53 protein-coding genes (2 of these 53 cut by a window edge) are annotated in these 57,671 nt (G+C 55.5%); 34 read left to right on the top strand and 19 right to left on the bottom strand.

Annotation, left to right across the window (positions count from 1 at the left end):
• The 4 genes from ACFQPC_RS03630 to ACFQPC_RS03645 all read left to right on the top strand — a co-directional run.
• Positions 1-283, top strand: the end of a protein-coding gene (locus tag ACFQPC_RS03630) for a TonB-dependent siderophore receptor (RefSeq protein ID WP_382270235.1). 2,120 nt of this gene lie to the left of the window's left edge; only the last 283 of its 2,403 coding nucleotides appear in the window; its start codon lies beyond the left edge, outside the window; the stop codon is at positions 281-283.
• 201 nt (positions 284-484) lie between these two features.
• Positions 485-1,018 (top strand): sigma-70 family RNA polymerase sigma factor, encoded by a 534-nt coding sequence (locus ACFQPC_RS03635; protein WP_382270236.1) that lies wholly within the window; start codon positions 485-487, stop codon positions 1,016-1,018.
• Positions 1,015-2,037 carry a FecR family protein gene (locus ACFQPC_RS03640; protein WP_382270237.1) on the top strand — a complete coding sequence of 341 codons (1,023 nt, stop codon included), beginning with the start codon at positions 1,015-1,017 and terminating at the stop codon, positions 2,035-2,037. Before ACFQPC_RS03635 ends, ACFQPC_RS03640 begins: the two co-directional genes overlap by 4 nt.
• 78 nt (positions 2,038-2,115) lie before the next feature.
• Positions 2,116-4,524: a TonB-dependent siderophore receptor gene (locus tag ACFQPC_RS03645; protein ID WP_382270238.1), complete on the top strand. Its 2,409-nt coding sequence runs from the start codon at positions 2,116-2,118 to the stop codon at positions 4,522-4,524.
• A 93-nt stretch (positions 4,525-4,617) separates the two neighbouring features.
• Here ACFQPC_RS03645 and ACFQPC_RS03650 read toward each other — a convergent pair whose 3' ends face one another.
• The 3 genes from ACFQPC_RS03650 to ACFQPC_RS03660 all read right to left on the bottom strand — a co-directional run bounded on the left by ACFQPC_RS03650 (position 4,618) and on the right by ACFQPC_RS03660 (position 8,672).
• Positions 4,618-7,095 (bottom strand): TonB-dependent receptor, encoded by a 2,478-nt coding sequence (locus ACFQPC_RS03650; RefSeq protein ID WP_382270239.1) that lies wholly within the window; start codon positions 7,093-7,095, stop codon positions 4,618-4,620.
• A 90-nt stretch (positions 7,096-7,185) separates the two neighbouring features.
• Positions 7,186-8,181 carry a FecR family protein gene (locus ACFQPC_RS03655; RefSeq protein ID WP_382270240.1) on the bottom strand — a complete coding sequence of 332 codons (996 nt, stop codon included), beginning with the start codon at positions 8,179-8,181 and terminating at the stop codon, positions 7,186-7,188.
• On the bottom strand, positions 8,169-8,672 hold the full coding sequence (locus ACFQPC_RS03660) for a sigma-70 family RNA polymerase sigma factor (RefSeq protein ID WP_382270241.1): 504 nt from the start codon (positions 8,670-8,672) through the stop codon (positions 8,169-8,171). Before ACFQPC_RS03660 ends, ACFQPC_RS03655 begins: the two co-directional genes overlap by 13 nt.
• Before the next feature lie 343 nt (positions 8,673-9,015).
• On the opposite strand from ACFQPC_RS03660, the gene azu reads away from it, so the two are divergent.
• Positions 9,016-9,468: an azurin gene (gene azu / locus ACFQPC_RS03665; protein WP_382271866.1), complete on the top strand. Its 453-nt coding sequence runs from the start codon at positions 9,016-9,018 to the stop codon at positions 9,466-9,468.
• Positions 9,469-9,544: 76 nt separating this feature from the next.
• On the opposite strand, the gene ACFQPC_RS03670 is transcribed toward azu, so the two are convergent.
• A complete protein-coding gene (locus tag ACFQPC_RS03670) occupies positions 9,545-9,949 on the bottom strand; it encodes a group III truncated hemoglobin (protein ID WP_382270242.1) in 405 nt (134 codons plus the stop codon).
• 106 nt (positions 9,950-10,055) lie between these two features.
• The gene (locus ACFQPC_RS03675) at positions 10,056-10,952 is read right to left on the bottom strand and encodes a LysR family transcriptional regulator (protein WP_382270243.1); all 897 of its coding nucleotides are present in this window, start codon (positions 10,950-10,952) and stop codon (positions 10,056-10,058) included.
• A gap of 115 nt (positions 10,953-11,067) precedes the next feature.
• Between ACFQPC_RS03675 and ACFQPC_RS03680 the strand changes: the two genes are divergently transcribed.
• Positions 11,068-11,808, top strand: a complete 741-nt coding sequence (locus tag ACFQPC_RS03680) for an SDR family oxidoreductase (protein ID WP_382270244.1) — start codon at positions 11,068-11,070, stop codon at positions 11,806-11,808.
• 94 nt (positions 11,809-11,902) lie between these two features.
• Here ACFQPC_RS03680 and ACFQPC_RS03685 read toward each other — a convergent pair whose 3' ends face one another.
• Positions 11,903-12,217 carry a hypothetical protein gene (locus tag ACFQPC_RS03685; protein ID WP_382270245.1) on the bottom strand — a complete coding sequence of 105 codons (315 nt, stop codon included), beginning with the start codon at positions 12,215-12,217 and terminating at the stop codon, positions 11,903-11,905.
• A 328-nt stretch (positions 12,218-12,545) separates the two neighbouring features.
• On the opposite strand from ACFQPC_RS03685, the gene cydD reads away from it, so the two are divergent.
• The 9 genes from cydD to tadA all read left to right on the top strand — a co-directional run bounded on the left by cydD (position 12,546) and on the right by tadA (position 22,524).
• A complete protein-coding gene (gene cydD / locus ACFQPC_RS03690; protein WP_382270246.1) occupies positions 12,546-14,237 on the top strand; it encodes a thiol reductant ABC exporter subunit CydD in 1,692 nt (563 codons plus the stop codon).
• Positions 14,234-15,934 carry a thiol reductant ABC exporter subunit CydC gene (gene cydC / locus ACFQPC_RS03695; RefSeq protein ID WP_382270247.1) on the top strand — a complete coding sequence of 567 codons (1,701 nt, stop codon included), beginning with the start codon at positions 14,234-14,236 and terminating at the stop codon, positions 15,932-15,934. The genes cydD and cydC overlap by 4 nt, the downstream gene beginning before the upstream one ends.
• A gap of 55 nt (positions 15,935-15,989) precedes the next feature.
• Complete coding sequence (locus ACFQPC_RS03700; RefSeq protein WP_382270248.1) at positions 15,990-17,594, top strand: cytochrome ubiquinol oxidase subunit I; 1,605 nt, start codon at positions 15,990-15,992, stop codon at positions 17,592-17,594.
• On the top strand, positions 17,591-18,745 hold the full coding sequence (cydB, locus tag ACFQPC_RS03705; protein ID WP_382270249.1) for a cytochrome d ubiquinol oxidase subunit II: 1,155 nt from the start codon (positions 17,591-17,593) through the stop codon (positions 18,743-18,745). Before ACFQPC_RS03700 ends, cydB begins: the two co-directional genes overlap by 4 nt.
• Positions 18,746-18,818: 73 nt before the next feature.
• Positions 18,819-18,944 (top strand): cytochrome bd-I oxidase subunit CydX, encoded by a 126-nt coding sequence (gene cydX, locus ACFQPC_RS03710; protein WP_012079865.1) that lies wholly within the window; start codon positions 18,819-18,821, stop codon positions 18,942-18,944.
• 169 nt (positions 18,945-19,113) lie between these two features.
• The gene (locus tag ACFQPC_RS03715) at positions 19,114-20,745 is read left to right on the top strand and encodes a Na+/H+ antiporter (protein ID WP_382270250.1); all 1,632 of its coding nucleotides are present in this window, start codon (positions 19,114-19,116) and stop codon (positions 20,743-20,745) included.
• 198 nt (positions 20,746-20,943) lie between these two features.
• A complete protein-coding gene (gene queE / locus ACFQPC_RS03720) occupies positions 20,944-21,579 on the top strand; it encodes a 7-carboxy-7-deazaguanine synthase (protein ID WP_382270251.1) in 636 nt (211 codons plus the stop codon).
• A gap of 6 nt (positions 21,580-21,585) precedes the next feature.
• A complete protein-coding gene (queD, locus tag ACFQPC_RS03725; RefSeq protein WP_012079862.1) occupies positions 21,586-22,035 on the top strand; it encodes a 6-carboxytetrahydropterin synthase QueD in 450 nt (149 codons plus the stop codon).
• Positions 22,036-22,044: 9 nt separating this feature from the next.
• On the top strand, positions 22,045-22,524 hold the full coding sequence (tadA, locus tag ACFQPC_RS03730) for a tRNA adenosine(34) deaminase TadA (RefSeq protein ID WP_382270252.1): 480 nt from the start codon (positions 22,045-22,047) through the stop codon (positions 22,522-22,524).
• Here the strand turns inward: tadA and ACFQPC_RS03735 are convergent.
• Both ACFQPC_RS03735 and ACFQPC_RS03740 read right to left on the bottom strand, forming a co-directional pair.
• Positions 22,502-23,314 carry a YggS family pyridoxal phosphate-dependent enzyme gene (locus tag ACFQPC_RS03735; RefSeq protein ID WP_382270253.1) on the bottom strand — a complete coding sequence of 271 codons (813 nt, stop codon included), beginning with the start codon at positions 23,312-23,314 and terminating at the stop codon, positions 22,502-22,504. The genes tadA and ACFQPC_RS03735 overlap by 23 nt on opposite strands.
• On the bottom strand, positions 23,314-24,555 hold the full coding sequence (locus ACFQPC_RS03740) for a benzoate/H(+) symporter BenE family transporter (RefSeq protein ID WP_382270254.1): 1,242 nt from the start codon (positions 24,553-24,555) through the stop codon (positions 23,314-23,316). The genes ACFQPC_RS03735 and ACFQPC_RS03740 overlap by 1 nt, the downstream gene beginning before the upstream one ends.
• Before the next feature lie 98 nt (positions 24,556-24,653).
• Here ACFQPC_RS03740 and pdxR point away from each other — a divergent pair, with 98 nt between their 5' ends.
• The 7 genes from pdxR to nadC all read left to right on the top strand — a co-directional run bounded on the left by pdxR (position 24,654) and on the right by nadC (position 32,995).
• The gene (pdxR, locus tag ACFQPC_RS03745) at positions 24,654-26,162 is read left to right on the top strand and encodes a MocR-like pyridoxine biosynthesis transcription factor PdxR (RefSeq protein WP_382270255.1); all 1,509 of its coding nucleotides are present in this window, start codon (positions 24,654-24,656) and stop codon (positions 26,160-26,162) included.
• Positions 26,163-26,248: 86 nt separating this feature from the next.
• Positions 26,249-27,049, top strand: a complete 801-nt coding sequence (locus ACFQPC_RS03750; protein WP_382270256.1) for an esterase/lipase family protein — start codon at positions 26,249-26,251, stop codon at positions 27,047-27,049.
• Positions 27,050-27,099: 50 nt separating this feature from the next.
• The gene (locus ACFQPC_RS03755) at positions 27,100-28,011 is read left to right on the top strand and encodes an alpha/beta fold hydrolase (protein WP_382270257.1); all 912 of its coding nucleotides are present in this window, start codon (positions 27,100-27,102) and stop codon (positions 28,009-28,011) included.
• A gap of 3 nt (positions 28,012-28,014) precedes the next feature.
• A complete protein-coding gene (gene ldcA, locus ACFQPC_RS03760) occupies positions 28,015-28,977 on the top strand; it encodes a muramoyltetrapeptide carboxypeptidase (RefSeq protein ID WP_382270258.1) in 963 nt (320 codons plus the stop codon).
• Positions 28,978-29,153: 176 nt separating this feature from the next.
• Positions 29,154-30,755, top strand: coding sequence for an ABC-F family ATPase (locus ACFQPC_RS03765; protein WP_382270259.1), 1,602 nt, complete (start codon positions 29,154-29,156; stop codon positions 30,753-30,755).
• Positions 30,756-30,986: 231 nt separating this feature from the next.
• Positions 30,987-32,126, top strand: coding sequence for a quinolinate synthase NadA (gene nadA, locus ACFQPC_RS03770; RefSeq protein WP_382270260.1), 1,140 nt, complete (start codon positions 30,987-30,989; stop codon positions 32,124-32,126).
• The gene (nadC, locus tag ACFQPC_RS03775) at positions 32,123-32,995 is read left to right on the top strand and encodes a carboxylating nicotinate-nucleotide diphosphorylase (protein ID WP_382270261.1); all 873 of its coding nucleotides are present in this window, start codon (positions 32,123-32,125) and stop codon (positions 32,993-32,995) included. The genes nadA and nadC overlap by 4 nt, the downstream gene beginning before the upstream one ends.
• A 240-nt stretch (positions 32,996-33,235) precedes the next feature.
• On the opposite strand, the gene nadB is transcribed toward nadC, so the two are convergent.
• Positions 33,236-34,840, bottom strand: a complete 1,605-nt coding sequence (gene nadB, locus ACFQPC_RS03780) for an L-aspartate oxidase (RefSeq protein WP_382270262.1) — start codon at positions 34,838-34,840, stop codon at positions 33,236-33,238.
• Between the two features lie 410 nt (positions 34,841-35,250).
• Between nadB and ACFQPC_RS03785 the strand changes: the two genes are divergently transcribed.
• Positions 35,251-36,570, top strand: a complete 1,320-nt coding sequence (locus ACFQPC_RS03785) for a dicarboxylate/amino acid:cation symporter (protein WP_382270263.1) — start codon at positions 35,251-35,253, stop codon at positions 36,568-36,570.
• A gap of 22 nt (positions 36,571-36,592) precedes the next feature.
• Here the strand turns inward: ACFQPC_RS03785 and ACFQPC_RS03790 are convergent, their stop codons facing one another.
• The 3 genes from ACFQPC_RS03790 to ACFQPC_RS03800 all read right to left on the bottom strand — a co-directional run bounded on the left by ACFQPC_RS03790 (position 36,593) and on the right by ACFQPC_RS03800 (position 42,330).
• Positions 36,593-39,223, bottom strand: a complete 2,631-nt coding sequence (locus ACFQPC_RS03790; RefSeq protein WP_382270264.1) for a sensor domain-containing protein — start codon at positions 39,221-39,223, stop codon at positions 36,593-36,595.
• Positions 39,223-40,443, bottom strand: coding sequence for a formate-dependent phosphoribosylglycinamide formyltransferase (gene purT, locus ACFQPC_RS03795; protein WP_382270265.1), 1,221 nt, complete (start codon positions 40,441-40,443; stop codon positions 39,223-39,225). Before purT ends, ACFQPC_RS03790 begins: the two co-directional genes overlap by 1 nt.
• Before the next feature lie 225 nt (positions 40,444-40,668).
• Positions 40,669-42,330 carry an MFS transporter gene (locus ACFQPC_RS03800; protein ID WP_382270266.1) on the bottom strand — a complete coding sequence of 554 codons (1,662 nt, stop codon included), beginning with the start codon at positions 42,328-42,330 and terminating at the stop codon, positions 40,669-40,671.
• 274 nt (positions 42,331-42,604) lie between these two features.
• Between ACFQPC_RS03800 and ACFQPC_RS03805 the strand changes: the two genes are divergently transcribed.
• Positions 42,605-43,039 carry a PaaI family thioesterase gene (locus tag ACFQPC_RS03805; protein WP_382270267.1) on the top strand — a complete coding sequence of 145 codons (435 nt, stop codon included), beginning with the start codon at positions 42,605-42,607 and terminating at the stop codon, positions 43,037-43,039.
• A 31-nt stretch (positions 43,040-43,070) separates the two neighbouring features.
• Positions 43,071-43,973: an SDR family oxidoreductase gene (locus ACFQPC_RS03810; RefSeq protein ID WP_382270268.1), complete on the top strand. Its 903-nt coding sequence runs from the start codon at positions 43,071-43,073 to the stop codon at positions 43,971-43,973.
• Positions 43,974-44,005: 32 nt separating this feature from the next.
• On the opposite strand, the gene ACFQPC_RS03815 is transcribed toward ACFQPC_RS03810, so the two are convergent.
• The 3 genes from ACFQPC_RS03815 to ygfZ are packed head-to-tail and all read right to left on the bottom strand — an operon-like array spanning position 44,006 to position 46,117.
• Positions 44,006-44,740, bottom strand: a complete 735-nt coding sequence (locus tag ACFQPC_RS03815) for an NRDE family protein (RefSeq protein ID WP_382270269.1) — start codon at positions 44,738-44,740, stop codon at positions 44,006-44,008.
• Positions 44,731-45,018 carry a DUF4936 family protein gene (locus ACFQPC_RS03820; protein ID WP_382270270.1) on the bottom strand — a complete coding sequence of 96 codons (288 nt, stop codon included), beginning with the start codon at positions 45,016-45,018 and terminating at the stop codon, positions 44,731-44,733. Before ACFQPC_RS03820 ends, ACFQPC_RS03815 begins: the two co-directional genes overlap by 10 nt.
• A 49-nt stretch (positions 45,019-45,067) precedes the next feature.
• On the bottom strand, positions 45,068-46,117 hold the full coding sequence (gene ygfZ, locus ACFQPC_RS03825; protein WP_382270271.1) for a CAF17-like 4Fe-4S cluster assembly/insertion protein YgfZ: 1,050 nt from the start codon (positions 46,115-46,117) through the stop codon (positions 45,068-45,070).
• A gap of 114 nt (positions 46,118-46,231) precedes the next feature.
• Here ygfZ and mltG point away from each other — a divergent pair, with 114 nt between their 5' ends.
• From mltG to ACFQPC_RS03860, 7 genes are all read left to right on the top strand, one after another.
• Complete coding sequence (gene mltG, locus ACFQPC_RS03830) at positions 46,232-47,221, top strand: endolytic transglycosylase MltG (protein WP_382270272.1); 990 nt, start codon at positions 46,232-46,234, stop codon at positions 47,219-47,221.
• Between the two features lie 48 nt (positions 47,222-47,269).
• Positions 47,270-47,884 carry a dTMP kinase gene (tmk, locus tag ACFQPC_RS03835; protein ID WP_382270273.1) on the top strand — a complete coding sequence of 205 codons (615 nt, stop codon included), beginning with the start codon at positions 47,270-47,272 and terminating at the stop codon, positions 47,882-47,884.
• Positions 47,881-48,915 (top strand): DNA polymerase III subunit delta', encoded by a 1,035-nt coding sequence (locus ACFQPC_RS03840; RefSeq protein WP_382270274.1) that lies wholly within the window; start codon positions 47,881-47,883, stop codon positions 48,913-48,915. Before tmk ends, ACFQPC_RS03840 begins: the two co-directional genes overlap by 4 nt.
• A 10-nt stretch (positions 48,916-48,925) precedes the next feature.
• Positions 48,926-49,303 carry a PilZ domain-containing protein gene (locus tag ACFQPC_RS03845; RefSeq protein WP_012079837.1) on the top strand — a complete coding sequence of 126 codons (378 nt, stop codon included), beginning with the start codon at positions 48,926-48,928 and terminating at the stop codon, positions 49,301-49,303.
• 20 nt (positions 49,304-49,323) lie between these two features.
• A complete protein-coding gene (locus ACFQPC_RS03850; protein ID WP_382271867.1) occupies positions 49,324-49,824 on the top strand; it encodes a GNAT family N-acetyltransferase in 501 nt (166 codons plus the stop codon).
• Between the two features lie 78 nt (positions 49,825-49,902).
• Positions 49,903-50,682: a TatD family hydrolase gene (locus ACFQPC_RS03855; protein WP_382270275.1), complete on the top strand. Its 780-nt coding sequence runs from the start codon at positions 49,903-49,905 to the stop codon at positions 50,680-50,682.
• Positions 50,683-50,725: 43 nt separating this feature from the next.
• A complete protein-coding gene (locus ACFQPC_RS03860; protein ID WP_382270276.1) occupies positions 50,726-51,385 on the top strand; it encodes an ankyrin repeat domain-containing protein in 660 nt (219 codons plus the stop codon).
• 15 nt (positions 51,386-51,400) lie between these two features.
• On the opposite strand, the gene ACFQPC_RS03865 is transcribed toward ACFQPC_RS03860, so the two are convergent.
• The 4 genes from ACFQPC_RS03865 to moaA all read right to left on the bottom strand — a co-directional run bounded on the left by ACFQPC_RS03865 (position 51,401) and on the right by moaA (position 55,665).
• On the bottom strand, positions 51,401-52,252 hold the full coding sequence (locus ACFQPC_RS03865) for an HDOD domain-containing protein (protein WP_382270277.1): 852 nt from the start codon (positions 52,250-52,252) through the stop codon (positions 51,401-51,403).
• A 247-nt stretch (positions 52,253-52,499) separates the two neighbouring features.
• Positions 52,500-53,819 (bottom strand): molybdopterin molybdotransferase MoeA, encoded by a 1,320-nt coding sequence (gene moeA, locus ACFQPC_RS03870; protein ID WP_382270278.1) that lies wholly within the window; start codon positions 53,817-53,819, stop codon positions 52,500-52,502.
• Positions 53,820-53,881: 62 nt separating this feature from the next.
• A complete protein-coding gene (gene mobA, locus ACFQPC_RS03875; RefSeq protein ID WP_382270279.1) occupies positions 53,882-54,478 on the bottom strand; it encodes a molybdenum cofactor guanylyltransferase MobA in 597 nt (198 codons plus the stop codon).
• A 74-nt stretch (positions 54,479-54,552) separates the two neighbouring features.
• Positions 54,553-55,665, bottom strand: coding sequence for a GTP 3',8-cyclase MoaA (gene moaA / locus ACFQPC_RS03880; protein ID WP_382270280.1), 1,113 nt, complete (start codon positions 55,663-55,665; stop codon positions 54,553-54,555).
• Positions 55,666-55,877: 212 nt separating this feature from the next.
• Between moaA and apbC the strand changes: the two genes are divergently transcribed.
• Together apbC and ACFQPC_RS03890 are read left to right on the top strand one after the other, a co-directional pair.
• Positions 55,878-56,966: an iron-sulfur cluster carrier protein ApbC gene (apbC, locus tag ACFQPC_RS03885; protein WP_382270281.1), complete on the top strand. Its 1,089-nt coding sequence runs from the start codon at positions 55,878-55,880 to the stop codon at positions 56,964-56,966.
• A 206-nt stretch (positions 56,967-57,172) separates the two neighbouring features.
• Positions 57,173-57,671: the 5' portion of a DUF3305 domain-containing protein gene (locus ACFQPC_RS03890; RefSeq protein WP_382270282.1), read on the top strand. 20 nt of this gene lie beyond the right edge of the window; the window shows 499 of its 519 coding nt (coding positions 1-499); its start codon is at positions 57,173-57,175; the stop codon falls past the right edge of the window.

Genomic DNA, 57,671 nt, shown 5'->3' on the forward strand with positions numbered 1-57,671 from the left:
GATCTGGAGTGACTACGGCTTCGGCTCTTTCGGCTTGCCGGGCTTGCGCGTGGGTGCCGGCGTGCGCTATGTGGGTAGTACCTATGGCATGGCGCATGGCACGCGGGTCGAGGTGCCGGCCTTCACGTTGATGGACGCCATGCTCAGCTTTAGCAGGGACCGGTGGAAGTTTGCGTTGAATGCCACCAACCTGGCGGACAAGACTTACATCGGCAGTTGTACCTACGGCTGCTTCTATGGCGAACCGCGGAAACTGATTAGCACAGTCACTTATCGCTGGTAGCCGTATGCCTTTAATAAAGCCCTGATGATGAATCATTAGGGCTTTATGAACTTCTACTCCCGGGGTGTTGCGCTTGCTTCAATACAAGCGAGAAAACAACATCTTGGCACCCGGTTACAAACCGGATGTAGCCGGAAATAAAAAGTGATGTGATAATGAGAATCATTATCAAACATGATTTTTGATCCCCATCCGGTTCCCATGCCTCCCGCCACACATCACAGCCAGCACGATGCTTTGGACAGCCTGTACAGCGAACATTACGGTTGGCTGTATGGCTGGTTGCGTAAAAAACTGGCTTGTCCGCACAGTGCGGCGGATTTCGCGCAGGATACTTTCTTTCGCCTGTTGTCAGTGCCGTTTGAGTTGACGACCCTGCAGACGCCGCGCGCCTACCTGACGACTACGGCGACCCGTTTGATGATAGATGAGACGCGGCGGCGCAAGGTGGAGCAAGCCTATCTGGAAGCACTCGCATTGCTGCAGGATGAGGTGTATGCCGTATCACCGGAACAGCACTTGGAAACGGTAGAGACGCTGACACTGATTGCCCGGATGCTGGAAGACTTGCCGGAAAAACCGCGCCAGGCATTCATGCTGTCGCGTCTCGATAATCTCAGCTATGCGGAAATCGCGACGCGTCTCGGCGTTTCCGCCAGCATGGTCAAACAGTATATTGCCCGTGCGATGGTGCATTGCTATCAGATCGCCTATGCAGAGGAGCAACTCGCATGAGGTCGGCGACACCGGATATCGGCGCGCAAAATGCATTGCGGCAGGGTGCACGTCAGCCGCATGCAGGGCTGACAGCGGATGTCATTGCCCATGCCGCAGAATGGTATGCGCAGCTGCATTCAGGCGATAGCGGGGCAGCAGAACTGGCTGAGTTCGAACGTTGGCGCCAGCAAGATGCGGGTCATGCGGAGGCATATGCACGCATGGAAAAATTATGGGCGCGTTTCGATACAGTAAGCAGCAAGCCTGCCGCTCTGGCATTGAACAAGGCTTTGAAATCCGGTGCCGGCAAACGCGAGAAACTGACGACTCAGGTACTGCTGCTATGCATTGCGGTTTTTGCTGCCTGGTTTGCTTCACAGTCAATGTTTGGCAAATATATGCTGGCTGATTACCGCACGGCGATCGGTGAACAGCGGGTAATCGAGCTTTCAGATCAAAGCCGCATCACGCTGAATACGCAATCTGCGATTGATATCGACTTCAGCGGCCGACAACGACGCATCACCTTGCAGCGGGGTGAAATCATGATAGATGTGGCGAAGGATAGTAGGCGTCCATTCATCGTTGAAACCGCACATGGTACGGCCCGCGCACTCGGCACCCAGTACATTGTCAAGCGCGAGGCGGATGCGACACGCGTCACGGTGCTGGAATCAAGTGTGCAGGCATGCGCGGCGAAGGTGGACGCTTGCGTCACCCTGACACCGGGCGAGCAAACCACGATTACGCCGGATGCGGTACAGCCTGTCAGTGCGGTGAATGTGCAGGCGGCAGCGGCGTGGAGCAAGCGCATGCTGGTGGTAGATGACCAGCCGCTGGCACAGGTATTGACCGAGCTGGCGCGTTATCGCTACGGTCGCATCGTCTTCAATGCAGATGAAATCGCCGGCCTGCGCGTATCCGGCGTGTATGCGCTGGACGATACCGATCGTACCCTCGAAGTATTGCTGGCAACGACACCGATACGCATCAAGCGCTACACACCGTTGTTGATCGTCGTCCAGGCTGCCAAATAATTTTTTAATTTTTTACTGTCCCTCCTGTCTTCTGCTGCGTCATCACTTATGAAGACATCAAACAGGAGGGGCATTGCAATGCATCACGTGATTTTTAAAAAGAAACCGTTGGCCGCAGCCGTACATTTTTTACTGGCGGTCTCGGTCAGCGCAGTTGTCAGCCTGCCGCATGCAGCACATGCGCAAGCGGCGAGCCCTGAAGCAGCGGCTGCTACGCGCCACTACAACATCCCGGCCGGGCCATTGACGCAAGCCTTGAACCATTTTGCGCAAAGTGCCGGCGTCTTGCTGTCCTTTGAACCGGAACTTGCCGCAGGCAAGACGACCAACGGTCTTAACGGCAGCTACAGCATCAAGCAGGGTTTCGACGTCCTGCTGCAGGGTAGTGGACTGGCAGGTACTCCCAGCGGTGGCAATGCTTATACATTGAAAAGAATTCCGCTGGCACCGTTGAGCGGAACGGAAACCACCTTGCCTGAAGTAAAGGTCACGACCACGGTCGCCGATGCCGATATGGGGCAACATCTGAGTGCCCCAGTTAATAGCGGTGCACTGGGTAGCCGTAGCGTACTGGAAACACCATTTTCCAGTACCGTGGTCACGAAAGAAGATATCAGCGAACGCCGGATCACTACCCTCGGTGAATTGTTTACGACCGATGCATCCGTCTCTGACAATAGTGGTGCATATGGCGCATGGGCCAGCTACCTGACCGTGCGTGGCCTGGCACTGGACTTCCAGAATTCCTATCGCATTGATGGCAAGCCTTTCCTGAGCTATGTGATATCGCTGCCATATGAACATATGGAACAGATCGAATTACTGAAGGGTTCCTCTGGGTTTATGTATGGCTTCGGTTCGCCGGGCGGCTTGATTAACTATGTAACCAAGAAGCCGACGGATACGCCATTGCGCAGTGTCGGTGTCGGCTATTCGTCCAAGGGTTTGCTGAGTGAGTATGTGGATGTAGGCGGGCGCGTAGGTGAGAATGGCCGCTTCGGTTATCGCCTGAATGCAACCCATGAAGAAGGCAAGACTTTCAATAACGGTTCGCTGAACCGGAATTCGGTATCACTGGCACTCGATGCGCGCCTGACGGATAAGCTGAGCTGGGATTTTCAAACCATCCTGCAGGATCGCAAGGCAGTGGGACAGGAGCCGACCATCCGGACCAGTTTGCTGGGGAGCGCACTTCCTTCACCCATCAAGAATGATAATGGCAGGATAGTCGGTGGCGGTACCTATGCCGATAACAACTTCCGTTTTTACTCTACCGGCCTGACATATGCACTGGCACCTGATTGGAAACTCAGCGCCAACTATAGCTACAGTTCGACCAAGACGCGGCGCAATGAATCCGTGCTGCGACTGACCGATAGCCTGGGGAATTATCTGGATGACCATTCAGATTATGGTGAGGCTTATCAATTCAATCAATGGCAGGCCATGCTGGAAGGTAAATTCCTGACCGGATCGTTTGAGCACCAGGTGGTGCTGGGTACTTCGACCCTGCAGTTGAAAAATGATTACAGCTCGAATGGTTTCTATGGCTTGATCGGTGGCGGCAATCTTGCCGCGCAAAATACCAATAGCTATTACAGCAGCGGACCACTGGATTTATACCGCGGCGGTGATGTCACGCAAAAGGCCTTGTTTGCCAGCGATACGATCAAATTGTCGGAACGCATATCGATCCTGGCGGGTTTGCGTTATACCGATTACAGCCAGAACAGCTACAACCCCAACGGCACCCCTTCATCGTCGTATAAGCAGGATGGCGTGAAAACGCCGACGCTGGCATTGATGTATAAACTCGCACCGAATACGATGGCTTATGCCAGTTATATGGAATCGCTGGAGCCAGGTTCTTCCGTTGGTGTCGGCTATGCAAACTATCGTTCCATGCTGGACCCGCTCAAGAGCAAGCAATATGAGATTGGCATCAAGACCAACCAGGCTGACTGGAGTGCAACCGCAGCGATGTTCCGTATTGAAAAGAAATCGGAGTATGGAAATAGCGCAAATGTGCTGGTGCAGGATGGCACCGCAATTTATCAGGGCATTGAGTTAGGTGCTGCGGCACGCCTGGCGCGGAACTGGAATTTGGGCGGAAGTGTGATGTGGCTTGATTCCGAATATCAGAATGGCTTTCTGTATGCAGGGCAGCGCGTAGCGGGTGCACCGGATGCAGTGGTTGCGGCACAGCTGGCCTATACCGTACCTGAAGTTCCCGGCCTGAAACTGAATGCCAATATGAAGTACACAGGGGCGACGATGCTCAGGCCAAGTAATAACCTGCAGGCACCGGCTTATACTTTGCTGAATGTCGGTGCTGTGTATGAAACCCGGATTAATGGCTATGACACGACTTTCCGTGTGGCGATCAATAATGCGACGGATAAGCGCTACTGGATGTTCCAGTACTCTGATTACATCAAGGCGGGTGATCCGCGTTCCCTGACTTTGAATGCATCGCTGAAATTCTGAGTTAAGCTTTTCGCTACGCAGGGGTGAATAAAAAATGCCCCGATGACGACAAGTCATCGGGGCATTTTTATATGCCGGGAAAAAGCTGCCTGCTTACCAGCGATGCGTATAGCTGAGTGTGAAGGTCGCGCCTGGTGCCGGCAAGCGGCTGTTGTTGTTGCCGCTGCGAATGAGTTGGCTGTACAAGGGCAGATAATATTTGTTGAACAGATTCTCTACGCCGAGCGTGATGGAATCGTTTTTGCTCAACTTGTAGCGCGAAACCAGATCGACTGTGTAATAGCCGTCTACATCCGCGCGTCCGAGCAGTGTTTTGCCATCGGCCAGGCGATAATCTTTCGCTGCGAACCATGTGAACTGTGCGCGATTGCTCCAGCGTTCGTTGGGCTGGTACTGTACATAGGCAGTCACTTTGACCGGCGGGATACGATAGCCGGTCATTTGCCGATCCTGGCTGGCTCCTTGCGGGACTTCACGTCCTTGCATCCAGGTCAGTGTGCCGCCGCTTACCCATTTTTCATCATCGCTGTAGTAATCAACGGTTGCTTCCACGCCATTAATTTTTTCGCTGGTACGCGTGAGTACAAGTCCATTATTGAATGATTGCACGCCGCCCAGGTCCGAGCTCGAACGGAATACGGCAAAAGACGCCATCGTGTTACTAAAGCGTCCGCGCCAACCCAATTCATAACTATCGGTTTTTACCGGTTCCAATTGCGATGAGTTGATATTGAAGGTGGCATTTGCATTGCGCAATATCACCCCGATGTCAGGGAGATCGAAGCCCTGGCTTACGGATCCGTAGAATTCCTGGCCTTTGACCGGTTTGAATACCAATCCGGCATTATGGACGACGGCATCGTAGCTGACCTTGCCACCTTTGATCGTCGCCGGGCTTGCCAGCTTGGATTGGGATAAGGGCTGAAAATCGTCAAAGGATGCGCTGGCTTTTTCGTAACGCAAGCCACCTTCGGCCGACCATTGTTCATTGAACTTGTATTGCAACTGGGCGAAGGCACCCATGCTGCGTGTGGTCAGCCAGGGCAGGTAAGTCCGTTGTCCGGTCTTGCGGAAAACGAGGCCGCCGCTGGCGTCGTAGGCGGCCGGATCAAAGACATCCAGCGGCATATTGCTGCGTTCCTGTATAAAATCCGCGCCCCATAGCAGTTTCGCTTTTTGCTCACTCCCTAAAGGCGTGTCCATGGTCAGGCGCCCGCCAAAGACTTTATTGTTCTGCATGACCTGATCGATATTGCCGCCACGGTTGACGTTGGCGCGCGCATCGAACGGAGTGAAACGCGTGGAGTTATCCCGTCCATATAACAACATCGAGAGCGAACTACCCAGGATATCCTTGTGTTCGTAGTTGGCGCTCAACAGCGTGTTTTCCACTTCGTTCTGATTCGCCAGATCCAAGCCTTTGATGGCACGCGCTGTGGCTGTTCCCAGTGGGGTGCTGGCGATCTTTGGATCGCTGGCATAGTCGGTTTTCTGTTTCGCACGCAAATAGCTTGCGGAAAGTTGCAGGCGTTGGTTCGCATCAATGCGGAAGCCTAACTTCCCGCCCAGGCTGTAGGTATTTGAATCGAACAGATCACCCTGGCTGGCATCCGGTGCAATACGGTCACCATGCGCGTCGTAAGAACCGCCGATGCGGCGATATGATGCATCGACTTCGTAATCGACTACATCACCTTTGCCGGAAAAGTAATGTTGTACTTGTGCGCCCAAACCTTCCGTGCCGAGTTTGGAAAGTGCACCATTCATTAATATGGTTGTTTCGGCGATCGGTTCACCACCTGCCGGGCGCGTCGAAACTGAAATGATGCCGCCACTGGCGCCGCTGCCATAGATGGAGCTGCTGCCGCGCAGCACTTCAATCCGGTTGATACGGGCCGGATCGATATTGATCAGGTTGCGTGATGAATCGCGATTGGTGTTGAGCGGAATGCCATCAACCAGGATCAAAGCGTTGCGCCCACGCAGGGTCTGGCCAAAGTCCGTTAATGTGCGGCTGGAGTCGGATAAACCCGGCACTGCCTTGCTGAGCATGGTGCCGATATTATTCGGCGAGATGGCGCGCAGGTCATTCAGTTCCTGTCCTTCGATCACGGTGATCTGGCGTGCGGGTTGCGCCAGGCTGCCACCCATGCGTTCATCGGTTACGACGACGGTGGGCATAACGGCGAGGTTATCCATGGCCTTTGCTTCACTCAGTTCGTCTGCGCTTTTACGGCGGATGCTTAAGCCACCTCCAGGCGTACTTTCCGCAGCCAGGTCGCTGCCGGCCAGTGCCTGGCGTACCGCTTCACCGGATGAAAGACGGCCATTGATGGCTGGTGCCTGCCGCCCGCTGATGAGGGTGGGATCGGCAACGATGGTACGGCCGCTTTGCTGGCCAATGCGGGTCAGGGTAGTGCTGAGTGGTCCGGCAGGAATGTTGAACTGGACGACGGTGGCGCTGGCACTGGTGTCGACGGTTTGCGCCCATACACCGGCTTGCGTGCAGGCGATGGCGACGGCAAAAGCAATGCGGCTTAGTTTCAGGCGGGGAAAGTGGAAATGCTGCATGAGTGAGTCCCTTATGGTTGGCTTTCAATAACCATGTGGAACCAAGCTGCAAAACCCCTCATGTTTTTTAAAATAAATTTCCAGGTGTGGCTATGCTTGTTTGACGTCGATTGAAATCAGCCAGTTACCGTAGTGATGCATTTTCAGCGGCAGGGTGTGTGCCAGTGTACGCAGCACATGTCCGGGATCATCCAGCGGGAACACGCCAAAGGTACGCAGGCTCGCCGCCTCCGGCGAGAGCCGGATATAGCCGCTGTAGTAAGGCTTGAGTGCGGCAACTACTTCCGCCAGTGTGGCATTTTCTACTGCCAGCATACCGTCCGACCAGGCGGCTTGCGCGCTGGCATTGCCGGCAATGCGCTCTATCTGGCCGGCATTGAATGTGGCGCCTTCGCCTTCGCGTATGCGCATGTGCTGGCCATCGCGTGTGCGTAGCTCTACGCTGTGTTCCAGCACCACGACTTGTGATTGTGCATCTTGTTGACTGACCAGGAAGCGTGTACCCAGTGCGCGCACGATGCCGTGGGTGGTCTGGACCATGAAAGGACGGCTGGCGTCCGGGGCCACGCTGGCAATCAGTTCACCGGCGCGCAAATGCAGCTGGCGCCTGTCCTGGTTGAAATCGATATCAACTGCAGAGCGGGCATTCAATTGCACGCTGCTGCCGTCCGCCAGAGCAAAGGTTTGTCTTTGTCCGGTACCGGTTTGCAGGTCAGCCCATAACTGACCGATTGCCATCTGGCGTTCGGCCAGCAAGGCGGATGCGCCACCGACACCGGCAAATACAAGTGCGCCACGCAATAATTTGCGACGACGCGTATTAAGCAACGCGCGTTGCGCGGCTTGTACCTGGCCCGGTGCACGCAAGCCTGCTTCACGCACGACCGACAATGATTCATTCAATAAACCGGCGACGCGATTCCACGCCAATTCATGCGCGGGATCTGCGGCACGCCATTGCTCGAAAGCGCGCCGTTCGCTGTCAGTCATATTGTCGGATTCGAAGCGTATCAGCCAGTCCACTGCGGTATGGACGGTGCGCTCCGTATCACCCAAGGTCATATTGGCCGGAGTCATGGCGCCCATTGCAGGCATTGCAGCAGGGCGCGCTTCATATAGCGTTCGATTGTCGCGACCGACACACCCAGGCGCAGCGCAATCTCGGGATACGTCAGGCGATCCAGGCGGCTATAGAGAAAGGCGGTTTTGACCGGTAGCGGCAATGAGTCCAGTGCGCGGTCTATTTGTTCTATCGCTTCTATCAGTACAGCGCGTTCTTCCGGCGACAGCACGCTGGCTTCCGGTACCAGCATCAATGATTGCAGATAGGCTTTTTCCAGATCCTGTCGGCGCCACAGGTGAAACAGCACACGCTTGGCAATCGTCGTCAGGAAAGCGCGCGGCTCCTGAATGTCTGCCGGATTCTTGTTTTCGACGATTTGTGCAAAGGTTTCCGAGGTCACGTCTTCGGCGTCAGCGCGGCTGGGCAGGCGGCGTTGCAAGCGCGCCAGCAGCCAGGATTGATGCTCGGTATAGAGTTTCTCGATGACCGACGAAGACGGGAGTAGGTGGTTCACAGGATTACCGGGATAGCAGATATATCTTGCAAAGATGAGTAAATGAGAATGATTATTATTGCATGGTATGCCGGATTAGCTCAATGCCTATGCAATCCCGGCGATGGATTTGGCTGAAAGTGTTGCAAATCGTCTGCGGCATCAAGTAGCTGGTACAGGAGCGCTAAGCGCACTTATTTTGATATTGCGCAAACCGGCAGGTGCATATACGCAGCACAATCCATATCAGATTGCATATGACGGACATAAGGAATTGCGTATGCGAGCTGTTGCTGTGCAATGTGAGAATCGAGTGCCTGACTTAGGCCACGATGCTATGAACCAAAAATTGATGGAGAAGATAATGAAAGCATGGAAACCCGCACTTGTATTGATCCTGGCAGGATTGAGCAGCCAGGTAATGGCGGCAGATTGTTCGGTGGAGATTAGCAGCAACGATGCGATGCAGTTTGATAAAAGCAGCATCTCGGTACCGGCCAGCTGCAAGCAGTTTACGGTCAAGCTCAAGCACAGCGGCAAGCTGGCAAAAAACATCATGGGCCATAACTGGGTGTTAAGCAAAACCGCGGATATGCAAGGTGTTGCCAGTGATGGTATCGCAGCCGGACTGGATAAAAGCTATGTGAAAGCGGGTGATGCGCGTGTCATTGCACATACCAAGGTGATTGGTGGCGGTGAAAGCGATAGCATCAGTTTTGCGCCATCCAAACTGAAGGCCGGCGACAGCTATTCCTTCTTCTGTTCCTTTCCCGGTCATTCGGGAATCATGAAGGGCACCCTGCAATTGACGAAGTAAGTTACTGCTTCTGGTCGCCGGCAAATATCAGGTTTGCCGGCGACAGCTTATCTGTTCACTTCACCAGCGCGTATGCTTAATTGAACCTCAGGTCGGCCGGAATGCTGTTCGGGCTGCGCGACATTTGGTAGCTATACCAGAGACTCTGGGCGATCCGCTGCGCTGATGCGTAAGCGCGTTCCCCCATTGCTTGATTCGGCTGTTCTTTCGTGGTTTCCAGGAATAAGGCGAGCCAGCGCTGGAATAACGCTTCATCCAGGTGCGGCAAGGCGATATGTTTTTGCATCGGTGTGCCGCTATAGCGACCGGTGCCGCGCAAGATGGATGACCAGAAATCCACCAGCTTGCTCAAGTGATGATCCCAATCATCGACCAGGCTGTTGAAGATCGGGCCGAGTACCTCATCCTGCCTGACCTTGGCGTAAAAGGCGTGTACCAGTGTTGCAACTTCATCGTCAGTGCATAGTTCTTCTGCAGGCACTTTCTTCTCCAGGGTAGTAATGGCTAATCAGCCGTATTCATATGATAGACCGCTGACTCTATTAACGCTCATACGGAAGCAGTCGGAATTGATCTGGCGCAAATTCTCATGTCTGACCGGCCGCTTTGAATATCTCCTGCAACCATTCAGTGAACACGCGTATGCGCGCCGATAGCTGGCGGTTTTGCGGGTAGAGCACGGAGAGTGGCATGCCGGGCGGCGGCGTATCCGGCAGGATTAGTTGCAGGCGGCCATCCTGCAATTCCTGCTCAATGTGATAACGCGGCATTTGCACGATACCGAGGCCGGCAAGGGCGCAGCCGGTGTATACCTTGGTACCGGTAACCGAGATGGCGGTAGGCAGCACGATGGATTGCATGCGTCCATCCACCATGAATTCCAGGGGGAAGGGTTTGCCGCTGGCGCTGGAGATATAGTTAACCGCTTTATGCCTGGTCAGATCCTCTATGCTGCGTGGTTGGCCATATCGGGCCAGATAGGCCGGGCTGGCGCAACTCACCTGTTCCAGCATGGCGATCCGGCGCGCAATCAGTGATGAATCCTGTGGTGTGCCACCGCGCAATACGCAATCGATACCTTCACGCACCAGATCGACCAGACGGTCGCTTTCATCCATATGCAGTTCCATGCCTGGATAGCGCGCAAAGAAAGCGGGCAGGGTCGGTACCAGGAAGTGGGCCGCCACTGTACCTTGTACACCGACACGCAGCAAACCTTTCGGCGCGGTATTGCGGAATGCCCCGTCGGCTTCTTCGATATCCGTCAGCAGGCGTACACAGCGGGCGTAATACGCATCGCCATCCAGCGTAGGCGTAACCAGTCGCGTCGTCCGATTGAGCAGGCGCGATCCCAGTCGCTCTTCCAGCCGCGCCATCGCATTGGTCACGGTGGCGCGCGGCAGTTGCAGGTCTTCGGCCGCCTTGGTGAAGCTGCGTCGCTCCATGATGCGTACGAAAATCTCCATTTCCTGGAATCTATCCATGGCTTTATCTCGTTATTGTTGGTAAATATCGAATAATGATGTCGATTTTACCCTGATTATCTTTTGTTTCGTTTGTTGCACACTCGCTTCACACCAATTCATTGAGGAAGGAACCATGAGCAAGCAAACCAAGAAAGTAGCCATCATTACCGGCGCATCGCGCGGCATAGGTGCGGCGATTGCCGAACGCCTGGCGCAGGATGGATTTGCAGTTGTCATCAATTACGCCAGCAGCGCGACGGAGGCGGATGCGTTGGTCGCCAAATTGCAGGCGGCACAGCATGAGGCGATAGCGGTAAAGGCGGACGTTGCCAATTCGTCGGATGTGCGTCGCCTGTTTGACGAAACCGAGCAGAAGCTGGGCAAGGTCGATGTATTGATCAATAACGCAGGTATTTTGCAGATGGCCTCGCTGGCAGAAACCAGTGATGAATTGTTTGAAAGAACATTCAGTATTAATGTGCGTGGCACTTTCAATACCCTGCGTGAAGCGGCGACGCGTCTGAATGATGGTGGGCGCGTGGTTAACTTTTCCAGCACGACAGTGGCAATGAGCTTGCCCAACTATTCGGTGTATACCGGCAGCAAGGCAGCGGTGGAAGTGTTGACACCCATCTTTGCGAAGGAAATGCGCGGCCGTAATATCACGGTCAATGCCGTGGCACCGGGACCGGTTGCGACTGATCTGTTCTTCAATGGCAAAACCGAAGCGCAGATACAGCAATTGGCGAATATGCCGCCGCTGCAAAGACTGGGACAGCCGGATGATATTGCTGCTGCGGTATCGTTCCTGGTGGGGCGTGATGGCGGCTGGATTAACGGCCAGGTATTACGTGCCAATGGTGGCCTGGCCTGAAGTTGTAACAGCCGGATCAGCGTGGCAGAGTTGTTTACTGTCTGCATCCGGCTTTAAACGGGCAGCATCGCTTCCTTGCGGCAGCGATGCTTTTTTATTTTTTGCTGCCTGGGATCGGCTGGTAACCATCCGGGCCAAGGTAATTGAGTTCGGTTTTACCGACGCTGCGCAAATACGCAATCGCAAACAGCATTAGTGGCTGGCCGAATTCATCCGCTATGTTGAGCTGCTTGTGTTTCCTTTCGAGGCCGATAAAGTGTGCTTCATGCGATGTGTCCGAATAACTCCGGGCAGCCAGCCGCAGATTGTCATCTGTAAACAGAAACATATCGTATTCGTAATGCCAGTCATGCATGCCGTGCGCATCCGGTTCGCTGGCATCGATGTGATGCGATGTCTCTACCTTCATATCTGAATCTCCCGCGCAAGCTGTGCCATACGCTCAGCATACATCAGTGCGTTAAGACGCATAAATTTGATATGGCGCAAAAAGACCGGATCGCCACAGCGCGATAATGCCTGTCATGTTGCAAGGCAGGCGGCTCATGGTCCGCGCTTGTATACGACGCAAAACTGATACGGCCTATACACCCCCATCTGATCCTGTCTATGCAGGCGGGCAGGGCGTATGCTGTGACTTACCCCATCGAATACGATGTAATGAATAGGCACTACCCACCAAATAGTCGCGTTCACGCTCGCGAATATTTGTGAAATGAGTTCTAATGCAAGGCACTATGCATACCAAACCAGCCGCTTTCCAGCGATTGCGATCCGGTACCGGATTCGAGGTCGGGAGTTTGCTGCAAGTCTTTGCATCCTTGCTGTGGTTACCACAAGCCGGTTTGCTGGCCTATGCATTGCAGCGACTGGCGGACGGCGTTGGTTTGCCTGCAGTTTATCTTCCCGCTTCCCTTATTTTTATCCTTGGTGTATTGCGCGCCGTTTGCGATGCCGCCGGTGTGCGGCGCGTCTTCAAGAGTGCCCGCGCTGAACTGTCACGCTTGCGGGTGCAGGTGGCCACATCATTGGCGGCACGCTCGCCGCTGGATGTCGAACGACCTGCCTCCGGCCTTGCCGCCAGTGTAATGGCGGAGCAGGCGGAAGCCATCGTCCCTTATCTCACCCGATATCGTCCAGCCCGTTTGCGTACGACCTTCGTACCGCTCGCTATCCTCATCGTCGTTGCGCCCTTGTCCTGGATAGCAGCATTGATCCTGTTAATTGCGGCACCGCTGATTCCGCTTTTCATGGCGCTGGTTGGCTGGCGTGCCAAGGCCGCGAGTGAAGCGCAAATGGTGGAGATGGGCGGCATGAATGCCTTCTTGCTGGACCGGCTGCGTGGCCTGGCAACCTTGCGTACGCTGGGTGCAGTCGAGGCGACTGCGTTGCGCTTGCAGGAATCAGCTCAATCGTTACGACAACGCACGATGGCGGTATTACGCATCGCATTCCTGTCGTCGGCGGTACTCGAATTGTTTGCCGCTTTGGGCGTGGCAATGATGGCGGTGTATATCGGTTTCCATTTATTGGGACAGATCGATTTCGGCGCCTGGGGGACACGCCTGACGCTGGGGCAGGGTTTATTCATCCTGTTGCTGGCGCCGGCTTTCTTTGAGCCTTTGCGCGAGTTGTCTGCGGTCTGGCACGATAAGGCCGCCGGGGATGCCGCGCTTGCCGCACTCGATCGTTTAAGCGCAACTGGTTTGCTGTTGCCGGATGCAAACCATGCGCCGACCGGTGTCGCCGCTCACATTGCAGAAACACCGGTGCAGGGCGCACCGGCGGTAGATATCGCGCAGCTGTCTTTTGCTTATCCCGGCAGCAGTGTGGTCGTATTCAATAAGCTTGATTTGCATATCGCGGCTGGTGAACATGTCGCCATCATGGCTGCCAGCGGGGGCGGAAAATCCACCCTACTGTCGCTATTGGCGGGCTTGCTGCCGCTGCCGCAAGGCGCGATCACGATTGGTAGTGTTCGCTTGTCTGCGCAGAGCGTATTTCTATTGCGCCAGCGTATGGCGTGGATAGGGCAGAAGCCTCATATCTTTGCCGGTTCGGTGCATGCGAATGTCGCCTTGCGTCGTGCCGGGCTTGGGGCTGCTGAAGTTGCCGGCGCTTTAAGTTTTGCCGAATTGGATCGCGTAGCGCAAGCACGTCCCGGTATTGCTTTGGCTGAAGGCGGGGGTGGCTTATCCGGTGGCGAAGCAGTGCGTCTTGCACTGGCGCGCGCCGTTGTCGATCCGCATGCCGACCTCCTGTTGGTGGATGAGCCGACCGCGCATCTGGATCAACTGACAGCGCAACAAGTGACGCAAGCCTTGCTGCAACTGGCGCAGGGCAAGACCATGATTATCGCCACGCATGATCCGGTGCTGGCAGCGCGCATGGATAGGGTGATTGTCTTGCCGGCTGGAGGGCAGGCATGAAGTTGTGGCGCGATCTTTCCCCGGTCTTGAATTTGTTCACTGATGCCGGTCGCAATAAATTGCTATTGGGGGCCTTGCTGGCTGCCGTCACGGTGCTGTCCGGCATGGCTTTGCTGGGCTTGTCCGGCTGGTTCATTACCGCGACTGCGATAGCCGGCTTGAATACGAGCCTAGCATTTACCTTCGATGTATTTATGCCGTCCGCCGGCATACGCTTGCTGGCACTCGGCCGCACGGGAGCGCGTTATAGCGAGCGCCTGGTGACACATGATGCGACGCTGCAAGTATTGGCGAACCTGCGGGTACGCCTGTTCCGCGGCTGGGCGCGGCCGGAAGCGGCGCGTCGTTTGCTGGCACGGCCGGCGCAATTACTGTTCCGGTTGACCGGCGATATCGATGCGCTGGATTCTTTATACCTGCGAGTCCTGGTACCGCTTGGCGCTGCATTGTGTGCTGCGCTGGCAGCGGGCGTTACGCTGGGTTTGCTGCAGTGGTGGCTGGGGCTGACGATAGCCTTGTGGTTGATCTGCAGCGGTTTGCTGATCGCACTGATCGTCGCGCAGCGTGCCAGGCCTGATGCACGTCGTCGCAGCTATGCGATGGAAGCCTTGCGTGCGCGCAGCATTGATCTGGTGGCGGGGCAAACGGAATTGATCATGGCCGGCCAACTGGAGCAACAAAAGATGGCCCTGGCGGTGGCCGATCAGCACCTGGCACGTGCCGATGATGCCTTGAACCGCCTCGAAGCCAGGGCCGGCATGGCTTACGGCATGGTTGGAACCTTGACCCTGACTGGCACTTTATTGGTGGCAGGTGCCCTGGTCGGTGACGGCGTGCTGAATGCACCGCTGGCGGCCTTGGCCTTGTTGCTGGTACTGACCGCGAGCGAGCCTTTCGCGGCTTTGCGTCGTGGTGCGATTGAATTGGGACGCACCGTACTGGCTGCACGCCGCTTAGGCCCGCGTATTCAGGAAACGGACGAGCCGGCCGCAACGGTGCAGCAAGTTCCGGCCGGGCTGGTGCTGCAGTTGACAAATGTCAATGCACATCCGGCTGCTGCCGATGCCCCAATGGGCAATATCCTGCACAACATTTCACTGGCATTGTCTGCCCATGAGCGAGTGGCCTTGATTGGTGCCAGCGGTGCGGGCAAATCCACCCTGATGGCGCTGATTGCGGGGGAGCTTACGGCGCGTACCGGCAGTGTCCGGGTTGCTGCCCATAGCTTGCTAACCCAGCGCACTGAATTGTTCCAGGACAGCTTGCGCGACAACTTGCGGGTTGCCGCGGCAGAGGCTGACGATGCGCGCCTGTGGGAGGTGCTGCACAGTGCGGGTTTGGCCGACGATGTTGCAAATATGCCAAATGGCCTGGATACCCGCCTGGGTGAAGGCGGGCTTGGTTTATCCGGCGGGCAATTGCGGCGCCTGGCGCTGGCGCGCTTATTACTCAGGGATGTACCGTTGTGGTTGCTGGATGAACCGACCGAAGGCCTGGATCCGGCCACGGCGCGTGATGTTTTACAAGGTCTGGATACGCAAGCCGCAGGGCGTGCTTTCCTTCTGGCAACCCATGTGCGGCGTGAAGCCGAACTCGCAGACCGCTTGGTTTGTTTGCAACATGGGCGTATTGTTGCCGAAGTGAAGCGTAGCGATGCAGATTTTGAAGGTGTGTTGAACAGTTTGCGGCCGGATTAAACACCGGGTCAACAGTTGAATACGACGAAGAATTCAAGTCATTAAAGGGAGCTACATGGAACTCGATATTGTTTCTTTATCACGGCTACAGTTCGCCGCCACGGCGCTGTATCACTTTCTCTTTGTCCCCCTTACGCTGGGGCTTTCCATCTTGCTGGCTATCATGGAGACGGTCTATGTCATGACCGGCCGCGTCATTTGGCGCGACATGACCAAGTTCTGGGGTACGCTGTTCGGCATCAATTTTGCGATGGGTGTGGCTACCGGCATCGTGATGGAATTCCAGTTCGGCATGAACTGGAGTTACTACAGCCATTACGTCGGCGACATCTTCGGCGCGCCGCTGGCGATTGAAGGTTTGATGGCCTTCTTCATGGAAGCCACCTTCGTCGGCTTGTTCTTCTTTGGCTGGGACAAGCTGTCCAAGGTAGGACATTTGATCACCACCTGGGCCGTTGCCATCGGTTCCAATTTCTCGGCATTGTGGATTTTGATTGCGAATGGCTGGATGCAAAATCCGGTCGGCGCCGTCTTTAATCCGGACACCATGCGCATGGAAGTCAGCGACTTCTTCGCGGTGTTGACCAATCCGGTGGCACAGGCCAAGTTTGTGCACACGGTGTCGGCCGGTTATGTCGCCGCTTCGATTTTTGTCCTCGGTATCTCCGCCTGGTATGTGTTGAAGGGACGTCACCTCGATATCGCCAAGCGTTCGATGACGGTTGCAGCTTCGTTCGGCCTGGCTGCATCGCTGTCGGTAGTGGTGCTGGGTGACGAGAGTGGTTACCTGTCGACCGAACATCAAAAGATGAAACTGGCTGCAATCGAAGGTATGTGGGAGACACAGGATGCACCTGCGTCTTTCACGCTGATCGGTTTCCCGGACCAGGAAGCGCGTGAAAATCATTACGCCATCCATATCCCTTTCATCATGGGCCTGATCGGTACCCGTTCACTGGATACCACCATCCCGGGCATCATTGAATTGGTTGAGCGTGCTGAAGGCAGGATTTCGAACGGACTGAAAGCCTACGACGCCTTGCAGCAGATACGCGCACAAGGCGGCACGAAAAATATCTCGCATGACTTGCGTGCGCAGTTTGAAGATAACGGCGGTGATCTCGGTTATGCCTTGCTGCTACGGCGCTATGTCGATGATCCCTTGAAGGCGACGCCGGAGCAGATCGAGAAGGCGGCCTGGGATACCGTGCCGCATGTGTGGCCGCTGTTCTGGAGCTTCCGCATCATGGTGGCGATCGGCATGTTCATGATCGCGCTGACGGCTACTTTCTTCGTGTTGTCGGCACGGCGTCAACTTGATCGCCATCGCTGGTTGCTGAAGGTCGCCGTGTGGTCGATACCATTGCCATGGATCGCGATTGAAGCCGGCTGGCTGGTGGCGGAATTCGGCCGGCAGCCGTGGGTGATTGAAGGGGTGTTGCCAACTGCTGTAGCGGTATCCAACCTCGGTATCAAGACACTGTTGATTACGCTCGCCGGTTTCATTGCGATCTACACGGTGTTGCTGATCATTGAGCTGAAATTGCTGTTCAAGATAATACGCAAGGGCCCTGTCGATGAGCATGTACCTAATGAAGGCGTCAATGTTGTTCACGCCAATCAACCATCAGCACCAACTTCCGTCGTGGAGCCACTATGATTTTGCATACACTTATCGACTATGACGTTTTACGTCTGATCTGGTGGGCCCTGATCGGGGTGCTGCTGGTCGGTTTTGCCGTGACTGACGGCTTTGATTTGGGCAGCGGTATTTTGCTGCCATTCGTTGGTCGCACCGATCTGGAACGGCGCGTCGTCATCAATAGCGTCGGGCCGGTATGGGAAGGCAACCAGGTCTGGCTGATCCTCGGTGGCGGTGCGATTTTCGCAGCGTGGCCACAGCTATATGCAGTCGCTTTCTCCGGTTTTTATCTGGCGATGTTTGCGATCCTGACCGGCTTGATTTTGCGGCCGGTGGCTTTCAAGTTCCGCAGCAAACGTGAAGATCCGGCATGGCGTGCACGCTGGGACTGGGTCTTGTTCTTCAGCGGCTTTGTGCCGACGCTGATCTTTGGCGTGGCGCTGGGCAATGTGTTGCAGGGTGTGCCGTTCCGTCTCGAACCCACCATGCATATTTTTTACGATGGTAGTTTCTTCGGCCTGCTGAATCCGTTTGCCGTGTTGTGCGGACTGGTCTCGATTGCAATGCTGGTGATGCATGGCAGCGCCTGGTTACAGTTGAAGACGGATGGTGCAGTAGCGGGGCGTGCACGTAACTACGGCAGCCTGGCCGCGATCGCTACCATCCTGTTCTATGCAGTCGCTGGGTTGCTGCTGTGGAAGTATATCGACGGCTATCGCATCAGTAGCGAAATCGATCGATTCGGACCATCGAATCCATTACTGAAAACGGTGGAAGGTCATGCCGGTGCATGGTTCGCCAACTACGCGGCGCATCCATGGACGATGGCAGCACCAGCTGCAGGTTTTATCGGTGCACTGGGCGCTTTTATCGGCCTGCGTTTCCGCCGTGAAGTATTTGCCTTGCTGTGCAGCAGCCTGAGTATCAGCGGCATCATCCTCAGCGTGGGTGCTTCGATGTTCCCGTTCATCCTGCCTTCGTCCATTGATCCGCGTGCCAGCCTGACGGTATGGGATTCGTCATCCAGCCATTTGACGCTGTTCATCATGCTGGTCGTGACAGCAATTTTTATCCCGCTGATCGTGGCGTACACCACCTGGGTGTATCACGTGTTGTGGGGCAAGGTCGATGAAAAAGAGATACGTGAAGAAACCGGACACGCTTATTGAAGCATGGGCATTTCATAGCCGCTGCCGCCTGCGGGTGGCAGCAAAGACTAGCTAAGGATAAGGAAAAAATATTATGTGGTATTTCTCATGGATGCTGGGTTTGCCCCTTGCGGCTGCCTTCGCGGTACTGAATGCAATGTGGTATGAACTGATGGACGATGAGGCTATCCGCAAGGAAAAGCTGAACAAGCCTTCATAGTTTGCAGTAAAGGATGGACATGCATTGCGTTGCAATCCATGTCCATTTCCGCCAGACGGCGTAAAATCGATACCCTGCATGTCCGGCCACGGATATGCATCCTTTCTCCGGCGTTGCTGATTCGTAGCAGCGTTTTAGCTCAATTGGCTATTCTTGAAACCAGGGTTAGATGCACACCGTCACGATCATCCTCATTTTGCTTCTTGCCGTGGTGGCGAGTGCCTTCGTAGCCCGCCTGCTGCCGATCAAAGTTCCCTTACCACTCGTACAGATCGCCACCGGCATCGTGCTGTCCTATGGTTTCGGCATCAGCGTGCCGCTGGATCCGGAATTCTTTTTCCTGTTTTTCATTCCGCCTTTGCTATTCCTCGACGGCTGGCGCATTCCCAAGAGCGCCTTCTTCCGTGATGCGCGTCCCATCGTGACGCTGGCGATCGGCCTGGTTTTATTTACCGTGGTCGGTATGGGGTACTTCATACACTGGATGATTCCGGCAATTCCGCTGGCGGCGGCTTTTGCATTGGCGGCCATCCTGTCGCCGACCGATCCGGTGGCGGTTTCCGCGATTGCTTCGCAGAGTCCGATTCCATCGCGCCTGATGCATATCCTCGAAGGCGAGTCGCTGCTCAATGATGCATCCGGCCTGGTGTGTTTCCGCTTTGCCGTGGCGGCGGTGATTACCGGCAGCTTTTCCTTGCTGGATGCATCACTGGAGTTTTTGCAGGCAGCCGGTGGTGGCTTGCTGGTCGGTATTGCGGTGGCGTGGCTGATCGGCATTTTGAATCGCTGGCTGGTGGCGGCGGTTGGTGAAGACCCGGGTACGCAAATCCTGATCAGCTTGCTGGTGCCGTTTGCGGCCTATCTCGGTGCCGAGCATATCGGTAGTTCCGGCATCCTGGCGGCAGCGGCCGCCGGTATCACTATGCACTATGCCGACCTGGTAGGGCGCCGGCTGGCGGCGACGCGCATGCAACGTCGTGCGGTGTGGGACACGATACAAATGGCTTTGAATGGTGTCATCTTTGTGATCCTGGGTGCGCAATTGCGTGCCACGGTAGAGGGTTTGCCGGGTATCGCACTGGAAATGGGTTTGAGCACCGCATGGTGGCTGGCCTTTTATGTATTGGCGATTACCGTGGTATTGGCCGTGCTGCGCTTCCTGTGGGTCTGGGGTTCGCTGAAGTTCACCGTTTTCAAGGGTAAGCGCAACGAAGACGAGGAAATCGTCAAACCGCCGTTCAAATTATTGCTGGTGACGGCTTTTGCCGGTGTGCGTGGCGCGATTACATTGGCCGGTATCCTGACTTTGCCCTTCTTGCTGCCGAATGGTGCGGAATTCCCGGCCCGTGATTTATTGATCTTCCTGGCCAAAGGCGTGATCCTGCTGTCCTTGCTGACGGCCAGTATCGCTTTGCCTTTGCTGACGCGCGACCTTGAGTTTTCGCCGGAACCGGTGATCGGGGCCGGTGAGGGGCAGGCGCGTGCGGCAGCGGCGGAGGCGGCGATACGCCGTATCGAGCAATTGACGCAAACCATGAGCGCCAACGATGCGTACTCGGAGGCGGCGGCACGGATTACCGAGTTGTACCAGCGCCGGCTGGATTACGGCAACGAGGGCGATGAAGCGGCACGTATCCAGTTACAGGCCGAAGCGGAACGCAGCCTGCGGCTGGAAGCGATACGGGCGGAACGTGATGAATTGTTCCAGATGTGGCTCAATGACAAGCTCGATGATTCGGTGCACCAGCATCTATTGCGCGAACTGGACCTGATCGAGGGCGCCTTATCACGCGCAGACTAAGTTCGGTATTTGTCCGGCGCAACGCGTGAAAAGGTCGGCTGGTCTATAATAGCGGCCTTCGACCATGCCATTAAAACCACATCTGGCAGCCAATTGAGCTGCCCGGATAGTCTGGTTCAGCCATCGTGACGGTGGCAGCAAGTCCTTACGCAACTATGCTGGCCATAGGGCGCTTATTTAATTACATCGGCACACAAAGTGACTTATAGCGTAAAAGAGATTTTCTATACACTGCAGGGCGAGGGCGCGCACGCCGGACGGCCTGCGGTGTTTTGTCGCTTTTCCGGCTGTAATTTGTGGACCGGACGGGAAAGCGATCGCGCTACTGCTGTGTGCCAGTTTTGCGATACCGACTTTGTCGGTACCAATGGCGAGGGCGGCGGCAAATTTGTCGATGGTCCGACCCTGGCGAATACGATTAATGCCTTGTGGCCGGAGTCTTATGCGGCGAGCAAGTATGTCGTGTTTACCGGTGGTGAGCCTTTGCTGCAGCTGGATACGGAACTGATAGATGCGATGCATGCAGTCGGTTTTGAAATTGCCATCGAAACCAATGGCACCTTGCCGGTGCCGACAGGTGTCGACTGGATCTGCGTCAGCCCGAAAATGGGCTCGCAACTGGTGGTGCGCAAAGGCAGCGAACTAAAGGTCGTGATCCCGCAGGTGGAACAATCGCTGGCGGCCTATGAAGCACTGGATTTCGAACATTTTTTCGTGCAGCCGATGGATGGCCCGCTGGCGGAACAAAATACCAGGCTTGCGATTGACGTCTGCAAACGTAATCCAAAGTGGAAGCTGAGTTTGCAGACCCATAAACTTTTACAGATACCGTAACTCCCTATGTTGACTATTACCCGCAAGCTGGAATTCGATGCCGGCCACCGCATTCCCGACCACAAAAGCCAATGCCGCAATTTGCATGGCCATCGCTATACGCTGGAAATCACCTTGCTGGGTGAGGTAATCGATGTCGAGGGTAGCTCCGACAACGGCATGATCATGGATTTTTCCGACATCAAGGCGCTGGCGAAAGAGCACCTGGTCGATGTCTGGGACCACGCTTTCCTGGTGTATGAAAAAGATGCGAAGGTCAGGGAGTTCCTTGAAAGCATACCGGGCCACAAGACCGTCATCATCGATCGTATTCCTACCGTGGAAAACCTGGCGCAAACTGCATTCAACATCCTGAATGCTGCGTATCAGGATCGCTTCGGTACCGGCTTGCGCCTGCACAAACTGGTGCTGCATGAAACACCGAATTGCTGGGCCGAAATCACGGCTGAAGGCTGATCTCTGACCATGCAAGATGCACTCTTCATGCAACAGGCGCTGGAGCAGGCGCGCCATGCATGGACCCTGGGCGAAGTCCCGGTCGGTGCTGTCGTGGTCAAGGATGGCGTCGTCATCGCAACTGGTTATAACCAGCCGATAGGCAAGCACGATCCCACCGCACATGCTGAAATCATGGCTTTGCGTGCGGCGGCTACCGCTCTCGGTAACTATCGTTTGCCGGGTTGCGAACTCTACGTCACGCTGGAACCGTGCGTAATGTGTTCCGGTGCCATGATGCATGCTCGCCTGGCGCGCGTGATATTCGGTGCGCCCGATCCCAAAACCGGAGCCTGCGGTTCCGTAGTCAATCTCTTCGAGCAAAACCAGCTCAATCATCACACCCAATTCACTGGCGGCGTGCTGGCCGAAGAATGCAGCAGCTTGCTGAAAGAATTCTTTGCCGAACGTCGCAAGGCAGCCAAGTCTATTCCTTCCGAAGCAGACTGATTTCGCCTGGCCAGTAATAGCTATCCGGCATAGGTCGCGCACCAAAGATAGCCTGGCCGACACGTACTACCGTAGCGCCTTCCTCTATCGCAATCTCGTAATCACCAGACATACCCATCGACAGTTCATCCAGGCTGATGCCAGCGGGTGCGCTTTGCCGCAGTTGCTCACGCAGCGTGCGCAGTAAGAAGAAGCACTGGCGTACGCGTTCCTCATCAATCGAGAACAATGCCAGCGTCATCAGGCCGCGTACGCGTAATGCGCTGTAGCTCGGCAATGCCTGCACAAAAGCAGCGACGTCGGCCGGAGCCAGGCCGTACTTGCTGGTTTCGCCGGAAGTGTTGACCTGCACGAACACATCCAAGGAGCGGCCTTCGATTTGCAGGCGCCTATCCAGCGCCTCAGCCAGTCGCAGGCTATCCAGTGCCTGGAACTCGGTAGCGAAGCGTGCGACGAGTTTGGCCTTGTTGCTTTGCAGATGGCCTATTACTGACCAATGCAGATCGCTCAGGTCTTGCATCGCTTCCCATTTGTGATGCGCCTCCTGCACTTTGTTCTCGCCCAGCGTGCGGCAACCGGCAGCGTAGGCCAGGCGCAGGCTGGCTTCGGGTTTGGTCTTGCTGACTGGCAGTAGTCGTACTTCTGCCGGATCGCGTCCGACGCGGCGGCAGGCTGCCGCTATGCGTAGCTGTACCGCTGTCAGATTACGTGCAAAATCTTCGACCGTAGTGGCGGCTGGATAACGACCATGCTGGCCATGCTGCGTGAGGGTGTCGACAGGCCCGGACATTATTTTCTCCTCTTGTTGACAGGTGTGGCGGCAAAAGCGGAACGCCATGTCTTTTGCGGCATGCGGCCATTCAATACTGCATAAGCCAGCAAGCCGATGACCAGCCCCCAGAACGCACCACCTATACCGAGCAGGGTGATGTTGGCCGCGGCAGCGAGGAAGGTGATCAGCGCAGCTTCACGCGTCCGTGCGTCGGCCATGGCGCTGGCCAGGCTGCCGCCTATGGTGCCGAGCAGTGCGAGACCCGCCAGTGTGGTGATGAAACTGGCCGGGAATGCCATGAAGACCGCCGCCAGCGTCACGCCAAACACGCCTACAAAGATGTAGCACACACCTGCAGCGATGCCTGCTATCCAGCGCCGGGACGGATCTTCGTGCGCCTCGCGCCCAGTGCAGATGGCGGCAGTGATCGCCGCAATGTTGAAAGCGTGCGAACCAAACGGTGCCATCAACAGGGAGCCCAGCCCGGTCAGCGTCACGATGGGATTGGCGCTGGTCCGGTAGCCATCGTTGCGCAGCACCAGCATGCCCGGCATGTATTGACCTGTTAGCGTGATCAGGAACAGTGGCAACGCCACGCTTAGCAAGGCGTTGAGCGAGAACATGGGCATGGTGAAAACAGGTGCCGCCAGTTTCAGGCTCAGCCCCGACAAATCAACGCGATCCTGTGCCAGCAGGAAGGCCAGTCCCAGCAGCAGGATGCCCACCACCGCATAGCGTGCAGCACAGCGCCTGAACACCAGATAGGCTGCGATCAGCAAGCCGGTAAGCAAAGGATCCAGGCTCATGCCACCGAAAGCGCCAATGCCGAATTGCAAGAGGATGCCGGCCAGCAGTCCGGCAGCCACACCGGGAGGTATCAGGCGGATGACGCGCTCGAACCAGCCCGACAATCCCAGCAACACGAATGCCGCCGCCGAAACCATGTAGGCACCGACGGCTTCGGCATAGGGCGTGGTCGCCAGGGCGGTGACCAGGAAGGCTGCTGCCGGGGTAGACCAGGCGGTAATAATGGGTTCGCGTGACATCCAACTGAGGATGAGTCCGGTCACACCCACACCTATCGAAATCGACCATACCCATGAAGCCGTCAGCTCCGGGCTGAGATGAGCCGCTTTGGCTGCCTGAAATACCAGAATGAAAGTGCCGCCGTAATTGACGATGACGGATATCAGTCCGGCGACGATAGGATGGCTGAGATCGTTCCAGCTTAAGGATGAGCGGGTAGGGATGGATGACATGGCTGATGCTGATTTCTGAGATATGGATGAAGGACTGTAGTTATAGCTTTAAAATGGCCGTATATTCCCCGCCATTTTTGCAATGAGGTGCAGACCAATTGTTTAAGCACGCCCAACTTGAATCAGTCAAAACCTGGCTGATTGACCCTGCGCATGAAGGCTTGCCACTGCACGCGCGGGTGCAACGCGCGATACGCCAGCTGATACTGGACGGTGCGCTTGATGTGGGTCGGCCATTGCCTGCATCGCGTGCGCTGGCACAGTCATTGGGCGTATCGCGGGATACAGTTGAGTCCGCCTACGGCCAGCTGCATGCGGAAGGTTTCATAGAACGACGTGTCGGTAGTGGCAGCTATGTGTCCGAACGCATGCAACGTTTGCCGGGGCGGGGCAGGCCCAGGCGCACGGTAGTGGAGCGTGGGACTACGACGCGTATCAGCCAGCGCGGCAAGGCGATGTTTCAGGGTGGTGGTGTGCGTGATTTCTTTACGCCACGGCCGTTTGCCCCGGGTGTGCCGGAAACCCGCAGCTTTCCGCTCCAGACCTGGGAACGTTTGCAGCGGCAGGTGTTGAAGGAATACGGCACGCAAGCCTTGCTGCACAGTCCGCCGCAGGGCATGGAGCAGTTGCGACGTGCCATCGCCGACTACGTCAATCTTGAACGCGGTGCACGTGCCACGCCCGAGCGTGTGCTGGTGTTGACCAGTTCGCAGCAAGCGCTGACCTTGTGTGCGACGGTGTTGCTGGATGCAGGTGAGCGTATTTTCATCGAAGACCCGGTCTACCACGGAGCGCGCAAGGCTTTTGATGCGGCGGGACTGGAGTGTGTGCCTGTGCCACTGGATGCAGATGGCTTGCGGGTGGAGCGCATGCTGGAATTGGCACAGACGACGGACCAGGTCCCGCGGGCCGTGTTCCTGACACCTTCGCATCAGTTTCCTACCGGCGCCACGCTGGCGCTGGACAGACGGCTGGCCGTCATCGAATGGGCGCGGCAACAGCAGGGCTGGATCATCGAAGATGACTACGACAGCGAGTTTCATTATGAAGGCAAGCCTACCGCCTGCGTGCAGGGACTGGATCAATATGAGCGGACGATTTACATAGGCACCTTCACCAAATCCCTGTTCCCCGGTTTGCGTATAGGCTATATGGTGCTGCCGTCACAACTGGTCGCGCCGATGACCGTGGCACGTACTTTGCTGGATGGACACAGTGCGCCGATACCGCAACTCACGCTGGCGCGTTTCATCGAAGGCGGGCATTTCGGTGCCCATATCCGCACCATGCGCGCTGTCTATGCCGAGCGGCGCGATGTGCTGGTGCGTCTGGTGCAACTACACTTGTCCGACTTCGTGGAAGCGCGGGTACCGACCGGCGGCATGCAGATGCCATGCGTATTCATCCGCGACATTCCCGAGCACGCTGCGGTGGAAGCCGCACGCAAGGCTGGCATCGACGTGCTGGGTTTGACCGGGCTGCATGCATCCAAACGACACAAGACTGGTTTACTCGTGGGCTTTGCCGCGCATGCCCCGCATGAGCTGGAAATCGCCATCAGGAAGCTGGCGCAAGTACTGCGCACCTTGTGTCCTAAGGACAAATAGGGCTGCCCAAGCTGTTTTGGCCCGGGGTTGAACCACAGGCGCGGTGCGTACTCCAATCCTTAATTCCTTGATTTGGAGCGCGCACGATGGATACAAATCGTTTCACGGCGGCAAGTAATGAAGAGGGCGCACTCAAACCTCCCAGCATGTTGTTACTGGCGCTGGAAGGGCGTGCACCATGGGAGCTGGGGGCCGCTTTACTGGCCGCGCCCATGCTCAAGGACGTTCCGGCCGGTGACGGTCATCCGGTCATGGTCTTGCCTGGCTTGCTGGCCGGCGATGCATTGACCTTTTTCCTGCGCAGGTATCTGCGTAATTGCGGTTATGAAGCATATGCGTGGAAACAGGGATTGAACCTCGGTCCGCGTGCAGGTTTGCTTGAACGTTGCATTGCCCGCGTCAGGGAGTTGAGTGAAAAACATGGACAAAAGGTCAGCCTGATAGGCTGGAGCCTGGGTGGCATCTATGCGCGCGAGATTGCGAAAGCGCTGCCTGAGCATGTGCGTTGCGTGATTACATTGGGTTCGCCATTCACCGGTCATCCGACGGCGACCAATGCCTGGCGTTTGTACCAGATGGTCAGCGGCAAACCGGCGATTGATGAAGTGCAGATTGCCGAACTGAAGAAAACGCCGCCGGTACCGACCACCTCGATTTTCAGTCGCACCGATGGTATTGTGTCATGGCAATGCTGCGTAGAGCAGGAAACCGACCAATCGGAAAATATCGAAGTGCATGGCAGCCATACCGGCATGGTTGCCAATCCGACAGTGCTATACGCGTTGGCGGATCGCCTGGCACAGCCGGAAGGTCAATGGCAGCGCTTCGATCACCGTGGTCATCAAGGTGTTAAAAAAATGATTTATCGTGATCCGCAACGTAGCTAGCGCATCGCTAATCACTTCTGTCGCATCTGTAATCCTTAGAAAGTTTCGCCTTGCCGACTATCCATGTAAATAATGTAGACATTGCATATGAAACCCAGGGTAATCCAGCTGACCCGCCCATCCTCCTAATCATGGGTTTGGGCATGCAGCTTATCTCATGGCCTGCAGCTTTTTGCGATGGCCTGGTACGCCAGGGGTTTTACGTCATTCGTTTCGATAACCGCGATAGTGGCTTATCCAGCAAATTCCATCATTTGGGCAAGCCGAATACGCTGCTGTCCCTGATCAAAATGTCCTTCCGCATTCCGCTTACCGCCGGCTATACACTGGATGATATGGCGGCCGATGCGGTGGCCTTGCTGGATGCGCTGGAGATAGAGCGCGCCCATATCGTCGGCGCTTCGATGGGCGGCATGATTGCGCAAATCATTGCAGGCAAGTATCCGGAACACACACTCAGCCTGACTTCCATCATGTCTACCAGCGGCCGGCGCGGTTTGCCGGGTCCGACCAGGGCGGCGCGCAAGGTTTTATTTAGCCGGCCGCCAGATCCCAGCGACCAGCAAGCTGTGATCGATCATTTCGTCCGGACCATGGAAGTGATCGGCAGTCCCGCTTATCCGGTCGCGCATGAAGTCTTGCAGGAGCGTATTACGCAAAGCGTGCAGCGCAGCCTGGAACCGATTGCAACGACGCGGCAATTGCTGGCAATCGGTGCTTCCGGCGATCGCGTCGATTTGCTGAAAACAGTACAGGTACCGACGCTGGTCATCCACGGTTCCGATGATCCTTTATTGCCGGTCGCTTGCGGTCGTGAAACCGCAGAACTGATACCGAATGCCGTGCTGCAGGAAATCGACGGCATGGGCCACGATTTGCCGGATGGCTTGAACGATCATTTATCGCAACTGATAGGCGAGCATTGTCATGCCGCCGCCAAGCTCTATGGTCCTACCGAATAAAATATGAATGCAGAATTGAATCAAACCGTGCGCCTGCTGAATGCTGAGCGTGTCGAGCGCAAGCCGATAGTGATAGGCCTGGTGGCCGCCAGTGGTTACGCAGTGGATGCTGAAGCGGTGGAGCGGGGCATCGCAAATTTGCAGGCGCAGGGTTGTACCGTCAAAAACTTCAGTGATGCCGCCAGAAAATTCCAGCGCTTCGGTGCTACCGATGACGAACGCATCGCACAACTGTATGCGGCGGCACAGGATCCTGAAGTCGATATCGTCATGGCGCTGCGTGGCGGTTATGGCTTGACCCGTTTGTTGCCTGAACTGGATTTCAAATTGCTGGCCGCGAGCAAAAAGCTGTTTGTCGGACACAGCGATTTCACTGCCTTGCAAATGGGTTTGCTGGCGCAGGCCGGCGCCAGCAGTTTTACCGGGCCGATGCTGTGCGATGACTTTGTGCGCGATGAATTGAGTGCCTACACGCTGAACAACTTCTGGCGTTGCATTACGCAACCGGAGCACACGCTGACGGTACAAGCGAAGGATAATCCGCAGCTCGATGTCAGCGGCACACTATGGGGCGGTAACCTTGCAATGCTGGCGCATCTGGTCGGATCACCTTATTTGCCGCAAGTGCCGGGCGGCATCCTGTTTGTCGAAGACGTCAACGAACACCCGTACCGGGTTGAGCGCATGGTCTTGCAGTTATTGCATGCGGGTGTGCTGGACCGGCAAAAAGCGCTGTTGCTAGGTGATTTTTCCGCGTATCGCCTGACGGATTATGATAATGGCTACGACTTCGAGCAAATGGTCGCCTACCTGCGTTCCCATCTGCCGGTGCCGGTACTGACCGGTTTGCCATTCGGCCATGGTCGTGACAAGGCTACGCTGGTGGCAGGCGCGCAAGCCACGCTGAATTCGCAGGCGGACGGTTTCAGCCTGACCATGCAGGGCTATCCTTTCCTCGCTACATGAGCCACTTCAAATTGATCATCCGGTTCAATTTCTTAAATAAAAAGCAATGAAATCCGGCCCCGGGGCACGGCTGGCAAGGTACGCCGGCCTTGGCAATCCGCCGTTCAGGGCCGTTCACCCCTCTGAGATGATAGAATAGAAGGTTATTCGAATTCATATCCGCAAAGGCTTTATCAGTGTTATCTACAGCTAATATCACGATGCAGTTCGGCCCCAAGCCGCTGTTTGAAAACATTTCCGTCAAGTTTGGCGATGGCAACCGTTACGGCCTGATCGGCGCCAACGGCTGCGGCAAATCCACTTTCATGAAAATCCTCGGCGGCGACCTCGACCCGTCGGCCGGTACCGTCATGCTCGATCCGAATGAGCGCCTGGGTAAGTTGCGCCAGGATCAGTTCGCGTTTGAAGAAATGCGCGTACTCGACGTCGTGATGATGGGCCACACCGAAATGTGGGCGGCGATGGCAGAACGTGATGCGATTTACGCGAACCCGGATGCGACCGACGACGACTACATGAAGGCAGCCGACCTCGAAGCGAAATTCGCTGAATACGATGGCTACACTGCAGAATCGCGTGCGGGCGAGTTGCTGCTGGGTGCCGGCGTGGCGATTGATTTGCACCAGGGTCCGATGAGCAATGTATCGCCGGGCTGGAAGCTGCGCGTATTGTTGGCGCAGGCACTGTTCTCGAATCCTGACATCCTCTTGCTCGACGAACCGACCAATAACCTGGATATCAACACGATACGCTGGCTGGAAGACGTACTCAACGAGCGCAATTCCACCATGATCATCATTTCCCATGATCGTCACTTCCTGAACCAGGTCTGTACGCACGTGGCCGATATGGATTACGGTACGCTGAAAATTTACCCGGGCAATTACGACGACTACATGTTTGCATCGACGCAGGCACGTAACCAGCAATTGGCGAACAACGCGAAAGCGAAAGACAAGGTTGCCGAGTTGCAGGAATTTGTCCGCCGTTTCGCAGCGAATAAATCGAAAGCGCGCCAGGCAACATCGCGCGCCAAGCAAATCGAAAAAATCAAGGTCGACGATATCAAACCATCGTCACGCGCTTATCCTTTCGTGCGTTTCGACGGCGAGAAAAAGCTGCATCGCCTGGCGGTGGAAGCAGAGACAATCAGCAAGGCATTCGATCGCCAATTGTTCAAGAACTTCAGCATCATGGTTGAAGCGGGCGAACGTATTGCGATCATCGGTGCCAACGGCGCTGGTAAAACCACTTTGCTGCGCAGTATCGGTGGTGAAGACATTACCGGCTTGTCGGCGGACCAGGGACGTGTCAAATGGGCGGAGAACGCCAACGTCGGCTACATGCCGCAAGACCCGACCGAAGACTTCGCCAGCGACAAGAACCTGACCGACTGGATGGGCCAATGGACGCAGGAAGGCGACGACGATCAAGCGGTGCGTTCCATCCTTGGCCGTTTGCTGTTCGGTGGTGATGACGTCAAAAAATCGGTCAAGGTTTTGTCCGGTGGTGAAAAAGGCCGCATGACTTACGGCAAACTGATGCTGGGTCGCCACAACGTCTTGCTGATGGATGAACCAACCAATCACATGGATATGGAGTCCATCGAATCGCTGAACATTGCGCTGGAAAAATATGCCGGCACCTTGATCTTCGTTTCGCATGATCGCGAATTCGTATCGTCGCTGGCTACCCGCGTGCTGGAAGTAAAAGACGGTGAAATCATCGACTTCCAGGGTACCTACGAAGAATATTTGACCAGCCAAGGCATCGAATAAGACTGCAGCTTGAAAAAGCGCGGCGTGGATCTGTTCCCCGTCGCGCTTTTTTACATGCGCTTATATGCGCGTCATTGCATTCGGGCTACAACGCTCAGTTGTAAATGGCGCTACAATTCGACCACGAGGCCGTTCCTGTATAGCAGGGATGTGGCCAGGCAAGAGGTCCGCTTATACCCTCCGGTAGCGGCAGCAACAGATAAACCATCGCATTCAAGTATTCGACCAGCCATGCAAATCCAGCCAATCAAAACCGTTGAATTCGAACGTCCTGCCATGCAGAGCGGCACCAGCTGCACTGCACAAGCATGGGCGCGTACACCGGCCGTACCATCGCCGGAAGAAAAAATTGCACTCAAGGAACGTATCAAGCGTTTGTTGAAAGAGCGCGAAGCCGTCCTGGTCGCGCATTACTACGTCGATTCGGACTTGCAGGACCTGGCCGAAGAAACCGGTGGCTGCGTTTCCGATTCGCTGGAAATGGCGCGTTTTGGGCGTGACCATCCGGCCAAGACTTTGGTGGTCGCCGGCGTGAAATTCATGGGCGAAACCGCCAAGATCCTGAGCCCGGAAAAAACCATCCTGATGCCGGACCTGGACGCGACTTGTTCGCTCGACCTCGGTTGCCCGACCGATGAGTTTTCCGCATTCTGCGATGCACATCCGGATCGCGTAGTGGTGGTGTATGCAAACACCAGTGCCGCAGTCAAGGCACGTGCCGACTGGATGGTGACTTCGTCGATCGGCCTGAAGATCGTTGCACATCTGCATGCGCAAGGTAAAAAAATACTGTGGGCACCGGACAAGCATCTCGGTGGTTACATCCAGAAGCAAACCGGTGCCGACATGTTGCTGTGGCAAGGTTCCTGCCTGGTACACGATGAGTTCAAGTCGATAGAACTGGAATTGCTGAAGAAAGAACATCCGCTGGCGAAAGTGCTGGTGCATCCGGAGTCGCCGGCTTCGGTCGTGGCCCTGGCCGATGCCATTGGTTCGACGTCGCAACTGATACATGCAGCGCAAACCATGGATGCGCCGGAATTCATCGTTGCGACCGACAACGGCATCCTGCACAAGATGAAAGCGGCGGCACCCGGCAAGATCTTCATCGATGCGCCTACCGCCGGTAACAGCGCCACCTGCAAGAGCTGTGCGCATTGCCCATGGATGGCGATGAATGGTTTGCAGAACCTGGCCGATGTATTGGAATCCGGTCGCAATGAAATCCATGTTGATCCGGAAATCGGTCGCAAGGCGACGGTCTGTATCGATCGCATGCTGGACTTCGCGGCGGCAGAAAAAACCAATGTGCGTCCATCCAGTGATCTGGCGAAAGAACAAAAACTGTTTTCAGGAATAGGACCGGCATGAGTTTGTTGCGCAATCCCTTTGCTCCTTTCGATGCTGCACTGGCTGCGGCGTTTGAGCGCAATATCGAAGCAGCGCTGGCGGAAGATGTCGGCACCGGTGACGTCACCGGCAAGCTGGTACCGGAGCAGGAAATCGTCCATGCACACGTGATCGTGCGTGAAGCGGCAGTGCTGTGCGGCGCGCCATGGTTTGAATGCGTGATGAAGCGCCTCGATGCACGCATCAAGATCACCTGGCATTACGCCGAAGGCGATGTGATGACAGCTGACAGTGAAGTCTGCTCGATTGAAGCACCGGCGCGCGCCTTGTTGACCGCAGAACGCTCGGCGCTGAACTTCCTGCAGTTGTTATCAGGTGTTGCCAGCGCGACACGTGAATACAGCGGCATCGTGGCCGGTACCAAGGCGGCCATCCTGGATACGCGTAAAACGCTGCCAGGGCTGCGTCTGGCGCAGAAGTATGCGGTACGTGTCGGCGGTGGCAAAAACCAGCGCCTGGCGCTGTATGACGGCATCCTGATCAAGGAAAACCATATTGCCGCTGCCGGTGGCGTACGTGCAGCGATGGAAGCGGCATTGGCGCTGAAGGCAGGCGTGACGATACAGATCGAGGTGGAGAACCTGGCGGAGCTGAAGGATGCGCTGGATGCTGGTGCGGAATCGGTGTTGCTGGATAACTTTTCGCTGGCGGATATGCGTGCAGCGGTTGCATTGACGGCGGGACGTGCTTTACTGGAAGCCTCGGGTGGGATCAACCGTGAGACCTTGAGGGCGATTGCCGAGACTGGTGTCGATCGTATTTCGATTGGCGCTTTGACCAAGGATATACGGGCTACTGATTATTCTTTGCGGATTGTGGAGAGTAAGTGATAGCTTGGGTGTTTTAAAAAAAGCCGCTTTTAGCGGCTTTTTTATTGCTTGTTTGGTTTATGTTCTGGGTTGAGATTCTGTACTTTCTTCGAATTGGCGCAGTATGCCGGGCTACCCCCGGCAACCCAAGTCTGATCGAAGAAAAAACAGTATCAGCAACGTATAAAAGAAAATAAACCTGCAAATAAAAAATGCCGCCCAGTCAAAAACTGAACGGCATTTTTATCAAGCAAGGCAATTTTAATGCTTGCGATCCGGCGACAACACGCTAGGCAAAGCCTTAGGCAAGGTATCCGGATAATCACGGCTGAAATGCAGGCCGCGGCTTTCACGGCGTGACAGCGCGCTGTTGACGATCAATGATGCGACTTCGACCAGGTTCCGCAACTCCAGCAAATCCGGTGTGATACGGAAATTCGCGTAATACTCGTCGATTTCTTCCTTCAGCAAACGGATGCGATGCTGCGCCCGTTCCAGACGCTTGGTGGTACGTACGATACCGACGTAGTTCCACATAAAGCGACGCAACTCATCCCAGTTATTGGCAATGATGACTTCTTCATCCGCATCAGTGACACGGCTTTCATCCCAGGCGGGCAGGGTGCTGAGCTTTTGCTTCGGTTGCTCATCGATGTATTTCGCGGTGGCGCGACCCAGCACCAGGCATTCCAGCAGGGAGTTGCTGGCAAGACGGTTGGCGCCGTGCAGACCGGTGTAGGTTGCTTCACCCACCGCGTACAAGCCGGGCAAGTCGGTACGGCCCGAGAGGTCGGTGATGATGCCGCCGCAGGTGTAATGCGCCGCAGGGACGACCGGGATCGGCTGCTTGGTCATGTCTATGCCCAATTCCAGGCAACGCGCCATGATGGTCGGGAAGTGTTCTTTCAGGAATTCCGGTGATTTGTCGCTGATGTCGAGGTCGACATAATCCAGACCGCGTTTTTTCATTTCGGCATCGATGGCACGGGCGACGATGTCGCGCGGTGCCAGTTCGGCGCGCTCATCATGCGCCGGCATGAAACGCTTGCCACCATCACGACCGGCGCTGACCGGCAGTTTCAGCACGCCGCCTTCACCGCGTACCGCTTCGGTGATCAGGAAGGATTTGGCGTATGGGTGATACAGGCAGGTCGGGTGGAACTGGATGAATTCCATATTGGCGATACGGCAACCGGCACGCCAGGCCATCGCGATGCCGTCGCCGGTCGCGGTATCCGGATTGGTGGTGTAGAGGTAAACCTTGCCGGCACCGCCGGTCGCCAGCACCGTGTGCTCGGCGGCGATGGTGATGACTTTGCCGCTTTTAACGTCTTGTACATACAGGCCGAGGCAGCGTGGGCCGTTTTTCTTCTGGTCCAGCTTGTCGGCGGTGATGACGTCGATTGCGTAGTGATGTTCGAGCAGCGTGATGTTCGGGTGCGCGCGGACTTTTTGTTCCAGCGTGACTTGTACCGCATGGCCGGTGGCATCCGCGGCGTGGATGATGCGGCGCTGGCCGTGGCCGCCTTCACGCGTCAGGTGGAAGCCGAGTTCGGCGGTCGGGTCGGGTGTGAACGGCACGCCTTGCTTGATCAGCCATTCGATGGCTTCACGGCCGTGTTCGACGATGAAACGGGTCGCTGCTTCGTCACACAGGCCACCGCCGGCAACCAGGGTGTCGGCCACGTGTTCGTCCACGCTGTCATGCGAATCGAGTACGGCGGCGATGCCGCCCTGGGCCCAGCTGCTGGCACCGTCGAGCAAGGCACGTTTGGAAATGACCGCTACCTTGCGGGTTTCGGCCAGGTGAAGGGCGACGGAGAGTCCTGCCAGTCCACTGCCGACAATCGCGACATCAAATTTCATAGATATTCTTAAGTAAAAATAAGTTTGCCCATGAATATATTCGATTTGGCTAAATGTCGTGCATTTAGTGCGCCAAACGCGGATTGTTCCGGGCGAATGTGAGGAAGATGTTAAAACGGCGAGCTGAGCCTTATGGGCCGCTGTGGTGCCAAACGCTTTTCGCTATGTTACCGCAATGTGACCGCAGGTAAATAGCGCAAATACGCTTGTTTAAAGGACTTTGTCAACGCGGCAGGGGTGGTTCAGGGGCGAATTATTTGTCTTGTGCAGGTGAATCTTTTTCCATCCGGGCTGCCTAAAAAGGGTCTAGCATGGTATTTGCCGGACATAGCAACGGTCTATATTGAGGCGTGCCTGTCATCGATAGACACAGGCTCAATCGGGGTCTTCAACCTTAACGAGAAGAACAAATGAAAAAGCCACCTCTTTATAAATCCCTGTATGCACAAGTCATAGTTGCCATCATCATCGGTGTCCTGCTCGGGCACTTCCTGCCTGAGACCGGGACCGCGATGAAGCCGCTTGGAGATGGCTTCATCAAACTCATCAAGATGATTATCGCGCCGGTTATTTTCTGTACGGTCGTCATTGGTATCGCCGGTATGGAAGATATGAAGAAAGTTGGCAAGACCGGCGGCCTGGCACTCCTTTACTTTGAAGTCATGAGCACCGTCGCCTTGCTGGTCGGCCTGATTATCGTCAACGTCCTGCAACCGGGCGCCGGCATGAATGTCGACATCAGTACACTGGATACCGCCAGCCTGGCTTCTTACACTGCACCCGGCAAGCTGGAGACGGTGACCGAGTTCGTGATGCATATCATCCCGATGAGCATGATAGATGCCTTCGCCAAGGGTGATGTGCTGCAGGTGCTGCTGGTCTCGGTACTGTTTGGTTTTGCCCTGCAAAAGCTGGGTGGGCGCGGCACGCTGGTGTTCGACTTCATAGAAAAAATCTCGCACGTACTCTTCACCATCGTTGGTTTCATCATGCGCGCTGCTCCTATCGGTGCCTTCGGTGCAATGGCATTTACGATAGGCAAGTACGGTATCAGCTCGCTGCTATCGCTTGGCAAGTTGATGGGGGCCTTTTACCTGACCTGCCTGTTCTTTATCTTCGTGGTACTTGGCATCGTTACCCGCCTGCACGGTTTCAGCATCTGGAAGTTCGTTAAATACATCAAGGAAGAGTTGCTGATCGTGCTCGGTACTTCTTCGTCCGAATCGGTCTTGCCGCGCATGATCGCCAAGATGGAAAACATGGGCGCGAAAAAATCCGTGGTCGGCCTGGTGATTCCTACCGGTTATTCTTTCAACCTGGATGGCACGGCAATTTACCTGACGATGGCTGCGGTATTTATCGCACAGGCGACCAATACGCCTATGAGCCTGATGCAGCAGGTCACGCTGCTGGCAGTCTTGCTACTGACGTCCAAAGGTGCGGCAGGGATTACCGGTAGCGGCTTTATCGTGTTGGCGGCAACCTTGTCTGCGGTGGGGCATGTACCGGTGGCCGGGCTGGCGCTGATCCTGGGTATCGACCGTTTCATGTCGGAAGCACGTGCCTTGACCAATACCATCGGTAATGGTGTCGCGACCCTGGTGGTGGCGAAATGGGTGGGTGACCTGGATATGGAACGCCTGCATTCTGAGTTGAATAATGAAAGTCCGCAAGCCGCGGATCAACCGGAAAAAATCCTCGACCAAACCAATACCAAGCTGGGTGCTTGAAATAAGAAGTTTTGCTTCCCGCCTAGACCAGCACCAGCGGGAAGCGATGTGAGGTATCAATCAGGGCTTCCGCTTCCTGCGCCGTCAAGGGTGCAGAGAACAGGAAGCCCTGTCCGAGGTTGCAGCCCATTTTCTTCAGTTCCTGGATTTGCTCAAAGGTTTCTACGCCTTCTGCCGTGGTTTGCAGGTTCAGCGTTTGCGCCAGTGCCATCATCAGCCGGATGATTTCCGTATCGCTTTGATTGCTGCCTATGCCGCGCACAAAAGCCTTGTCTATTTTGAGGATATCGATAGGCAGTTTTTGCAGGTAGGCGAGGGATGAGTAGCCAGTGCCGAAGTCATCCAGCGCCAGGCGCACGCCTAGCTTCTTCAGCATCGACAGGTTTTCCATCGTCTGCAGCGGATTCGCCATTGCCGAGGTTTCTGTCAATTCCAGTTCGACCATTTGCGGGATAACGCCGCTGCTATTGAGGATGTCGCGTACCTGGCTGAAGAATGAGGTTTGCAAGAGCTGGCGCATCGAGACATTGATGGCCATCGTGAGATTGCCCATTTCCGGATACTGTTGTTGCCATGCCGCGAGTTGCTTGCATGCCTGTTCCATCGCCCACATGCCGATGGGCACGACCATGCCGGAAGTCTCGGCGATAGGAATGAATTCATTTGGTGAAATCAGGCCGTATTCCGGGCTGTTCCAGCGCAACAGCAATTCGAAGCCTTGTACGCTGCCGTCCGCCAGCAAGACTTTGGGTTGGTAAGCCACCGACAATTCATTCCGTTCGAGTGCAAAGCGCAACGCCACATCCATGCGGGCATCCTTGGTGGTTTTACTTTGCAGTGCTGCATCGTAAATCTCGGTACGGTTGCGCCCCCGTTCTTTCGCCTGGTACATCGCAGCATCGGCATCGCGGATCAAATCGGCCGGGCTTTGATGGCTGGCATTGAGCTGCGCGATACCTATGCTGGTCTGGATCTTCACCACCACGTTATCGAAAATCAGGCGTTCGGATACTGCCGCCATGATCGCATTCGCCTTGATCGTCGCTTCCGCCAGTGAAGAATTGGTGAGGATGACGAATTCATTACCGCCGAAGCGCGCGACGAAGTCACCGGCCGGCAGCGCTGCCACGATGCGTTTGCTGATTTCAATCAGGCATTGATCACCAAAGTCATGGCCGTGCGTGTCGTTGACGCTTTTGAAGAAGTCGAGGTCGCAGAACAGCATGGTCAGGCTGGACTGGCGCTGGCGACTGGTCTCCATCGCCGTGCTCAGCGTATTGACCAGGAAGCGGCGATTCGGCAAATCGGTCAGCATGTCATGCATCGCCTGGTATTCGATTTGCAGTTCGGTCTTTTTACGTTTGGTGATATCACGCGTGACGCCGAGCACGCCTATGGTCTGGCCTTTGACATCGGGCAATGGGTATTTGCTGGTATGGAACCAGCGATCCATATCCTGGCGCCAGAAACCGCGTACCTCCAGATCCTGTAAAGGCTGGCCACTTTGCATGACTTGCAAATCCTGGCGCTGGATTTCATCGGCAATCTCTTCAGGAGGGAGCTCATCGTTGCTACCCGCCATTTTCTGACACAGGTCCAGCGCGGTTTTACCGCGCAGCTCGTCTTCGCTATCGAAGCCGAAACGTTTCTGGAAACTCTGGTTGCTGATGGTAAAGCGGCCTTCGTTATCCTTTGCATAAATCATCGAAGGATTGAGGTCGAGTACGGCGCGCAGCAGGGCGGTTTCTTCCAGCAGTTTTTGTTCGGCTTCCTTGCGCAGCGTAATGTCTTCTATGCTGAACACGAGGCCGTTGATCGCGGCATCATGCAGCATGTTGTAGCCGCGTGTTTCCAGCCATATCCAGTGCCCGTCCTTGTGGCGGGTACGATGGCGCGAGAAAACGGTGCTGTGCGGCGTGTCGCGCAATTCGCGCAGTTTATCCTTGTGTTCTGCTTCATCGTCACTGTGCAGTACCGGTTTCATCGCGTTGCGGATAATGTCATCAATGCTATAGCCGATGACTTCCTGCAGCGCCGGGTTGGCGAATTTGATCTTGAAGCGTGCGTCGGTGATGATGAAGATGTGACGGGTAACACGAGCGATCGCATTGAAGCGACGTTCGTTGGTATGCGCCTGATGCAGGGAGACGCGGTTCAGGTTCAGGGTTTTTGCCAGTAGTACCGAAAGCCAGCCGATGCAGGCGGTGGCAAAGAAATCCGGTAGCAAATCAACCGTGCTTGCGCCAAGTTCATGGCCCAGGAAGTAGCCGAGGATTGCCAGCACAGAGATTGCAATGACGGCGCTGCGGGTACGCAAGACCAGCGGGAAGATGCCGGCGATGGCGATCAGCCATGGCATCGGATGATAGCTGGCGAGTACCACGATGACGCAAGCAGCCAGTGCCATTTCGCACAGGTAAATCGCTTCCTTGAAAATGGTTTCGCGGAACCAGAAGTAACGTACGAAAGAAACGCCCAGCAAGCCTGTCAGTATGATGACTGCGCCCAGGCCCAGCGGCGACAGTGCAAGCTTGCTGTCATAGACCAGGACGACAACATTGAACAAAAGGGCCGCATACAGTAGCAGGGAGACGGTGCGGAAAATAACGCGCCCGGCAAAAAAATCGATGCCACGTATATGCGGCGTCTTCATCAGCTGGAGACGACCGGATTAACCTTCGCTGCTGCTGCTTTGGCATTCTTGCGTGCGGTATCGACGTCGGCGGCTTTGGCCAGGGCGACACCCATGCGGCGGCGGGCGAAGGATTCCGGTTTGCCAAACAGGCGGATGTCGGTACCGGGGATGTGCAATGCTTCAGCCACGCCTTCAAACGAGACTACCTTGCCATCGTGACGACCATAGATGACGGCGGAGGCAGCCGGTGTACTGAGGGCTACATTCACCGGCAAACCGAGGATGGCTTTGGCGTGCAATTCAAATTCGCTTTGTTCCTGGCTGGCCATGGTGACCATGCCGGTATCGTGCGGACGCGGACTGACTTCGGAGAACCAGACCATATCGTCCTTGACGAACAATTCAACGCCGAACAGTCCGAGGCCGCCGAGGTTGTCGGTCACGCGCCTGGCGATGTCGTGTGCCTTTTGCAGGGCGCCCGGGTGCATGCGTTGCGGCTGCCATGATTCGACATAGTCGCCATTGACTTGCACATGGCCTATCGGTTCGCAGAAATGGGTGTGGACTTCGCCGTCGGCGCCAATGGCGCGGACTGTCAGCAGCGTGATTTCATATTCGAAATCGATAAAGCCTTCGACGATCACGCGGCCGGAATCAACCCGGCCACCGGCCGCAGCGCAGTCCCAGGCAGCAGCGACATCAGCGCTGCTGGAGAGTTTGGACTGGCCTTTGCCGGATGAGGACATGACTGGTTTGACGATGCAGGGGTAACCAATTTCGGCGCAGCCGGCCTGCAATTCTTTCAGGTTGTCGGCAAAGCGATAGGGCGAAGTGGCGCAGCCGAGTTCTTCCGCTGCCAGCCGGCGTATGCCTTCACGGTCCATCGTCAGCCATGCGGCACGCGCGGTCGGGATCACGCGTACGGTGCCAGCGTTCTCCAGTTCAACCAGTTTGGCGGTGGCAATCGCTTCTATTTCCGGCACGATCAAATCGGGTTTTTCCTGATTGATCAGTTCTGCCAGTGCGACTTCATCCGTCATGTCTATGACATATGAACGATGCGCAACCTGGTGGCCGGGCGCATTGCTGTAACGGTCGACTGCGATAACTTCAACGCCCAAGCGTTGCAAGGAAATGATGACTTCTTTGCCGAGCTCGCCTGAGCCAAGCAGCATCACCTTGGTTGCGGTGGCAGACAAGGGAGTACCGATGCGATGAATAGTGTTGCTTTTAGTCATGAAGGGAGTGATGGAAATGATGCATTCTCGACAGCGCGAGAAGAGGTTTATTGACTTACAGACAATAGCAAATCTTGCCTGCTTTGGACAGCGCAAATTATAGAATGGAAGTGTGTTTCTGTATGGAAACGAATGTCGTGAAAGCGTCGACCGGAAATAAAAAAAGCTGCCAGCAAATTGCCTGGCAGCTTTTTATTCAAGACTGGCTTGAATGCTTAACGATGATTAGTCGTTGGCATAGATGTCATTGTCTTTGGTTTCCCGGACAAAGATCATACCGATCACGAAAGTGATCAGCGCGATGATGATCGGATACCAGAGGCCGTAGTAAATATCGCCCTTGAATGCGACCAGGGCAAACGCCGTGGTTGGCAACAAGCCACCGAACCAGCCGTTACCGATATGGTAAGGCAGGGACATCGATGTATAGCGGATACGGGTTGGGAACATTTCAACCAGCATGGCGGCGATTGGACCGTACACCATCGTGACATAGATCACGAGGATAAACAGCAGCAACAGTGTCATGCCATAGTTGATTTGGTTCGGGTCGGCCTTGGTTGGATAACCGTGGGCCTTGATGGCATCGCTCAGCTCTTTCGAGAAAGCTTTGTCTTTTGCAGTCGCTTCTTCCTTCGACAGGCCTTTGGCATCGTAGGATGTCAACAGCGTATCACCGACCTTGACGGTAGCAATCGTGCCTGCCGGTGCTACTTCATTCGAGTATGCAACCGAAGCGGCAGCCAGTTTGGCTTTCACGATATCGCAAGGCGAAGTGAATTTTTTGGTGCCGGTTGGATTGAACTGGAATTGGCAGGTTGCAGGATCAGCGGTCACGACCACTGGTGCATTTTTCAATGCTGCTTCCAATGCCGGATTGGCATAGTGGGTCAGTGCATTGAAGATCGGGAAGTAGGTCAGCGCAGCAATCAGGCAGCCCGCCATGATGATAGGTTTGCGGCCGATTTTATCGGACAGCGAACCGAAGATCACGAAGAACGGGGTTGCCAGCAGCAGCGAAGCCGCGATCAGGATGTTGGCGGTTGGACCGTCGACTTTCAGTGTTTGCGTCAGGAAGAACAGCGCATAGAACTGACCTGTGTACCAGACCACTGCCTGACCTGCGGTCAAACCGATCAGTGCCAGGATAACGATCTTCAGGTTGCCCCATTTCGCAAACGCTTCAGTCAGCGGTGCTTTCGACGCTTTGCCTTCCGATTTCATTTTCAGGAAGGCCGGCGATTCATTCATCGACAAGCGGATCCAGACCGAGATACCCAGCAGGAACACCGAGACCAGGAACGGAATGCGCCAGCCCCAGTCGGCAAATGCTTCTTCACCCATCGCGGTACGTGTACCCAGAATCACCAGCAGGGACATGAACAGGCCCATGGTTGCGGTGGTTTGAATCCACGATGTGAAGGCGCCGCGCTTGCCGTGCGGTGCATGCTCGGCCACATAAGTAGCCGCGCCGCCGTACTCGCCACCCAGGGCCAAACCTTGCAGGATACGCAGGATGATCAGGATGATAGGTGCAGCGATACCGATGGATGCATAGTTGGGTAACAGGCCGACGATGAATGTCGATGTACCCATGATCACGATAGTGACCAGGAAGGTGTATTTACGACCGATCATGTCGCCCAGGCGGCCAAACACGATAGCGCCGAAAGGACGAACAATGAAACCGGCAGCGAAGGCGAGCAGGGCGAAAATAAATGCCGTATTCGGATCGGTACCAGCAAAGAACTGCTTGGCAATAATTGCGGCTAATGAGCCGTATAGATAGAAGTCATACCATTCAAATACAGTACCCAGCGAAGAAGCGAAAATAACTTTCCGCTCCTCCGGCGTGATACTGCGATCAGTTGTGGATACTGTCGCCATGTTCGTCTCCTTAATAATTATTAATATTCGACGCACGAGTGGATTCGTACATCGGGTACGCAAATGGAGTGTGCGACTGGAAACTTACGTAGGACTTGCGTGAAACTTACGTAACGCTTACATGTGTGAATTGCAATAAACAATGGTGTTTAAGGCTGTAAATAGAGCGCCGGACCAGGCCGTCCTGCCCCTTGCGAAGGGATGAATTACCGTTGCAGGCTTGCTGACGCCAGGGATGGCTTAAAATGACGCCATTTTGTAACGAAAAGCAGCAATGACGAATCCTTCCACTCAATCAGCACAACCCATTATTCCCTTCCTGCAGGAGCTCGGTGTCGAAATTGTCGACTTTGGCGGTGGCCAGGGTCAGATCGCGTTAACCCTGCAGACACGCCACCTGAATGGCTGGCATGTCGCGCATGGCGGCGTCATCATGACCATGCTGGACAATGTCATGTCGCTGGCCGGACGTTCACTGGAGCCCGGCATACGCGGCGGTGTGACGATAGAAATGAAAACCAGCTTCATGCAGCCGGGCGGTGTCGAAGGCGAGCGCATGCTGGCCAAAGGCAAGGTGCTGCACGCATCTTCCAGCATTTACTTTTGCGAAGGTGAGTTATGGAACGGCGACAAACTGGTGGCGAAGGCGAGCGGCACATTTAAATTTATCCGCCGCACCGACGTCGCGAAGAAAATGACGCAAGCCTGAGTGCTCGCACACAAGTTAACCGAAAGCAGGCATGAAACAATTCAAGGATAGGGTAGCGGTCATTACCGGTGCTGCCAGCGGCTTTGGGCGTGAGTTTGCATATGCAGGCGCGAAGCTGGGCATGAAGCTGGTGCTGGCCGATGTGCAGCAGGATGCGCTGGCTGCGCTGGAAGCAGAATTAAGCGGACAGGGCGTGGCAGTGCTGGCAGTGCACTGTGATGTCAGCAAACCGGAGCAGGTACAGGAGCTGGCCGACGCAACGATGGCACGCTTCGCTGCGGTCCATCTCTTGTTCAATAACGCCGGTGTCGGCTCGGGTGGCTTGATCTGGGAAAACTCGGCCAGCGATTGGGACTGGGTGCTGGGCGTTAACCTGTTTGGCGTCGTCCATGGCGTGCGCATCTTTACACCGCTGATGCTGGCATGCGCGCAAGATGATCCTGATTATGAAGGGCATATCGTCAATACCGCTTCGGTTGCCGGCTTGCAGAATGCACCGACCATGGGTATTTACAACGTGTCCAAACATGCGGTGGTGTCGGTGACGGAAACGCTGTATCAGGATTTGCAATTGATAGAAGCGCCTATCGGTACTTCCTTACTGTGTCCATACTTTGTACCTACCGGTATACATCAGTCGGAACGCAATCGCCCGGCCGAAATGCAGAACGATACAGCGCCGACTACCAGCCAGCGTGCAGCGCAGGCGTTCTCGGAGAAAGCGGTCGTGGCAGGGAAGATTACAGCGGCGCAGGTGGCGCAACTGACGTTTGATGCGATACGCGAAGATCGTTTTTATATCTATTCGGACCTGGCGCCTTTGACCAGTGTGCGCAGGCGTATGGAAGATCTGGTGCAACAGCGCAATCCCTCTGATCCGTACGAAGAAGTGCCGCATATCAAGCAATTGCTGCGGGCAAAACTTAAGCGCTGATGCCTGTCTGCTGCCGGTTCAGGCAGCAGTTCTCAACGCATGGCCAGTGTCGGTCTTTCTATCAGCACTGGTTGCGCGCCACCATTTAATTTGACCAGCGTGGAAACACGGGTGCCATAGTCTGGCGATTCGATGCAAACGGCTGACAACAAACGTTCGCGCTCTATGCTGACACCGGTTTTCGGCAGGCGGCAATCGGATGCGCAAGTGGTATCGGTCAGCATTTCAAAGTAAGCGTCTTCCGGCGCGCCCTGGCACAGCAGGCTGGCGAATTGCGCCTTGGTGCGTACGACCTTGGGCCATGCGCAATCGAGCAGCGAGTTGGACAAGCCATAGATGCCCGGTCCCAGTGCCTTGCCGTTGCGTTCATCGCCGTCGCCGCGATTCGAAAACCAGACCAGTTGCTTGCTGTCGCCTATCAGCAAGTTGAAGCCGTTGTAATCTTGTTGATGGGTCTTGAGTTCGGCGATGTATTCGTCCGGGCTCATGGTGCCGGCCAGGAAATTGGTTACCAGTGCGCCACGCGATGGTGCATCGTCACGCATTTCAGATGGCGCGCGGATATTCGTCAACGCGGCAAAGCGGCCGTCGCGGGTCACGCCTATCCAGGTACCACCACCTTGCAAATCACGGCCTGCATAGATTTGCGGATAGTCTTCCCACCAGTCTGCCGGTTTGGCCGGACGGTCGTAGAACTCATCGCGATTACCGGCGGCGATCAGGGGCATGTCCGGTATCACATGCCATGCAAAGACGATTAAGCACATAAAGATAAATCCAAAAATTGTTCCGTATGGCGTTTGCCATCTATCAAGTCAGCCAACTGGCTGGCGAGTACCGCCGGTTCCAGTTCCGCTGCAAAACCTTCGGCCACATCCAGATAGACCTCCATCCAGGTATGTATGCCATCCTGTGCTTCGGGACGCCGCTTGAGCGCAGTCTGGATGCCATGCAGCCGGGCGAGATTATCTTGCATAGTCAAAACTTTTGCACGCAAGACGGTTGCGTCGGCTACCGCTACCCGATAGTAGATGTAGAGATCCATCGCCTGTTTGCCTATTGTCCGTGATTTGAAATGAATCTGCTGGCTACGCTCAAACTGCCGGATCGGTCAGCGGGTAGGGCAAAGGCTGGAACGACAACAGCGGACCGCTGGCGCTACCCAGGTGCACAGGGGCATCGGTGGCCGCCAGCTTGATCTCTACCAGGCAATCGCTGATGTCGGCACCGGAACGCTCGGCATTGACGACCATGCCGCATGGCTGGTCCGGGTCATTTGCGGAAAAGATTTCGGTACCCGGTGCGACATGGGTTGCGATGACGCTGGCGTGCAGCATGCGACGTTTGAGTTTGCCCAGGTATTGGCTGCGGGCGACGATTTCCTGGCCGGGATAGCAACCTTTTTTGAAGTTCACACCACCCAATAATTCAAAATTGATCATTTGCGGCACGAATTGTTCTTGCGTGGCAGCGGTGATGTGCGGCACGCCGCCATCGATTTCCGCCAGGTTCCAGGCATCGGCACCGCTGGCCTGCAGGATTTCTGTCAGGTGCGGCCAGGCCTCGATTGCTTGCTCTACCGTGGTGATCCATTGATAACGCGGTACTTCGAAGGCGTTCGAATGGCGGATCACGGTACCGGCTTCATTGTCGACCTTGCCATAGATGGCTACAGGCAGCGTAGGGAACCAGGGCATCAGTGCACTGGCCGCGGCAGGGCCGGCTATGCCCAGCATGACGTATTCTTCACTGACATCAACCAGCTTGGCCTTGGCACGCAGGATGAACATTTGCAAACGCTTCTGTATCCCCGCCTGCAGTTCGCGCGGCAGTTGCAGCATGATGCGGTCGGCGGTCTGCCAGTACAGGAAGCTGGCCAGCAAACGGCCTTTGGGCGAGCAATAGCCTGCCAGGCGGGCTTCGTTGCTGCCGAGGTGCTCCACGTCGTTGGTCAGCTGGTTATGCAGGAAGTTGGCAGCATCGTCGCCGCTGGCGGCGATCAGGCCGAGATGGGTGAGCGGGGCAACAAAGTTGGTTTTAGCAGTTTCACCGGGTATTTCTGCACCGAAAGACACGATGCGCGGGGCAGCGTCGTCGCTGATATTTGCGCCTTGGTCAGCCAGAAAAGTAAGCCATGTAGTCATAATTTCAATCAATAAATTGGAGCGTAAGGTGGTTCAGCGATTATCATTAGGGTCTGATTATAGTGGCGTGGGAAAAACGCGTCGGATTGTGTTCGATTTCACCGAGACCTTGTTTTGAAAAAATTATTCAGGCGCATCATCCTGCTGGGCATTATCGCCGGCGCATCTTTCATGTTTTGGGCCGAGCAGCCGATACTTCCGACTGAACAGACTTCCGGCGTGGAGTTCACCATCGCCGCCGGTAGCGGCCTCAGAAGCAGCATGCAGCAAATCGACGCAGCTGGCGTACCGGCCAATCCATGGCTCATGACCGTACTGGCGCAAATCACCGGCAACAGCACCAAGCTCAAGGCCGGCACGTATGAATTGAAGCCCGGCACCACGCCGAACGGCTTGATCAAGCAATTGGTACGGGGCGAGTTTGTACAGGAAGCGCTAACCATCATCGAGGGCTGGAATTTCCGCCAGATGCGCCAGGCGATTGATAACCATCCGGGTTTAAAGCACGATACCGCAGGCTTGTCGGATAAGGATTTGATGGCGAAAGTCTCCACTGATTTCCCGTTGCCGGAAGGCTTGTTTTATCCGGATACTTATCTGTTTGCGAAGAATTCCAGTGACCTGCAAATCTACAAGCAGGCGCACAACCTGATGCTCAAGCGCCTGAATGAAGCCTGGCTCGCACGCAATGACAATCTGCCGTATGCAACGCCGTATGAAGCGTTGATCATGGCGTCCATCGTGGAAAAGGAAACCGGCAAGAAGTCCGAGCGCAGCATGATAGCCGGTGTGTTCGTCAATCGCCTGCGCCAGGGCATGTTGCTGCAAACCGATCCGACCGTGATCTACGGCATGGGTGAACAATTCAAGGGCAATATCCGCAAACGCGATTTGCAGACCGACACGCCGCACAATACCTACACCCGCCTGGGCCTGCCGCCTACACCGATCGCCTTGCCGGGGGCTGAGTCACTGCATGCCGCAATGAACCCGGCGCAAACGGATGCGGTATATTTTGTCGCGCGCGGTGACGGCAGCAGCCAGTTTTCGGCGACGCTGGACGAGCATAATAATGCGGTCAATAAATACCAGCGCGGCAGATAGTATCCTGCAGGACGCTTCATCAATCACATTCATTCTTATGGCCAGCGCATGACGACAGGGAAATTCATCACATTTGAAGGCATCGACGGTGCGGGTAAATCCACGCACCTGGCCTTCGTTGCCGAGCTGCTGTGCGAACGCAAAAAGACCGTCGTTGTCACCCGTGAACCGGGCGGTACCAGCCTCGGCGAAGAGCTGCGTGAAATCCTGCTGCATGAAAAAATGCACCTGGAAACCGAAGCCTTGCTAATGTTTGCCGCGCGTCGTGAACATATCGCGCAAGTGATCGCGCCCGCACTGGAACGTGGCGACTGGGTGATCTCTGATCGCTTTACCGATGCGACCTTCGCATATCAGGGCGGTGGCCGCAAACTGGACCGCGCCAAATTGAATGCGCTGGAACAATGGGTGCATCCGCATTTGCAGCCGCACCTGACGCTGCTGTTCGACGTGCCGCTGGATGTCGCACGGGCGCGGCTTGATGCGACCCGTACGCTGGATAAATTCGAACAGGAGAAAGTTGAATTCTTCGCTGCAACGCGCGCCGAATACCTGCGCCGTGCGGCAGAATTCCCGCAACGCTTCCATGTCATCGATTCAACCCAGACCATTGCTGCGATCCAGGAGCAATTGCGCGTGATCGTGGCGGAGATAGACTCTTGAGTACTACGCTTTATCCGTGGCAGCAGGCATCGTGGCAACAGTTGCAACAATTGCGAGAACGCCTGCCGCATGCCATCCTGTTCCACGGCGCGGAAGGCATAGGCAAGACCGCTTTTGCAGATGCTTTTGCCCAATCCCTGTTGTGTGAAGCACCGGCCGCCGATGGCCATGCCTGCGGTACTTGTGTCGCTTGCGGCTGGTTTAGCCAATACAGCCATCCCGATTACCGTCGCGTGCGTCCTGAAATCCTGGATGACGGTGATGGCGCTGAAGGCGAGGATGCCGAAGCTGGTGAGACTAAAAAAACCAAGGCGACCAAAGCCCCGTCGAAAGAAATCAAGATCGACCAGATACGCGCACTAGGCGACTTCATGAATATCTCCACGCATCGTTCCGGCATGCGGGTGGTCGTGCTGTATCCGGCCGAAGTCCTGAACACCGCGGCGGCCAACTCGTTGCTGAAAATGTTGGAAGAGCCGCCGCCGCAAACCATGTTCCTGCTGGTCAGCAATAGCCTGGATCGCCTGTTGCCGACCATCCTGTCGCGTTGCCGTAAATTTGCCCTGGCGCTGCCGGGACATGACGAAGCCTTGCAATGGCTGAAGTCGCAGCAAGTCAGCGATGCCGATGGCTGGCTGGCCGAGCAGGGTGGTGCACCACTGGCGGCATTCGATGCGTCGCAGGCGGGTATGCGGGAAACCATGGATGACTTCCTGCGCCAGTTGGCCCAGCCCGGTGTCGATGGTGCATTGAAAGCTGCGGATCGCCTGCAAAAGACGCCGGTGCCGGAATTAGTCGCGTGGTTGCAACGCTGGTTGTATGACGTGCTTTCCGTCAAACTTTCCGGCACAATCCGTTACTATCCACGCTACAAAAAAGAGTTGGGTGCGCTGGCGCAGCGGGTCGAGACCGCTGCCTTGTTGCAGGAAATCAAGGCCGTCAATGACAGGCGCGCGATTGCCGAACATCCATTGGCACCCAAGCTCTTTATCGAAGACATGTTGCTGGAATATTCGACGATTTTCTCTTGAAAGGTGTGTGATGGCAGATAACCCGCTAGCAACAGGCAGCCCGGTCGTCGGTCGGCCCTCGGTGCTGTCCTTGCCGATCAAGGAAAAATCCGCGCTCTACGCCGCTTATATTCCCTTCCTCGCGAATGGCGGCATCTTCGTACCATCGACCAAGTCCTACAAGATAGGCGATGAAATCTACCTGATCCTGACCTTGCTGGATGATCCGACCAAATACCCGATCGCCGGCAAGATTGCATGGATCACCCCGGCCGGTGCGAACAACAACAAGGCGCAAGGCATAGGTGTGCAATTCTCGGCGGACGAGAGCGGCCAGCGCATCAAGCAAAGAATAGAAGAATTGCTCGGGGCCGCACTCGGCTCATCGCGCGCCACGCATACCCTCTAAGCGCAGGAGCAGCTTTTCCCATTATGTCTTTGCCGTACCGCCTTGCCACCCTGGACGATTTGCCCGCCATCGTCGCCATCTACAACAGCACCATCGCTTCCCGCCAGGTGACAGCTGATATCGAACCGGTGACGGTCGCTTCGCGCCAGACATGGTTTCTCGAGCACACTGCGGAACAGAGACCAATATGGGTGCTGGAAGAGCAGGGACGTGTGCTGGGTTGGTTGTCCTATTCCAACTTCCACGCCCGCGCCGCTTATGCGGCGACTGTTGAACTGTCCATTTACTTGCATGAAGATGCACGCGGTAAGGGCTTGGGTGCTTATTTGTTGCAAGAAGCCATGGCGTATGCGCCCAGGCTGGGCATACATACGCTGGTCGGGCTGATCTTCGGCCACAACACACCCAGCCTGAAATTGTTTGAACGCTTCGGTTTTGAACGTTGGGCGAATATGCCGCGCGTCGCCACGCTGGATGGGGTGGAGCGTGACCTGGTGATTGTAGGCAAACGGGTTGCCTAGTTTTGCTTCCCAGTGGAAAATTGTTTGTCCCTGAGTGCGTGGATGCAGTAAAGCTGCCGGACGCGTACAATTCCGCCTATGTTTATCGATTCCCACTGCCACATTAATTTCCCCGAACTTGCTGCGCGCATGCCTGAAATCCTCGGCAAGATGGCCGAGAATAAAGTCAGCCATGCACTCTGCGTGTCGGTCGACCTGCCGGATTTTCCCAGCGTGCTGGAACTGGCGGAACGCTACCCGCATATCTACGCATCGGTAGGCGTGCATCCGGACTATGAAGATACGCCGGAGCCTTCGGTCGAAGACCTGGTTCGTTTATCCGAACATCCGAAAATCGTCGCCATCGGTGAAACCGGTCTCGATTACTACCGTCTCGAAGGCGACCTCGAATGGCAGCGTGAACGTTTCCGCCGCCATATCCGCGCTTCGCGTGCGACCGGCAAGCCGCTGATCATCCATACCCGCGCTGCGTCGGAAGACACCATACGCATCATGCGCGAAGAGGGTGCCGGTACGGATGCCGGTGGTGCGGCTGGCGTCATGCATTGTTTTACCGAGTCACTGGAAGTCGCACGCGCTGCGATGGAAATGGGGTTTTATATTTCCTTCTCCGGCATCGTGACCTTCAAAAGCGCGAAAGACTTGCAGGCCGTCGCGCGTGAAGTGCCGCTGGAACAAATGCTGATCGAAACCGATTCGCCGTACCTGGCACCGGTGCCGCATCGTGGCAAGGTGAATGAACCGGGCCTGGTGCGCCATGTCGGTGAATACCTGGCGACGCTGAAAGACGTGCCGCTGGAGCAACTGGCGCAACAGACCAGCGATAATTTTTTCAATCTCTTCAAGATCGCACGCTAATCGTATGTCGGATACAAGAATGCAAGCCGCTGAGTTTTTACCCATGCGCAGGCTGACCCTGGCCGTGTTGCTGAGTGCTGCTGCCTTGTCTCTATGCCCCCCGCTGGCGCGTGCCGGTGCGTATGAGGACTTTTTCCGTGCGGTATCGCTGGATGAAGTACAGACCGTGACCGCCTTGCTGAAACGTGGTTTCGATCCGAATACGATAGAAGGCGTGCGCGGTGATTCCGGCTTGATCCTGGCACTGCGTGAAGGTTCGATGAAGGTTTTTCCGGTGCTCTTGAATGCGCGTGGTATAGACCTGGAGCAGCAGGCGCGCAATGGCGATACGGCTTTGATGATTGCCGCCTTCAAGGCGAATATGCCGGCGGTACAGGCCTTGCTGGCCAAGGGCGCTGCGGTGAACAAGAGCGGCTGGACGGCCTTGCATTACGCGGCGGCATCCGGCGATAGCGAGATCGTGAAAATCCTGGTGAAACAGGGGGCTGAACTGGACGCATTGTCGCCGAATAAAACCACGCCGATGATGATGGCGGCGCGCGGCGGTTTTATTTATTCGGTCAAAGTATTATCGGATGCCGGCGCGGATGCCAGCCTGAAGAATGATGCCGGCATGACGGCGATTGATTTTGCGCGTGAAAACGGCAGTAGCGATATCGTCGACGGCCTGACTTATCGTTTGAAAAAGGCCGGCAAGCTGTAATTCAGGCAGGCCGCATCATGACAGGCGGCTATTGAAATGCGTCTTCAGGTCGACACAAATCTGCTCTACATCGTCATCCGATAACTCCAGTATCTCGCTGGCCAGCCGGCCACCTTCCTGCCATTCGACAGAGGTGGTGTGGCGGTGTTCCTGTATCGCCTTATCCACCAGATAGAAAACCGCAATCAATTGCCTGACTTTTTCTGAAAATGTCAGGTCGCTGATGATGCTGTGCGTGTGGTGTTTCTTGATCGCGAGGACGACGATAGGATCAACACTCCAATGCTCGGCCAGCATGCCACCCACCACTGCATGGTTAATCCGGTGGCACTGGTTTTCCAGTTCGATGAAACCGCTGGCTTCCATTTTGTTGGCGGCATTCAGTGTTTGCGCGTAATTAGGGAAGGACGCCATCATCAGCGGAATGCCGATATCGGAAAACAGGCCGAAGTTATATGCCAGCTCCGGGGTACTGACCTTGGTCAGTTTGGCGACATACATCATGCCCCATGAGCGCTTTTCCGATACGTCCCAGAAGCGCGGCATCATCATCTTGCCATGCGATAGCGCGCGCCGCATCATCAGGCTGGTCATCAATGCATTGCAGTTATTCAGGCCAATCAAGGTAATCGCGTCTTCGACAGTTTCTATGTGCCGGCCGAGGTTGAACATGGCCGAGTTTGCGATTGCCAACAGATTGCCGGCGATTGCGACATCACGATTGATCAGGCGCGCGATTTTTTTGAGATGCGGTTCTTCCTTATTCATCTCATGCTGGACTGCGATCAACAGGGCCGGGCGTGGCGGTATGTTAACCGGACGAGCGAGTTCAGTCGTCGATGCTGATGTTGCCGGCGATCTGTCCACAATGCCTCCCTGATGGTTCGGTGCTGCGCCGCTTTTTACTTTTTATTCAGGCGTGCGCGCAAGCAGATTCAAACTGATTACTTATATGCAACAGAGCATAGACGAATTGTGCCGGTTTGCATCATTTCCCGTGTGCAAAATGACAAATGTTTGCAATCAGTTGGATGAATAGTGCAATGGAAGTGTGAATGTATTTCCATGTGGAAATATTTGTTGCCCCGCTGCGAGTGAGCGGGGCGGAAAAAATTTAAATCAAGCCTTCGAACAGGATTACATCGACCAGGTCACCGGCTTTGACTTCGGCACGTTCATGTTCGAGCACGACCATGCAGTTGGCTTCGGACATCGAGCGCAAGACGCCCGAGCCCTGGGAACCGGTAATGCGGACTTCCTGGATGCCATCAGCATTACGACTCAAAATCCCGCGTTGATATTCAGTGCGACCCGGACGTTTGCGGATCGCTGCCTTGGATACGACGCGCAGCATAGGCGGTGCCGTGACCTCCGATGCGCCCATCATGTGCAGCAAAGCCTGGCGTGCGAGGAAATAGAAGGTCACCATCACGGCGACCGGATTGCCCGGCAAGCCAAACAGATACGCTTCCTTGCCATGTGACTGGATTTTGCCGAAGGCCATCGGGCGACCCGGGCGCATGCCTATTTTCCAGAAGGTGACATCACCCAGTTCCGCCATCATTTGCTTGGTGTAATCAGCGGCACCGACCGAGACCCCACCCGAGGTGATGATGGCATCCGCGTTTTCACATGCGGTGCGGAAGGCGGCTTCCAGTGCGGCCGGATCATCCTTGATCACACCCATGTCGACGATGTCGCAACCAAGGCGGGTCAACATGCCGTGCAGCGTGTAACGATTGCTGTCGTAGACGCAGCCTTCATCCAGGGTTTCACCGATGGAGCGCAATTCATCGCCAGTCGAAAAGAAGGCGACGCGCAAACGACGCTGCACCGGTACTTCACCAATACCGAGTGACGCCAGCAGGCCGAGGTCAGCAGGGCGCAGGATACGGCCCTTTTGCAAGGCTGGTGTACCTATAGCCAGATCTTCACCTTTGAGGCGACGGTTGTCGCCGGTGCGCACCACACCTGCCGGTATGGTCACGCCTTGTTCACTTTCGTCACGCGTAAATTCCTGCGGGATGACGGTGTCGCACTCGACCGGCATCACGGCGCCGGTCATGATGCGTACGCATTCACCGCTAGCAACGCTGCCTTCATAAGCGCGACCGGCATAGGCGGTGCCCTTGATTTTCAGTTGCAGGTCCTGTTCCTTCTGCAAGTCGCTGCCACGGAAGGCATAGCCGTCCATCGCCGAGTTGTCGTGCGAAGGAACGTTGATAGGGGAGACGATATCGGCTGCCAATACGCGATCCAGTGCACTACGGATCGCTACCTTTTCAATTGCATTGATAGGCTGAATGAACTGGCGAATGATGGTTTGCGCATCCGGGACCGGCAGCGCATCGGGATCGTAGTCCGACAGGCAACTGATGACGTTGGAAAGCGTCGTGCGCTTATCACTGGATTCGGCTGGAGTGTCGTTCGGCATGAGTTCGTCTAAATCGTCGTTAAGTGCGGCATCGCGCAGGAGGTGTGAATAGCGCAGATTCATCAGGCAGTGGTCTCGTATTTACGCAGGTCATCCAGCGTATTGATATTGCGGAAGGCATCTTCGTCTTCGAAGTGAACCTCGGCTGCGGCCAGCGATGAATACCATTTATCGAATTTACGCCCGCCTTCCTGCAGGTACAGCGTCAGGTGCGGTAGCAGCGAGGCCTTGACCAGGCAGAAGACCGGATGCGCCTGCCGTGTGTCACCACTGCCGGTGACGGCCACCGCGAGGTCTGCATTGTTTTGCTCCAGGCCATCGGCCAGGCGCTGCACCAGGTCGGTTGGCAGGAAAGGGGAGTCGCAAGGTGATGTCACCAGGTAGTCGGTTTCGCAATGGATCAATCCGGTCTGCAAACCGGCCAGCGGCCCGGCAAAGCCCTGCATTTCATCCTGCCATACCGGGACACCGAAACCTTCATAGGGTGCGATATTCTGGTTCGCATTAATCATGATGTAGCCGACTTGCGGCGACAGGCGCATCAGCACATGCAAGGCCATGGGTGCATCGCGGAATAACTGCAAGCCTTTGTCGACGGTACCCATGCGGGTGCCGCGTCCGCCTGCAAGTATGAGTCCGGTAATTTGACTGATGTCCATATTCTTGGGCTGGTCCGATATCTGCTGGTTGAATTGATTCAGTTGTATGAGAGAGCCGCCTGAATCGGCGGTGATTAGCCGCCGATGTAAGACATCTCGACCTTGCGTTCGGTTGTCAAACCATCGGTATTGGCAGTGCGCAGTTCCGAGTAGCGATCGCTGCGTGTGCGCCAGATGTGGGCTATCACGGTAGAGATTTCTTCATCCGTATTTCCGCTGCGCATCAGCGCACGCAGATCGTGGCCACCGGTTGCGAACAGGCAGGTGTAAAGCTTGCCCTCGGTTGACAGGCGTGCACGGCTGCAATCGCTGCAGAAGGCTTGCGTGACACTGGAGATGACGCCGATTTCGCCGCCACCATCCGTATAACGCCAACGTCCGGCGGTTTCACTGACATAGTTGGGTGCGATCGCTTCGAGCGGCATTTCGGCGTTGATGCGGCGTATGACTTCGGCAGATGGAATGACTTCATCCATCTTCCAGCCATTCGATGCGCCGACGTCCATATATTCGATGAAACGCAGGATGTAAGGGCTGTCTTTGAAATAACGCGCCATCGGCACGATTTCCTGATCGTTCATGCCGCCCTTGACCACCATATTGATCTTGATCGGACCGAGGCCGACACGATGCGCTTCTTCTATGCCTTCCAGTACATCGGAGACGGCAAAGTCTACGTCGTTCATTTGCTTGAAAACTTTATCGTCCAGCGCATCCAGCGATACCGTCACGCGTTTCAGGCCGGCGTCTTTCAGTGCTTGTGCCTTGCGTGCCAACAGTGATGCATTGGTGGTCAGCGTCAGGTCAAGCTCGCGGCCATCCGGGGTACGCAATGCGCTGAGCATGGCAATCAGCTTTTCTACATTCTTGCGCAATAGCGGTTCGCCGCCGGTCAGGCGGATTTTTTCCACGCCATGGGCGACGAACAGGGAAGTAATGCGGGTGATTTCCTCGAAGGACAGCAAAGAGCTTTGCGGCAGGAATGCGTAATCCTTGTCGAAGACTTCTTTCGGCATGCAATAAACGCAGCGGAAATTGCAGCGATCCGTGATCGAGATGCGTAAATCCTGCAAAGGACGCGCACGGGTATCCGCCAGCAAGCCCGTAGGTGCTTCAAGGCGTGCAGGAATGACCGGTATCCTGTTCTGATAGCGGAGGTCTGCGAGCGGAATAATTTTTTCAGTCATGGAAAAGTCTTCTAAGTACGCCATTGTAAGTCGTACAGCTAGGGCGTGTCGAATCTACATCGACTGTACTTACTGCTGCATATCGCATTATTTGGCGGCTATAAGGGCTTTTCTCAAGGTGGTAAATGAAAATATGACAATGCCGGACGGCAAGGCAGCAGCGTAGGGCGGGCAATTAGTTTAGACTTGCGCTATAAAATTCAGGAGAACCAATGAGTATTACGATTGAAGCAGTAAAAGAAGCATTGACGACCGTCATCGATCCGAACACGGGCAAGGACCTGGTCAGCAGCCGCTCCGCAAAAAACATCCAGATCAATGGCAATAACGTCATATTTGACGTGGAATTGGGTTATCCGGCCAAAAGCCAGATCGACGGCATCCGCAAGGCATCAATTGCAGCAGTCCGCACGATAGAGGGCATGGGCAGCGTGACTGCCAATGTGCACTCGAAGATCGTGGCGCACTCGGCACAGCGTGGCGTCAAGTTGATGGCCAATGTAAAAAACATCATTGCAGTCGCGTCCGGCAAGGGCGGCGTCGGCAAATCCACCACTTCGGTCAACCTGGCGCTGGCGCTGGCGGCGGAAGGTGCGCAAGTCGGTATCCTCGATGCAGATATCTATGGCCCGTCGCAACCGATGATGATGGGTATTTCCGGTCGTCCGGAAACCATGGATGGCAAAACCATGGAGCCGATGGAAAACTACGGTTTGCAGGTGTCAAGTATCGGTTTCATGATCGATCCGGATGAACCTATGGTGTGGCGTGGTCCTATCGTGACGCAAGCCTTGTCGCAATTGCTGGAGCAAACCAACTGGCGCGACCTGGATTACCTGATCGTTGATATGCCACCGGGTACCGGCGACATCCAGTTGACGATGTCGCAAAAAGTGCCGGTCACCGGCGCGGTCATCGTTACCACGCCGCAAGACATCGCCTTGCTGGATGCACGCAAAGGTTTGAAGATGTTTGAAAAAGTCGGCATCCCTATCCTGGGTATCGTCGAAAACATGAGCACCCATATCTGTTCCAACTGCGGTCATGCCGAAGCAATTTTCGGTGAAGGCGGCGGCGAAAAGATGTGCGGCGAATATGGCGTGGATTTCCTCGGTGCCTTGCCGTTGACGATGTCGATCCGCCAGCAGGCGGATTCCGGCAAGCCTACAGTGGTTGCCGATCCGGATGGTCCGATTGCCGTTATCTACAAACAGATCGCACGCAAGATCGCAATCAAGGTAGCGGAAAAGGCGAAGGATATGTCGTCCAAGTTCCCAACGATCGTGGTTAAAAACGATTAATTTTTTCACCTGCTTCACTTGATGCCTGCATTATTTGCAGGTATGGTTGCTGCGAAGTTATTTTCTCTGGCGTGGGTATTTAGCTACCCACGCAGTTTACTCATCGTTCCAATCCGCGATTGCAGTTTCGATCCGGTTTGCAATTTCGGCGCACAATATATCGTGCGTCCCAATCAGAACAGGCAGCATTGCCATCATGAGGAAACATGGAGACTGAAGCAATCAGCGTTGGCGTCATCATGCAACGCACCCCCCTCGCCAATCGCTGGCAACCGTTTCAATGGCTACCCATTGAAATCGTCGGCGCTATTGTTTCCCACGATCATGCATTGAATTGCCTGCGCAATGATGCCGACGATATGCGCTGGTTGTTCAGCGGCATAAACGTCAATTTATCCAGCAGTGAAGCCGAGGGTTACTTCCTCAATATCAGTGCGCCTGCGCCTTGCTGGTTCATCATGTGGCGCCTCGAAGAAATCGATGGAGTCGAACTGGCAGTGCCGAAGGCGGTCACACTTTCCTATAATGAAGCAGCGCGCCTGATGGATGGCGGGGAGCGGGTCGATACCTTGCCGGCATCGGCCGAGGTTATCGAGCGCCTGACCGAGTTCACGCACGACTACTATCACCCCGAACCGAAACGCAAACACAAGAAACCTTCATTCGAAGGCGGTGAGGGTGTCGACAAAATGGCGCGCGCCGAAG

Origin of the sequence: Herminiimonas glaciei (assembly GCF_042664955.1) — a bacterium.
In the GTDB taxonomy this organism is placed as follows: domain Bacteria; phylum Pseudomonadota; class Gammaproteobacteria; order Burkholderiales; family Burkholderiaceae_D; genus Oxalicibacterium; species Oxalicibacterium glaciei.

Excerpts from the sequence above, each read along its gene's own strand:
- ACFQPC_RS03855 (WP_382270275.1), top strand. The coding sequence starts at position 49,903 with ATGTTTATCGATTCCCACTGCCACATTAATTTCCCCGAACTTGCTGCG.
- moeA (WP_382270278.1), bottom strand. The coding sequence starts at position 53,819 with ATGCCGAACGACACTCCAGCCGAATCCAGTGATAAGCGCACGACGCTT.
- cydB (WP_382270249.1), top strand. The coding sequence starts at position 17,591 with ATGATTTTGCATACACTTATCGACTATGACGTTTTACGTCTGATCTGG.
- ACFQPC_RS03645 (WP_382270238.1), top strand. The coding sequence starts at position 2,116 with ATGCATCACGTGATTTTTAAAAAGAAACCGTTGGCCGCAGCCGTACAT.
- ACFQPC_RS03735 (WP_382270253.1), bottom strand. The coding sequence starts at position 23,314 with ATGTCCGGGCCTGTCGACACCCTCACGCAGCATGGCCAGCATGGTCGT.
- ACFQPC_RS03785 (WP_382270263.1), top strand. The coding sequence starts at position 35,251 with ATGAAAAAGCCACCTCTTTATAAATCCCTGTATGCACAAGTCATAGTT.
- ACFQPC_RS03750 (WP_382270256.1), top strand. The coding sequence starts at position 26,249 with ATGGATACAAATCGTTTCACGGCGGCAAGTAATGAAGAGGGCGCACTC.
- ACFQPC_RS03790 (WP_382270264.1), bottom strand. The coding sequence starts at position 39,223 with ATGAAGACGCCGCATATACGTGGCATCGATTTTTTTGCCGGGCGCGTT.
- ACFQPC_RS03675 (WP_382270243.1), bottom strand. The coding sequence starts at position 10,952 with ATGGATAGATTCCAGGAAATGGAGATTTTCGTACGCATCATGGAGCGA.
- apbC (WP_382270281.1), top strand. The coding sequence starts at position 55,878 with ATGAGTATTACGATTGAAGCAGTAAAAGAAGCATTGACGACCGTCATC.
- ACFQPC_RS03845 (WP_012079837.1), top strand. The coding sequence starts at position 48,926 with ATGGCAGATAACCCGCTAGCAACAGGCAGCCCGGTCGTCGGTCGGCCC.
- ACFQPC_RS03740 (WP_382270254.1), bottom strand. The coding sequence starts at position 24,555 with ATGTCATCCATCCCTACCCGCTCATCCTTAAGCTGGAACGATCTCAGC.
- ldcA (WP_382270258.1), top strand. The coding sequence starts at position 28,015 with ATGAATGCAGAATTGAATCAAACCGTGCGCCTGCTGAATGCTGAGCGT.
- ACFQPC_RS03680 (WP_382270244.1), top strand. The coding sequence starts at position 11,068 with ATGAGCAAGCAAACCAAGAAAGTAGCCATCATTACCGGCGCATCGCGC.
- queD (WP_012079862.1), top strand. The coding sequence starts at position 21,586 with ATGTTGACTATTACCCGCAAGCTGGAATTCGATGCCGGCCACCGCATT.
- tmk (WP_382270273.1), top strand. The coding sequence starts at position 47,270 with ATGACGACAGGGAAATTCATCACATTTGAAGGCATCGACGGTGCGGGT.
- moaA (WP_382270280.1), bottom strand. The coding sequence starts at position 55,665 with ATGACTGAAAAAATTATTCCGCTCGCAGACCTCCGCTATCAGAACAGG.
- ACFQPC_RS03820 (WP_382270270.1), bottom strand. The coding sequence starts at position 45,018 with ATGGATCTCTACATCTACTATCGGGTAGCGGTAGCCGACGCAACCGTC.
- tadA (WP_382270252.1), top strand. The coding sequence starts at position 22,045 with ATGCAAGATGCACTCTTCATGCAACAGGCGCTGGAGCAGGCGCGCCAT.
- mobA (WP_382270279.1), bottom strand. The coding sequence starts at position 54,478 with ATGGACATCAGTCAAATTACCGGACTCATACTTGCAGGCGGACGCGGC.
- ACFQPC_RS03635 (WP_382270236.1), top strand. The coding sequence starts at position 485 with ATGCCTCCCGCCACACATCACAGCCAGCACGATGCTTTGGACAGCCTG.
- ACFQPC_RS03650 (WP_382270239.1), bottom strand. The coding sequence starts at position 7,095 with ATGCAGCATTTCCACTTTCCCCGCCTGAAACTAAGCCGCATTGCTTTT.
- cydC (WP_382270247.1), top strand. The coding sequence starts at position 14,234 with ATGAAGTTGTGGCGCGATCTTTCCCCGGTCTTGAATTTGTTCACTGAT.
- ACFQPC_RS03640 (WP_382270237.1), top strand. The coding sequence starts at position 1,015 with ATGAGGTCGGCGACACCGGATATCGGCGCGCAAAATGCATTGCGGCAG.
- cydD (WP_382270246.1), top strand. The coding sequence starts at position 12,546 with ATGCATACCAAACCAGCCGCTTTCCAGCGATTGCGATCCGGTACCGGA.
- ACFQPC_RS03805 (WP_382270267.1), top strand. The coding sequence starts at position 42,605 with ATGACGAATCCTTCCACTCAATCAGCACAACCCATTATTCCCTTCCTG.
- ygfZ (WP_382270271.1), bottom strand. The coding sequence starts at position 46,117 with ATGACTACATGGCTTACTTTTCTGGCTGACCAAGGCGCAAATATCAGC.
- ACFQPC_RS03715 (WP_382270250.1), top strand. The coding sequence starts at position 19,114 with ATGCACACCGTCACGATCATCCTCATTTTGCTTCTTGCCGTGGTGGCG.
- ACFQPC_RS03700 (WP_382270248.1), top strand. The coding sequence starts at position 15,990 with ATGGAACTCGATATTGTTTCTTTATCACGGCTACAGTTCGCCGCCACG.
- ACFQPC_RS03685 (WP_382270245.1), bottom strand. The coding sequence starts at position 12,217 with ATGAAGGTAGAGACATCGCATCACATCGATGCCAGCGAACCGGATGCG.
- azu (WP_382271866.1), top strand. The coding sequence starts at position 9,016 with ATGAAAGCATGGAAACCCGCACTTGTATTGATCCTGGCAGGATTGAGC.
- nadC (WP_382270261.1), top strand. The coding sequence starts at position 32,123 with ATGAGTTTGTTGCGCAATCCCTTTGCTCCTTTCGATGCTGCACTGGCT.
- ACFQPC_RS03810 (WP_382270268.1), top strand. The coding sequence starts at position 43,071 with ATGAAACAATTCAAGGATAGGGTAGCGGTCATTACCGGTGCTGCCAGC.
- nadA (WP_382270260.1), top strand. The coding sequence starts at position 30,987 with ATGCAAATCCAGCCAATCAAAACCGTTGAATTCGAACGTCCTGCCATG.
- ACFQPC_RS03800 (WP_382270266.1), bottom strand. The coding sequence starts at position 42,330 with ATGGCGACAGTATCCACAACTGATCGCAGTATCACGCCGGAGGAGCGG.
- ACFQPC_RS03860 (WP_382270276.1), top strand. The coding sequence starts at position 50,726 with ATGCGCAGGCTGACCCTGGCCGTGTTGCTGAGTGCTGCTGCCTTGTCT.
- nadB (WP_382270262.1), bottom strand. The coding sequence starts at position 34,840 with ATGAAATTTGATGTCGCGATTGTCGGCAGTGGACTGGCAGGACTCTCC.
- ACFQPC_RS03655 (WP_382270240.1), bottom strand. The coding sequence starts at position 8,181 with ATGGGCGCCATGACTCCGGCCAATATGACCTTGGGTGATACGGAGCGC.
- cydX (WP_012079865.1), top strand. The coding sequence starts at position 18,819 with ATGTGGTATTTCTCATGGATGCTGGGTTTGCCCCTTGCGGCTGCCTTC.
- ACFQPC_RS03815 (WP_382270269.1), bottom strand. The coding sequence starts at position 44,740 with ATGTGCTTAATCGTCTTTGCATGGCATGTGATACCGGACATGCCCCTG.
- purT (WP_382270265.1), bottom strand. The coding sequence starts at position 40,443 with ATGACTAAAAGCAACACTATTCATCGCATCGGTACTCCCTTGTCTGCC.